Source organism: Variovorax sp. P1_H12_2 (assembly GCF_056405335.1).
The window spans coordinates 1-44,054 of record NZ_JBFUCI010000005.1 but is presented as its reverse complement, the minus strand read 5'-3'; the positions used below and the strand labels follow the sequence as shown (position 1 = coordinate 44,054).

The following is a 44,054-nucleotide window of genomic DNA, read 5'->3' as shown; positions in this document are numbered from 1 at the left end:
TCGCCAAGGAGCGCACGGACGTCGGCAAGGCCACCATCCTCGGCTTCATCGGCGTCACCGGCCTGATGGTGCTGGTGTCGATGCTGCCTTATGCCGTATTGCAGCGCGCCGACATCGCGGGCATGCGCCAGCCGTCGATGGCCAGTGTGCTCGAGGCTGTCGTCGGGCCCTGGGGCGCGATCTTCATCAGCATCGGCCTGATCGTCTCGGTGCTCGGCGCCTACCTGGCCTGGTCGCTGATCTGCGCCGAGGTGCTGTTCACCGCGGCCAAGACCAAGGACATGCCGGCGGTCTTCGCCAAGGAGAACAAGAACAAGGTGCCGGCCAACGCGTTGTGGCTGACCAACATCATCATCCAGCTGTTCGTGATCAGCACCTACTTCTCGACCGACGCCTTCGCGCTGATGCTGAACCTCACCAGCGCGATGTCGTTGATCCCGTACCTGTTCGTGGCGGCCTACGGCTTCATGATCTCCAAGCGCGGCGAGAGCTACCAGCTGCGCCCCGAGGAGCGCAAGCGCGACCTGATCCTGGCCTTGGTCGCGGTGGTCTACACGATCTTCATGATCTACGCCGGCGGCCTCAAGTTCATCCTGCTGTCGGCGGTGCTTTACGCGCCCGGCACGCTGCTGTACATCTGGGCCCGGCGCGAACAGAAGCTGACCGTCTTTTCGGCGGTCGAGTGGGCCATCTTCATCGTCGCGATCATCGGTGCCGTGGTGGGCATCCACGGGCTCGCGACCGGCAGCATCACCATCTAGTCACACCAACTGGATACACCGTTTCAGACATCGAATTTTTGGAGGTCATCATGGCGACTACGGAAGTGAAAGAGACAAAGTTTGGCGTGCACTCGGAAGTCGGGCAGCTGCGCAAGGTGATGGTGTGCGCGCCGGGCCTGGCCCATTCGCGCCTGACGCCGAGCAACTGCGACCAGCTGCTGTTCGACGACGTGCTGTGGGTCGAGAACGCCAAGCGCGATCACTTCGACTTCGTCACCAAGATGCGCGACCGTGGCATCGAGGTGGTCGAGAYGCACAACCTGCTGGCCGAGACGGTGGCGGTGCCCGAGGGCAAGAAGTGGATCCTCGACAACCAGGTCGTGCCCAACCAGGTCGGGCTCGGCTTCATCGACGAACTGCGCAGCTATCTCGAAGGGCTGGACCACCGCACGTTGGCCGAGACGCTGATCGGTGGCTTGTCGACCAACGACTTTCCCGAGTCGGTCGGCGGCAAGGCGCTCGCAGTCGTGCGCGAGGCCGCCGGTGCCACCGAGTATCTGCTGCCGCCGCTGCCCAACACGCTCTACACGCGCGACACCACCTGCTGGATCTACGGCGGCGTGACGCTCAATCCGCTGTACTGGCCGGCGCGCCACGAGGAGACCATCCTCACGACCGCGATCTACAAGTTCCACCCCGACTTCGCCGGCAAGGTCAACGTCTGGTGGGGCGACCCGACCGAGGACCACGGCCTCGCGACGCTCGAGGGCGGCGACGTGATGCCGATCGGCAAGGGCAACGTGCTGATCGGCATGAGCGAGCGCACCTCGCGCCAGGCCATCAGCCAGCTGGCGGCCACGCTGTTCAAGAAGGGCGCGGCCGAACGCGTGATCGTCGCGGCAATGCCGAAGATCCGCGCCGCGATGCACCTGGACACCGTGTTCACCTTCGCCGACCGCGATTGCGTGCTGCTGGCGCCGGACTTCATGAACCAGACCCGCACCTACTCCTATCGCCCGAGCAGCCATCCGAGCGGCGTCGAGCTGCATGCCGAGAACAAGCCCTTCGTGGACGTCGTGGCCCAGGCGCTGGGCTTCAAGAAGCTGCGCGTGGTCGAGGCCGGCGGCAGCGACTACCAGCGCGAGCGCACCCAGTGGGACAGCGGCGCGAACCTGGTCTGCGCCTCGCCGGGCGTGGTTTATGCATACGACCGCAACACCTACACCAACACGCTGCTGCGCAAGCAGGGCATCGAGGTGGTCACGATCGTGGGCGCCGAACTGGGTCGTGGACGCGGAGGCGGCCATTGCATGACCTGCCCGATCATTCGCGATCCGGTCGACTTCTGAGGGAAGGCCGGTCGCGAGGCCGGCGGGAACACACGGGCTGCCGCGAGGCGCCCGGACGATCGATCAACAGAGAGAGGAAGACAGCACGTGTCTGCTGCCCAACGCATTCGTAAATTGCCGAGCACCACGGCGCTGCTCGCGCTCGCGGCCGTGGTGTCGTTGTCGGCCTGCCGGCGTGCCGAAGAGGCCCCGGCCCCCGAGATCCGGCCGGTCCGGGCGATGACGATCGAGCGCCGCACGGTCGGCGACTCGGTGTCCCTGACCGGACGCGTGCAGGCGCAGAGCGAGGTCAACCAGTCCTTCCGGATCGACGGCCGGCTGATCGAGCGCAACGTGGACATCGGCGACCGGGTCAGGCCCGGCCAGCTGCTGGCCCGGCTCGACCAGATGAACGAGGACAGCAGCCTGCAATCCGCACGGGCCCAGCTGGCCGCGGCGCAGGCCCAGGGCGCGGAGGCGCGCAACATGTTCAACCGGATGCGCGACCTGCTGGCCGAGAACGCGGTCTCGCGCGCGTCCTTCGAGCAATCCGAGGCGATGCTCAAGGTCACGCAGTCGCAGATCAATTCGGCGCAGTCGCTGGTCGACATCGCGCAGAACCGCCTGAGCTACACCCGCCTGCTCTCCGACGTGGCCGGCGTCGTGACGGCGCGCGGCGCGGAGCCCGGCGAAGTGGTGGGGGCCGGCCGGATGGTGGTGCAGGTCGCGCGCGAGGGCGCGATCGACGCCGTCTTCGACGTGCCGGCGCAGATCAAGGACATCGCGCCGAGCAATCCCGACATCACGGTCGCGCTCGGCGGCGACCCGAGCGTCACGGCGGTCGGCAAGGTGCGCGAGGTCTCGCCGCGCGCCGACCCGGTCACCGGCACCTTCGCGGTCCGGGTCCGCCTGATCAATCCGCCCGCGGCCATGCGCCTGGGAAGCACCGTCACGGGGCGCATGAAGCTCAACACCGAGGCGGCGCTCGACATCCCGGCCAGTGCGCTCACGCGCAGCGGCGGGCAGACCGCCGTCTGGATCGTCGATACCAAGGCCGGCACGGTGTCGGCGCGCAATGTCGAGGTCCGCGCCTATGACGCGTCCCGCGTCCAGGTCACGAAGGGGCTCGCACCGGGCGACGTGATCGTCACGGCCGGCGCGCAGGCGCTGCGGCCGGGGCAGAAGGTCCGCTGGCTCGAGGCCGCGAAGTGATCGGCCCGAACCTGTCGGAGTGGGCGCTCTCGAAGCGCTCGCTGGTGGTGTTCCTGATGATCATCGCGGTCGTCGCGGGCACCTTTTCGTTCCTGAAGCTGGGTCGCGGCGAAGACCCGACCTTCACCTTCCGCACCATGATCGTGGCCGCGGGCTGGCCCGGCGCCACGGTCGACGAGACCCTGTCGCAGGTCACCGAGCGGCTCGAGCGCACGCTGCAGGAAACCCATCACCTCGACCGCGTGCGCAGCTACACGACGGCCGGCCAGACCACGATCTTCGTCGACCTGAAGCAGTCGACGCCGCCCGGCGAGGTGGCCGACATCTGGTACCAGGTGCGCAAGAACATCGGCGACATGCGCCAGACCCTGCCCTCGGGCGTGGTCGGCCCCTTCTTCAACGACGACTTCGGCAGCACCTTCGGCATCATCTATGCCTTCACGGCCGACGGCTACACCTTCCGCGAGCTGCGCGACCAGGTGGAGTCGGCGCGCTCGCGCCTGCTGCAGGTGCCCGACGTCTCGAAGATCGAGGTGCTCGGCGCCCAGGACGAGCAGATCTTCATCGAGTTCTCGACCGAGCGGCTCGCGGGCCTGCGGCTGGATTACGGCGCGATCGTGGCGGCACTGCAGCAGCAGAACGTGATCCGCCCGGCCGGCACCCTGCACACCGAGCAGGAGCGCATGTTCATGCGCGTCACGGGCGCCTTCGATTCCGAGCGCGACATCGAGGCGGTCAATCTGGTGCTGGGCGGGCGCAACATCCGCCTGGGCGATATCGCGACCGTGCGGCGCGGCTTCACCGATCCGCCGCAGCCGATGTTCCGCGTCAACGGCAAGCCGGCCATCGGCCTCGCGATCGCGATGCGCGACGCCGGCGACATCCTGGCGCTGGGCCGCAACATCAAGGCCGAGATGGCGGACATCACGGCCAACCTGCCGCACGGCATCGAGCCCACGCTGGTGGCCGACCAGGCCGTCACGGTCGACGTCGCGATCAACGACTTCATGGCCTCGCTGTGGCAGGCCATCGCGATCATCCTGGTGTGCAGCTTCGTGAGCTTGGGCATGCGCCCGGGGGCGGTGGTGGCGCTGTCGATCCCGCTGACGCTGGCGATCGTGTTCGCGGTCATGGACCTGGTGCACATCGACCTGCACCGGGTCTCGCTCGGGGCGCTGATCATCGCGCTGACGCTGCTGGTCGACGACGCCATGACTACGGTCGACGCCATGCTGAACCGGCTCGCGGCCGGCGACACCAAGGACCAGGCCGCGACCTTCGCCTACCGAACGCTGGCCGCGCCGATGCTGATCGGCACGCTGGTGTCGATCTCGAGCTTCGTGCCGATCGGCTTCGCGCGCAGCTCGGCGGGCGAGTACACCTTCTCGATCTTCGCCGTGGTGGCGATCGCGCTGATCGTCTCCTGGCTCGGCGCCGTGATCTTCGCGCCGCTGGTCGGCAAGGCGCTGCTCAAGACGCCCAAGGCCGATGCGGTGGTCAAGCCCAGCAAGTTCCTGAATGCCTTCAGCGGCTTCCTGAAGGGCGCGATCCGGGCCAAGTGGCTGACCATCGGGCTCACGCTCGCGGCCTTCGTGGCGTCGATGTTCCTGGTGCGCTTCGTGCCGCAGCAGTTCTTCCCGGCCTCCGACCGGCCCGAGCTCACGGTCGACCTGACCTTGCGCCAGAACGCCTCGATCTATGCGACCGAGGAGCAGGCCAAGCGCTTCGAGGCCCTGCTCAAGGACGACCCGGACGTCGACCACTTCAGCACCTACGTGGGCCGTGGCGCGGTGCGCTTCATCCTCACGCTCAACGCGCAGCTGGCCAACCCCTTCTTCGCCCAGGTGATCGTGGTCGCCAAGGACCTCGAGGCGCGCGACCGGCTGCAGCTCAAGCTCGAGAAGGCGCTGGCCGAGCAGTTCCCGGACCTCGTCGCGCGCATCTCGCCGCTGGAGCTCGGGCCGCCGGTGGGCTGGCCGCTGCAGTACCGCGTGATGGGGCCCGACAAGGACGAGGTCCGCAGGATCTCGCTCGAGCTGGCCGGCCTCCTCGGGTCGCATCCGCAAGCCCGGCATGTCAACTTCGACTGGATGGAGCCCGCGCGGCAGATCCAGATCCGGATCAACCAGGACGAGGCGCGCCAGCTCGGCATCAGCTCCGCCGCGCTGGCCGGCATCATGAACGCCACCGTGACCGGCACCCCGGTCACGCAGGTGCGCGACGACATCTACCTGGTCAACGTGGTGGCCCGGGCCAGCGCCGAGCAGCGCCTGTCGCTGCAGACCCTGAGCACGCTGCAGGTGCCCACCGCCAGCGGCCGGATGGTGCCGCTGAGCCAGTTCGCGACCTTCTCCGAAGAGCAGGAATCGCCGCTGGTCTGGCGCCGCAACCGGGTGCCGACGCTCACGGTGCGCGCCGACGTCATCCACGGCGCGTTGCCCGACACCGTGGTCGAGGCGCTGGCGCCCAAGATCGTCGAACTCAACGCCAAGCTGCCCAAGGGCTACAAGATCGAGACCGGCGGCCTGTCCGAGGAAAGCGCCGAGTCGAGCGCCTCGGTGTTCGCCGTGGTGCCGCTGATGATCGTGCTCATGCTGCTGAGCATGATGGTGCTGCTGGTGAGTTTCCGGCGCCTCGCCATGGTGGTCTGCGTGATGCCGCTGGGCCTGATCGGCGTGGTCATCACGCTGCTGGTCTTCAATCGGCCGCTGGGCTTCGTCGCCATCCTGGGCATCCTGGCGCTGATCGGCATGATCGCCAAGAACGGCGTGATCCTGATCGTCCAGATCGAGACCAACCGCGCGGAGGGGCAGGGCGTGCTCGACGCGGTGGTGTCTGCGGCCACCTCGCGGATGCGGCCCATGATGCTGACCTCGATCTCGACCGTGCTCGGCCTGATCCCGATCGCGCCCACGGTGTTCTGGGGCTCGATGGCCTTCGCGATCATGGGCGGGCTGCTGGTCGCCACCGTGCTGACGCTGGTCTTCCTGCCGACGCTGTACATGCTGGCGTTCGGCAACGAGAAACCCATGCCGCCAGCGGGCGCGGTCGAGCCGGCGTGAGCGGGCGGCTCCGGCTCATCGGTCGATCTCCATGCAGGTAGCCGCAACACCTCCCAAGCCCGTGGTGCTCGACCTGCATGTGGCCGAGCTGAGGCAACTGTTCAACTCGATGGATCCCGCGCCTTTCCGCAAGCGCGACCTCGATCCCAAGGCGCAGGCCTACATCGTCGAGTGGGCGCAGGAGGTCCCGGCCGGCCGGCCGCTGGACTTGGTCGTGCACGTCGATGCCGAGAGCGTCACGCCGGCCGATGCCGCGATGCTGAAGGAGGCCGTCGACGAGTACTTCCGCCAGCGTGCGCTGGCCACGTGGCGCGGCTTGCGCAAGATGTTCCGCACCGGCCGCATCAGCCTCCTGATCGGCGTGCTGTTCGTCGGCACGGCCGCCATCGTCGGCGAGTCGATCGCCAGCTTCGTCAGCAAGGGGCGCTACGCGACGCTGATCCACGACAGCCTGGTGATCGGCGCCTGGGTCGCGCTGTGGCGGCCGATGGAGATCTTCCTCTACGACTGGTGGCCGGTGCGCGCCGAGGCCCGGCTCTACGAGCGCCTGAGCGAACTCGACGTCCGCCTGGTCTGCGCCGGCGGCGGCACGAGGTCGACCGCATGAAGCCCGCTTTCGCAGCGCACGCGCGGCGCACCACGGCGCTGGTTCGCGGCCTGCTGTTTCTCCTGCTCTGGCTGGTGCTGATGCCCAGCGTCAAGCCGGCCGACCTCGGGGTCGGGCTGGTTGCGGTCGTCGCCGGCACCTTCGCCAGCCTGCGGCTGCTGCCGCCCGAGGCGGGCCATGTGCGGCTCGGCGCGCTGCTCGGTTTCGTGCCGCATTTCCTGTGGCAGTCGGTGCTGGCCGGTGTCGACGTCGCCCGCCGGGCGCTCCATCCGCGGATGCCGCTGCGGCCGGGCTTCGTGGTCTGTGCGATCAAGTTTCCGCCGGGCCTGGCGCGCAATGAATTCACGTCGATCACCAGCCTGCTGCCGGGCTCGGTGCCGGCCGGGGACGTCGAGGGCGGCGTTCTCTATCACTGCCTGGACATTGGCGAACCGGTCGCCGAGCAGATGGCCGAGGAAGAAGCGCTGCTCGAGAAGGTGCTGGTCGCGGGGAGGAGCCATGCATAGCTTCCTGCTCGGCGCCACTGCCTTCGTGCTGGCGATGGTCGCGCTCGGCTTGGTTTGCGTGCTGCGCGGGCCGGGCAATGTCGATCGCATGATGGCGGCACAGCTGTTCGGAACCGGCGGCATCGCCGCCTTCCTGCTGCTGGGCGCGGCGACCGCCGACGTCGGCGCGGTCATCGACGTGGCCCTGATCCTGGCGCTGCTGGCGGGCTTCGCCGCCATCGCCTTCGTCAAGGCCGGCTCGGCTGCGGAGCCGACCGACGCCGAGGACCGTCCGTGAACCTGGCCGCCGATATCTTCACCGTCGTGGCCGTGTCCGCCGGCGCCTTCTTCTTTCTGGCCGGCACGGTCGGCCTGCTGCGCTTTCCCGACACCTTCACCCGGCTGCACGCATTGACCAAGGCCGACAACCTCGGGCTGGGCCTGGTGGTGCTGGGCTTGCTGCCGCAGGCCGGCAGCGTGGGCGCGGCGATCAAGCTGATCCTGATCTGGCTGCTGGTGCTGCTGGCTTCGGCGGTGGTCTCGCAGCTCATTGCGCGCGCCGTGCCGCGCGGCGGAGCGAAGCCATGAGCCTTGCTCTCAACATCGCGCTGGCGATCCTGTTCCTGTCGCTCGCGCTCTGGACCATCGTGGCGCGCGACACCTTCGCGGCCGTGGCCGGCTTCATCCCTTATGGCCTGCTGCTCACGCTGGTGTGGCTGCAGCTGTCGGCGATCGACGTCGCGATGACCGAGGCCGCGATCGGTGCCGGCCTCACCGGCGCGCTGCTGATCGGCGCCGCATCGCGGCTGCGCAAGACCGAAGCGGCAGCCCGCGCCGAGCGGCCGGGCCTTCTCACGCGCGTGCTGGCCGCGATCCTGGCCGCGGCCGTCGCCGCGGTGATCGCCGCTTGCGTGCTGTTGCTGCCCGATCCCGGGCCCACGCTGGCGCCCGAGGTGGTGCAGAACATTGCCTCGACGGGTGTCGGCAACCCGATCACCGCGGTGCTGCTGGCCTTCCGCGCCATGGACACGCTGCTCGAGGCCGTGGTGCTGCTGTTCGCCCTGATCGGCATCTGGTCGCTGGCGCCCGACCGCTTCTGGGGCGGACGCCCGGGCCCGGCGCCGGTCGCCGACCCGAACGGCATCCTGGCCTGGCTGGCGCGCGTGCTGCCGCCGATCGGCATCGTGGTCGGGGTCTACATCCTGTGGGTCGGTGCCGATCATCCGGGCGGCAAGTTTCAGGGCGCCACGGTGCTGGCCGCGATGTGGCTGCTCGTCATGATGGCGGGCTTGCGGGACGCGCCCGCGGTCAGCGGGACCTGGCTGCGCGTGGCGCTGGTCGGCGGGCCGGCGGTGTTCATCGCGATCGGCCTGTTGGGCGCGTGGAGCGCCGGCGCCTTCCTGGCCTATCCGGGAGGTCTGGCGAAGCCGCTGATCATCGTGATCGAGGCCGCGCTGATGCCCTCGCTGGCGGTGACGCTGGCCTTGCTGCTGACCGGGGCGCCGCGAAGACCATGAACACGACGACTCTCTTCGGTCTTTGTGCCGCCGTGCTGGTGGGCCTCGGGCTCTATGGCCTGATCGTGAACCCGCAGCCGCTGCGCAAGGTGCTCGCCTTCAACCTGATCGGCAACGGCATCTTCCTGGTCTGCGCGGTCATCGCGCGCCGGGGTGCGGCCGCCGGGATGGGCGGCGACCCGGTGCCGCAGGCGCTGTTGATCACCGCCATCGTGGTGGCTTTCGCAGCTTCGGCACTGGCGGTCGCGCTGCTGCTGCGCCTGTTCGAGGAAACGGGCTCCGGCTCGCTGTCGGCCGAGGGCGGTGCAGCCGCGGCGAAGCCTGTGGACGGAGAGCCCTGAGTGCCGCTTTCGATGCCTGTGGATTTGACGACGACGCCCGGCGGCCTGCTGCTGGTGCTGGCAGTGCTGCTGCCCTTTGCCGGCGTGATGCTCGGGCTGGTGCTCGGCGGCCGCCATGCGCAGCGGGTGGCCTGGGCGACCATCGCCGTCGGGATCGGCGTGGTGGTCCTGATCGCCGATGCGTTGATCAGCTCCGGCGACGCGCTGGTCTACCTGCTCGGCGGCTGGGCGCCGCCCCTTGGCGTGGCGCTGCGCGCGGACGGACTGTCGGTCTGCATGATGGTGGTCGTGGCGCTGGTGATCGCGGCCATCGGCGTCTATGCGGGGGGCGACTTCGCAACGCCGGCCGGCGTGCGCGAGAAGCGCGGCCCGCTGACCTTCTGGCTGCTGCTGCTGGCCGTCTGGGGCGCGCTCAATCTGGTGTTCGTCAGCGGCGATGTGTTCACTCTGTACGTGGCGCTCGAATTGCTCACCTTCGCCGGCGTTCCATTGGTCAGCCTCGACGGCCGCGGCGAGACCTTGCAGGCGGCACTGCGCTACCTTCTGTACGCGCTGCTCGGCTCGATGTTCTATCTGCTCGGCGCCTTCCTGCTCTACGGCGCCTACGGCACGCTCGACATCTCGCTGCTGGCCGCCCGGGTCGGACCCGAACCGGTGGCGTGGGCCGCCGCGGCGCTGATGACCGCCGGGCTGCTGGCCAAGACCGCGCTCTTTCCGCTTCACCTGTGGCTGCCGCCCGCGCATGCAGGCGCTCCCGCGGCGGCCAGCGCGCTGTTGTCCGCGCTGGTGATCAAGGGCGCCTGGTTCCTGGTGGTGCGCCTGTGGGTCGACGTCTTCGCCGGCGTCGTGACGCTGCCCTCGGCGCAGCTGCTCGCGGCGCTGGGCGCCTCGGCGATCCTGGTGGGCAACGTCGTGGCCCTGCGCCAGGCCCGCCTGAAGCTGCTGATCGCCTACTCGACCGTGGCCCAGATCGGCTACCTGTTCCTGATGTTCCCGCTGGTCGCGGGCCTCGACGCCGCGCAGATCGACAGCGCTGTCGCGGTCACCGGTGGCTTGCTGCAGGCGATCTCCCATGCGACCGCCAAGGCCGCGATGTTCATGGCGGCCGGACTCATCTACAGCACGCTCGGCCATGACCGCGTCGCCGACCTGCGCGGCGCCGGGCGGGCCCTGCCGATGACCATGGTGGCCTTCGCGCTGGCGGGCGCCTCGCTGATCGGGCTGCCGCCTTCGGGCGGCTTCCTCGCCAAGTGGCTGCTGCTGTCGGCCGCGATCGCCACGGCCCAGTGGTGGTGGGTCGTCGTGATGCTGGCGGGCGGCCTGCTGACCAGCGCCTACGTGTTCATGGTGGTGGTGCGCGCGATGGCGCCGGCCGCGCTCGGCTGGGTGCCGAAGGCGCGCGTTCCGCGCTACCAGCAGGCGGCGGTGCTGGCGCTCGCGCTGTGCTCGTTCCTGCTCGGCGTGGCGGCGCTGCTGCCGGTCGACGTGGCCCAGATCGGCCGCACCGGCGGGCTGTCGATGGGGGCGCGATGATCGGTTCCGTCACGCTTGCCGCCGTGGTGTTCGAGGTACCGGTGCTGTTGCCGCTGGCGCTCGGCGTGCCGCTGCTGTTGCTGCTCGCATGCGCGTTCCCGCGGCTGCGGCGGCGCCTGCCGGCGCTGTTCGTGCTGGCACCGGTGCCGGCCCTGGCCGCGGCCTTGCTGGCCGGCAGTGAGCCCGAGCTGGTGCTGGGCAATGCCTTCTTCGCATTGACCTTCGCGCTCGATGTGCCGGGCGCGATGCTGCTGGCCGTCGCTTCGCTGCTGTGGATCTTCGCGGGCGCCTATGCCGCGCGCTGGCTGCGCGACCGGCCCGACCGCGATGGCGTCATCGTCTGCTGGCTGATGACCCTGACCGGCTGTGTCGGCGTCTTCCTGGCGGCCGACCTGATCGGCTTCTATTTCCTGCTCGCGGTGCTGAGCGTCGGCGCCAGCGGCCTCGTGCTTCAGGGCGACGGGCCCGATGCCTGGCGCGCCAGCGCTCTCTATCTCGGGCTCGCCCTGCTGGCCGAGGCCTTCCTGCTCGCCGGCTTGCTGCTGCTCGCCCAGGCCACGCCCGACGGCAGCCTGCTGATCCGCGACGCCGCGGCGGCGCTGCCCGGCTCGCCCTGGCGCGATCTCACGCTGCTGCTGCTGATCGTCGGCCTCGGCATGAAGGCCGGCCTGGTGCCGCTGCATTTCTGGATGCCGATCGCCTACGGCGCCGCGCCGATCCCGGCCGCCGCGGTGATGAGTGGCGCGGTGGTCAAGGCCAGCATCATCGCCCTGATCCGCTTCCTGCCGCTGGACGTCGCGCTGCCGGACTTCGGCCTGCCGCTGGCGGCGGTCGGCCTCTTCGGCGCCCTTTACGGCGTCGCGATCGGCCTCACGCAAACCCAGCCCAAGCTGATTCTTGCCTACTCCAGCGTCAGCCAGATGGGCTTCCTGGTGGCGGTGATCGGCATGGGCCTGGCCGCCGGAGACCCGGGCACCGCGCTGGCCGCAGCCTTCTATGCCGCACACCACCTGCTCGTGAAGGGCGCGCTGTTTCTCGCCGTCGGCGTGGTCATGCTGACCGGCCGCCGGCACCTGTGGCCGATGCTGCTGCCGGCCGCGGTGATCGCCCTGGGGCTCGGCGGCCTGCCGCTGACCGGTGGCGCGCTGGCCAAGTACGCGGCCAAGGACCTCATGGGCAGCGGCCTGGCCGCCACCGTGGCGGTCGTGTCGTCGATCGCCACCACGCTGCTGATGGTCCATTTCCTGCGACGGCTGAGTGCGGACACCGCCATCGACCCGGGCGCACGCGCGCCGGCCGTGCTGGTCGGGGCCTGGCTGGCGATGGCGCTGGCCTCGGTGGCGCTGCCGTGGGCGCTGTGCCTGGCACTGCCGCTCGGCGCGCTGCCCCAGGCGCTGGCGCCGTCCGCGTTGTGGGCGGCCCTGTGGCCGGTTCTGATCGGCGGCGCCATCGCGCTCGGCCTGGACAGCCTCGGCCGACACCTGCCGCGCATTCCGGCGGGCGATGTCGGCGTCGCGCTGGGCCGGCTCGGCGGCGGCGTCACGGCGGGAGGCCGTGCATTTGAAATGATCGACACTTTCGCGCGGCGCTGGGCCGTGGCGAGCATCGCATTGCTGGTAGTGTCACTGCTGTTCGGCTACGCGCTGATGGCGCTCGGCTGAAGGAGAACGAGATGAGGAAGTTAACGCTCGCAGCGGTTTGCGCCGCGGTCCTGGTCGGTCTTGCGGGTTGCACCGTCGGGCCGGACTTCGTGCGGCCGTCGGTGCAGTCGCCGACCGCATGGCGGATCGACTACCCGAAGGCGGCCGAGGTCGCCAACACGAAATGGTGGGAGCAGTTCGGCGACCCCGCCCTGAACCAGCTGATCGAGACGGCGCTGCGCGACAACCTGGACGTTCGCGTCGCGGCGGCACGCATCGACCAGTTCCTCGGCGCCCTGACCACCACCGATTCGCAGGCCTATCCGCAGCTCGGCTATGGCGCCGGGGCCGCCCGCACGCGGGCCAGCCGCGAAGGCCAGCCGCCGATCCCGGAGCCCGTCAGCAACTATTTCTCGCTGTATCAGGCGAGCCTGAACGCAACCTRGCAGATCGATCTCTTCGGCCGCGTGCGGCGCATGAGCGAAGCCGCCCAGGCCCAGGTCTATGCCAGCGAGCAGGCCCAGCGCGGCGTCGTGCTCACGCTCGTCACAGGCGTGGCGACCAGCTATATCGCGCTGCGCGCACTCGACCGCCAACTCGAGATCGCGAAGTCCACCGCCGCCAACTTCGGCGAGACCGCGCGCATCTTCGAGCTGCGCTTCAAGTCCGGCCTGGTGTCGCAGACCGAGGTGATGCAGGTGCGCTCCCAGTACCAGCAGGCGCTCACCGCGATCCCCACCTTCGAGCAGCAGATCGCGACGCTGGAGAACCAGATCTCGATCCTGCTGGGCCGTGATCCGGCGTCGATCCCGCGCGGGCGGACCATCGACGAACTGCTTGCGCCGCTGATCCCGGCAGGCCTGCCTTCCGACCTGCTGCAGCGGCGTCCGGACATCCTGGCGGCCGAGCAGAACCTGGTGGCCGCGAACGCCAGCATCGGCGTCGCTCGCTCGCTCTACTATCCGAGCCTCTCGTTGACCGGCGCCCTGGGCTCCACCAGCACCTCCTTCAGCAACTTCCTGACCGGTCCGGCCACCGCGTGGTCGGTGGTCGCGGGCCTGACCGGTCCGATCTTCACCTTCGGCGCCATCGAGGGGCAGGTCCGCTCGGCCGAGGCACAGAAGGCGCAGGCCGAGCTGGTCTACCAGCAGACCGTCCTGGGCGCCTTGCGCGACACCAACAATGCGCTGATCGGCACGCAGAAGAGCATCGAGGGGGTCGAGTTCCAGCGCGGGCGCGTCAAGGCGCTGCGCGAATTCGCGCGGCTGTCCAGGCTCAAGTTCGAGAACGGCCTGGTCGGCTATCTCGAGGTGCTGGTGGCCGACAACGAACTGTTCGCTGCCGAACTCGCCTTCGTGACCTTGCAGGCCAATCGCTATACGCAGGCGATCGGCGTGTACCAGGCGATGGGCGGCGGCTGGGTGGATGTCGCGGATTCGCAGACGCCGCGTCCGGTCGACATGGCGGACAGGCGCACGCGCTGACGGCATCGGCATGAACGAACGATTCCAGACGCTCGTCTACGGCACCGCGATCGCGCTGATGATCGGCTGGGTGTTCTACATCGGGCGCAACGTGTTCGTGCCGATCATGTTCAGCGTCTTCGTGGTCTACGTGATCCTCGGCCTGGCGCGCCTGATCGGCGGGGTGCCGCTGCTGGGGCCGGCCTTGCCGCAGCTGGTGATCTCGATCCTGTCGGTGCTGATCATCGCGCTCGGCCTGGGGCTGGTGGTCTACACCATCCTGGCCAACAAGGACAGCGTGATCGCCATGGCGCCGCGCTACCAGGAATCGCTGCTGGCGGCGGTGCAGCGGGTGGCGGTGCTGATGCGTGTCGAGGCGGAGCCGACATGGACCACGCTCCGGCGCGACCTGCTGGCGCAGGTGAGCCTGCAGCGGGTGGTCGGCTCGGCGCTGTCGTCGCTGTCGTCGCTGTTCGCCACCGTGATCGTGGTCGCGCTGTATGCCTGCTTCCTGCTGGTCGAGCGCGGCCGTCTCGACGTGAAGATCTCGGCCATCGCGCGCAGCCCGCAGCATGCGCAGCGCATCAAGCAGGTCATCGCCGACATCAATTCACGGGTAGGCATGTATCTGGCGCTCAAAACCTTCCTCGGCGTGCTGCTCGGCGCGCTGAGCTACGTGATCATGCGCCTGGCCGGCCTTGAATTCGCCGGCTTCTGGGCGGTGATGATCGCCTTGCTGAACTATGTTCCGTACATCGGCTCGTTCCTGAGCGTGGTGCTGCCGGGGCTGATGGCCGTGGCCCAGTTCGGCGGCGCCGGCGAGGCCATCCAGATCATGATGATGCTGGCCGTGGTCCAGTTCCTGATCGGCAACTTCCTGGACCCCTACATGATGGGGAACTCGCTCAACCTGAGTCCGTTTGCGATCCTCGTGAGCCTCGCCGTCTGGGTCGCCCTGTGGGGCGTGCCCGGCGCCTTCCTCGCGGTGCCGATCACCGCCATGATGACCATCATCTTCTCGGAGTTCCCCGGCACCCGTCCCATCGCCGTCCTGCTATCGCAGAACGGCAGGCCTTAGCTCTCCCCCAGGTTGTCCCGCACTTCGTGTCGGGACGCCCACCCCCTTCCGGGGGCGCAGCCGGCGGCCCGGCGAAGCCGGTTCCGCGGCTGCCCCCGAAGGGGCGCGCTCCGCGCAGCCGAAAAGAAGCACCACGATGGAGTTTGATTGGCCGGCGCAGCCAGGCCCGTTGGTGAAACACCGCGGATCTGGCTTTGCCAGTCCGCTGGTGTTGCCCCCGGTAGGGGGTGGGCGCCCGGACACGAAGTGCCGGGCAACCTGGGGGCGAGCCTATTGCGCCAGCTTTCAGAATATCGTGAACCTGCAGCAGGCGAGCGGATCGGCGCGCTGAAATGGACGCCGGCGTCACGCCCGTGCAACGCCGGCCCTTCAAGTTTTCCGCTGCGCCGCCGATATACGGTCAGCGCATGCCACCCGCCGTGTCGGTCGGGGCGGCAGGTCGCGACGAGGAGCCAGCGTGAATCCCAGGTCGGAGTACGACAGCCGCGGCACGTGCCTGAGGAAGGGGCGGGGATGACCTTGACCGGCTATGGCTACGATGCCTTCAAGGTCCTCGCCGTCGCCGCGCCGGTGGCCGGATTCGCGGCCGTCGCCCACGTGCGCGCGAGACGGCGCCGGCAGCAGGCGCGACGGATCGAAAGCGCGAGCCGCAGTTGCAGGAGCGTCTTCGTCGACGTGCCCGGACTGCCCGGCGCGGCCCCCGATTCGGTCTGCTTCGAACTCACGCCGCAACTGCTGGGCTGGCTGGCCGCCGCCCAGAGCGGATCGCTGAAGGGCATCGACACGCCCGATGCGGTGATGCTGGCCTTCGACGTCGAGGCGTCATGGACGGGTGTCCGGTTTGCCGGCGCCGGCGACGATCCGACCTCCCGCAGCCAACTGGTCGCGACCCGCGAACGCTTCTTCGTGCGCTCGGTCGAGACCGGGCGCAACAGCACGGCGATCTCGCTGCGATCGATGCTCGATGCCCATCGAAACCTCGCCGAGGGCCAGCCGCTCTATTGCTCGGTCGACGGCCTCATCGGCGCAACGCCGGTGCGGCGGCTGCGGATCGAGCCGGCGGCCGTGGCAAAGCAGTTCTATTGGGTGCGCGCGAACAACCCGGCGCTGCAATCGCGGCGACCGCGGAGTTAGGTAGGATCGGCGGCCGCCCCCCTGCTTCCAGGCGGCCTCGCAATTCAAGGACTCCGCATGACCACCCCCAGCTACCCCGACACCCGCCTGCTGATCGATGGCGAATGGTGTGACGCCGCGAGCGGCAAGACCCAGGACGTGATCAACCCGGCCACCGGCAAGCCGATTGGCAAGGTCGCCTTTGCGGCGATCGCCGACCTCGACCGCGCCCTCGACGCCGCCCAGCGGGGCTTCGAGGCCTGGCGCCGGATCCCGGCCAACGAACGCGCGGTCACCATGCGCCGCGCCGCCGCACTGGTGCGCGAGCGCGCACCCGAGATCGCCCGCATCCTCACGCAGGAGCAGGGCAAGCCTTTCGTCGAAGCGCGTGGCGAGGTGCTCGCCGGTGCCGACATCATCGAATGGTTCGCCGACGAAGGCCGCCGCGTCTATGGCCGCATCGTGCCTTCGCGCAACCTGGCGGCGCAACAGCTGGTCATGAAGGAGCCGCTGGGCCCCGTGGCCGCTTTCACGCCCTGGAACTTCCCGATCAACCAGATCGTGCGCAAGCTCGGCGCGGCGCTGGCCAGCGGCTGCTCTTTCCTGGTCAAGGCACCGGAAGAAACGCCGGCCTCGCCGGCCGCGCTGCTGCAGGCCTTCGTCGATGCCGGCGTGCCCAAGGGCGTGGTCGGCCTGGTGTTCGGCGATCCGGCCGAGATCTCGAGCTATTTGATCCCGCATCCGATCATCCGCAAGGTCACCTTCACGGGGTCGACCCCGGTGGGCAAGCAGCTCGCGGCCCTGGCCGGCCTGCACATGAAGCGCGCCACCATGGAGCTCGGCGGCCATGCCCCGGTGATCGTGGCGGCCGACGCCGACGTCGAACTGGCCGTGAAGGCCTCGGGCGGTGCCAAGTTCCGCAATGCCGGGCAGGTCTGCATCTCGCCGACCCGCTTCCTGGTGCACAACAGCATCCGCGACGCCTTCGCCCAGGCGATGGTGAAGCATGCCGAGAGCCTGAAGCTCGGGGACGGCCTGGCCGAAGGCACGACGCTCGGCCCGCTGGCCAATGCGCGCCGCCTGAGTGCCATGGCCAAAGTGCTCGAAGACGCCCGCGCCACCGGCGCCAAGGTCGCCACCGGTGGCGAGCGCGTCGGCAGCAGCGGCAATTTCTTCGCGCCGACCGTGCTGACCGATGTGTCGCTCGAGGCCGACGTCTTCAACAACGAGCCCTTCGGCCCGATCGCGGCCATCCGCGGCTTCGACTCGCTTGACGAGGCGATCACCGAGGCCAACCGCCTGCCTTTCGGCCTGGCCGGCTACGCGTTCACGCAGTCGATCAAGAACGCGCACCTGCTGTCGCAGCGCATGGAAGTGGGCATGCTGTGGATCAATCAGCCGGCCGCGCCTTCGCCCGAAATGCCTTTCGGCGGCATCAAGGATTCCGGCTACGGATCCGAGGGCGGACCGGAGGCGATGGAAAACTACCTGAACACCAAAGCCGTTTCCATCATGGCGGTATAGGGCTCGCCCCCAGGTTGCCCGGCACTTCGTGTCCGGGCGCCTCGAGTCGCTGCCAGAGGCAGCGGCTCTTCGGGCCGTCCAAGCCTGCGCGGGCAGGCTTGGAGCCGCGGCCCTCAGCCCCCGACCAGGGGCAACACCAGCGGCCCGGCGAAGCCGGTTCCGCGGTGTTTCACCGACGGGCCTGGCTGCGCCGGCCACGTTGACGAGCGGCATTTCTTTCCTGGCCGGACGGGGACACAATGGCGGGCATCATGCAAAACGCTTTGCTTCGCCGGGTCGTTCTGTGTCTTTGCCTGCTGCTGCTCCTGCCCGCCGTGGCCTGGTCACAGCAGCTCGGCAGCGCCGCGGCGCTGCAGGCCAAGTTCAGCGCCGTCCAGTCGCAGTTCGACAAGAACGTGTTCGGGCGGCCGCTGGTGCTCGAATCGAGCGAGGCCTCGGGCCAGTTGAGCGGCGACATCTTCGCGCTCGTCGATCATCCCTTCGAGCAGGTCAGCGCCTCGCTCAGCAAGCCGGCGGTGTGGTGCGATGTGCTGATGCTGCATCTGAACACCAAGCATTGCGCCGTGCGCGGCGGTGGGGCGGCGACCACCCTGGCGGTCTCGGTTGGTCGAAAGTTCGACCAGCCGCTGGGGGACGCGCAGCGCATCGACTTCGTCTGGCAACCTGCGACCGTATCCGCGGACTACCTCAGCGTGCGCCTGAGCGCCGACAAGGGGCCGCTGTCGACCCGCGACTACCGCATCGAGTTCGAGGCGACGCCCCTGCCCAACGGCAAGACGTTCATCCACATGGCCTACGCCTATGCCTACGGCACGGCGGCGCGGATCGCGATGCAGGGCTACCTCGCGACGATCGGCAGCGACAAGGTCGGCTTCAGTACGAAGGACAAGGACGGATCGGGTCAGCCGGAACTGGTCGGCGGCGTGCGCGGCGTGGTGGAGCGCAACACCATGCGCTACTACCTCGCGATCGACTCCTACCTCGACGCGCCGGCCGAGGCCCAGTTGCAGACGCGCCTGGCGCAGTGGTTCGACAGCACCGAGCGCTATGCGCGCCAGTTGCACGAGGTGGAGCGCAGCGACTACCTCGACATGAAGCGCAATGAATACAAGCGAATGAAGACCCAGTAGGGGATCATTTTCTTGGTCCGCGCCCGCTCCTGAGCATCTCGCCGCGGCTCTTCTGCAGTTCCGCCAACCGCTTGAGTTCGGCGGCGCAGTCCGCCTGGGTCGCGACCAGCACGACGGGGCTGCGTCGCAGCGCCGTGACGGTCTTCTCGACCTGTACCGGGTCGCGGTGCTTGGTGACCAGCCCTGCTGAGACCGCGGCCCTGGACTGCTTGTAGAAGGCCTTCTCGAAGGCCGGTGAGCCGCAACGCGCGGCGATCACGCGATAGTCCGCCTCCTGCTGCTCGCCGGAGATCGGCACCACGGCGTCCGCGGCCTGCTGGGCGCTTGCCGCCAGGGGCACGGCCATGACGACGGCTGCCAGCATGGCTGCGAGTTCGAGTTGTTGTGTCTTCATAAGTCCCCCTGCTGGCTGGAAATGCATCTGTCTCACGCTTCATGGTACGGCGGCGCCGGCCTGCTGTCTTATCGGCAATAGGTGCCGTTGCGGGAAGTGCTCACAAGAATTGAAACTTCGGCGAAAACCCCGATTGCCCGAAAGGGCAGCAGGCGTTGCCCGTTGGGCCAATTTGCAGCTTTTGCGGACGCACCCAAGATCGGTTCGTCGCCTACAGTGCCATGCCGGCCTTCATGAGGATACCGAAATGTTGATCGCGGAGCGCCCGATCCGGGTTGCCATGGCGGCGGCATCGTTGGCAGCCTGTGGGGCCTGGGCGCAGGACGACTCGAACCTGCAGAAGAAGCTCTCGAACCCGATCGCCGACATCGTCACGCTGCGGGTCCGGCCCGAAGGCTTCGTGCCGATGAACTTCGTTGTCGGCGCCGGCTACAACGTGATTCGGCCTGACAATGCCTCCGACTGGTTCGTCCGGTTCCAGATCAACTTCGTTCTCCCCAAGTAAGGACTTTCGTCATGCGAACGAGCGACACATTGAAAGGGCTGGCGATGGCCGTGGCGGTGGCCGCCGCAGCCTCGGCAGCGGCCACCCCGTTGAGCATCTACAACTCGATGCGCGACACGCCGATCACCAAGTTCGGAAAGGCCGACATGGATCTGATGAAGAAGACCATCTACGGCACGCTGAACACGGGTGCGGACGGCGTCAAGGTCAGCTGGGACAACCCGGCCACCTCCAACAGCGGCAGCATCACGCCGGCCGAGGATCCGAAGGGCCGCGCCGGGTGCCGGCTGGCGCATATCGAGAACCGTCACAAGACGATGCTCGGCGCGGGCGGCTACATCTTCTGCAAGAACACCAAGTCCAAGACGCCGCCGTGGGAACTGGTGGAGCCATGGACGGGCGGCTGATCTGCGGGCGACATCCTGTCGTCGGATATGAATAAGGAGTAGCGTTCATGCCTTTGCTGCGGGTCCTGCTTTTGCTTCGGGGCGCGTTCGGCGCGATGTTCGCGCTGGTCATGCTGTTGGCGCCGGTATCGTCGATGGCGCAGATGCTCGGGCGCAACGGCACCTTCGCTCTGGTCGACGGGCTTCTCGCGCTGGCAGTGGCCTTCGCGCTCTCCAAGGTGCCGCGCTTCAACTGGCTCTTCGTGCTGGTGCTGGTCGATGCGCTGATCCGCCTGGCGATCGGCGCGGTGGCCCTCGCCTATCCGGACATCGAGGGCCGCATCCTGGGCTCGGTCGCCTTCTTCGGCGGCATCATCACTGCCTGCATCGCGCTCGGCGCGGCCGGGCTGGCCTACGCGCTGGCAGGCCGGCGAGTGTCGTTGGCCCCGCGCGGCGGCGGGGTCGTGCCCGTGCTGGTCGTGAGCGCCTGCACGCTGCTGTTGGGCATCGGCCTGCTGTTCGGCTTCGGAACCGCCGACGGGCGCCGCCTGCTGATCGGCGCCTTTGCGCTGGCGGTGGGCCTGTCCTTGCTGGTGACCGGCTTTCGGCTGAAGAATCCCCAGTCCATCACTTGAAGGAGCGAGGTAGATCATGAAGACTTTTCTGTCCCGTATCGCGGCTTTCGTCCTGGTCCTGACGCTGGCGGCCTGCGCCGCGCCCGGCTCGCAGTCCGGATCGATGACGATCCGCCAGGGCGTCATCGAGCAGATCACGCCGACGCAGATCCAGAGTTCGCAACATACCGGCGTGGGCGCGGTCGTCGGCGGCCTCGCGGGCCTGGGCATCGGCAGCCTGATCGGCGGCGGCACCGGACGCGATGTGGCGATGGTTGCAGGCGCCATCGGCGGCACCATCGCCGGCGCGGAGGTCGCGAACCGGTACTCGCAGCCGATCGCCGGCCAGCAGATCGTGGTGCGCACCAACAGCGGCGTGCTGGTCTCGGTGACGCAGCCGACGGGTCCGGTGCTGCGCGTCGGGCAGCGGGTCTACATCGAAGGCAGCGGCGAGGGCGCCCGCGTCCTGCCCCAGTAGCCGCTCAGGGCAAGGGCAGGGTGGGCGGAACGGTCTTCATCAGCTCCGTCCTCTTTCAGGATTGCGCCTGCTCGGCGCGCACGACGCAGCGGAAACCCAGGTGGCAGGTCGAGGTGTCGATCGGCTGTGCCATGCGGGCCGCCGGCCGGTAGCGGTGGCAGTAGTTCGGTGCGCACAGGTGCGACCCGCCCTTCATGACGCGCCGCGGGATGCGCACTCCGGGCGTTCGCGGGTCGTAGCTGCCCTCGACCGGGCCGCCGCGCGGGTTGTCCAGCGTGCAGCAGGCGTGGGTGATGCGGCCGTGTTCCTGGTACCAGTCGGTGGTCCATTCCCAGACGTTGCCCGCCATGTCGTAGAGACCGTAGCCGTTGGGCGCGAAGGCGCCGACCGGCGCGGTCCACTCGTAGCCGTCCTCGAGCAGGTTCTGCCATGGAAACTGGCCTTGCCAGGTGTTGGCCATCGACCGGCCGCGCACCTTGAATTCGTCGCCCCAGCAGTATTCGGCGCCCTCGAGCCCGCCGCGGGCCGCGAACTCCCACTCGGCCTCGGTCGGCAGCGACTTGCCGGCCCAGACCGCGTAGGCCTCGGCGTCCTCGAAGGCGACATGCACCACCGGATGCTTCCACAGGCCCTGCAGCGAACTGCCGGGTCCGCGCGGATGGCGCCAGTTGGCGCCCCGTTGATAAGTCCACCAGTTGTGCGGGTTGCCCATGTCCACCGGTCCCGCGGTCTTCTGGAAGACCACCGAGGAGGGCGCGAGCAGTTCGGGGTCGGCGCCGGGGTAGTCTTCGGCCCGGGCCGGACGCTCGGCCAGCGTGACGTGGCCGGTCGCATCGACGAAGCGCTTGAACTCGGCGTTGGTCATGGTGTGGGTGTCGATCCAGAACCCCTTCACCGCCACCTTGTGCACCGGCGCTTCCTCGGGATAGTGCCGGTCAGATCCCATCAGGAAACTGCCGTCGGGGATCCACGCCATGGCGGGATGCGGGGCGGTCTTGGGGGCGGCGGAGGAATCGGACATGGGCGGCATGGCTGAAGATTAAAGGAGTCGTCTGCCGGCATTGGCCATCGAGCCAAGGAGATGCCCGGGTGCCCTTCGGGGCAAGTGGGTCCAAGTTCCGCGCAGGTGGGTGGCGGGTCTTCGCTTTCAGGCGCCGGCGTGGCTGGCGTCGCCGGGTGACATGCCCAGCTGCCCCACGGCCCGGACGAGGTCGGCCAGCGAACTCACCTCCATCTTTTCCATGACGTGCGCGCGATGGGCCTTGACGGTGCGCTCCGCGGCGCCGAGCTGGGCGCTGATCTGCTTGTTGAGCGAACCGTTGACCACCATTTCCATGACCTGCCGTTCGCGCGGACTGAGCCGGGAGTAGCGGGTCTGCAGCGCGCACAGCCGTCGCCGCGCCTGGCGCCGGGCGGCATCGTCCTGTATGGCCTTGCCGATGACCGACAGCAGGGTCTCGCCGTCCACCGGCTTGAAAAGAAAATCCGCGGCGCCGGCCTTCATCGCGCGCAGCGTTTCATGCACCGTGGCCTCGGCGGTCACGAAGATCACGGGCAGGGGTTCGGGCTGGCTGGCGATCATCTCCTGCAGATCGAGCCCGCTGGGACCGGGCATGTGGATGTCCAGCACCAGGCAGCCGGGTGCGCTGCCGATGCCCTCGAGGAGCATCTCGCCGACCGAGCCGTACTCGGCCACCTGATGGCCAGCCTCGCGCAGGAGCCGCTGCAGCGCGCGCCGAAACGAGACGTCATCGTCGATCAGCCGAATCGTGGGAGTTTCACCGTCAGTATCCGAAACCATCAACTTGCCCATTCCTAAACCTCCAGAGGCCGCTCCACGTTCACCGCGCTCTCGCTCCATCGGCGGGGCCCGATTCGCCGACGGCGAAGGTGCATTGAACACGGAGCCAAGGGGCGTGACAAGCTGCCCTTTGGTGTAAGTGAACCTTCAATGATTATGAATGTAGTTAATTCGCTTTACGAAATTGTGAATTCCGAACCATAAGGCGAAAAAAAGCCGGCCCCGCTTTCGCCGGGCCGGTTGTTTCTGCGAGCCGCGAATTACAGGGCGGCTTGACGCGTCGTGCGGATGCGGGCACCGCCGAATTGCGACGGAATCACGCTGCCGGCGAAGGATTCGCGGCGCACGTTCTGGTTCGGGGCATGGGCGGCGGCAACGGCTTCCTCGCGCACCGACGCGCGGTCGCGGGTGCTGGCGATGGTGGTCACGCCGCTGGAATAGCCTTCGGCGTAGGGATTGGCGTTGCGGGCAGCGACCGCGGCCTGGGCGCTCACTTCGGCGCGGCTGCTGGCAGAGGTCAGGGCGTGCACGCCTTCATAGATTTCGGCATGGGCACCGGCGGCGGCGAGCAGCGAAAGGGCGGCGGCGGCGAGGATCTTCGAGGTCTTCATTGGATTTCTTTCTGGCTTTGGTTGAACGGGCCGGACCGTTCTTGCGATCCGTGCGGGCAAGTCTAGCCTGGCACATAGGTAAAAACCCRCATAAAAAAGAATCGCACTGTTGCCAAAGTCGAAACAATGAGAAGAAATTTCGGCGCGTAGCCGCCGAAAAGCGGGGGCTTTCGCGTACTACCGCCAATCGCGGCCGCTGCGGGTGCTGCGCTGGGGCGCGGAGGTCCCCCCGCTCAGCGCGTCCAGAACGGGCGCAGATCCGCGACCTTGGCGAGCGCCTTGCGGCACTGCGCGGCGCTGGCGGGCTGGTTCGCCGCCAGCCAGCCGACCGCGAACCAGGCTGCGCCGTCGTAGGCGGCGCCGTCGCGGCAGGCGGTCATCGCCATCTGGGCGTCGTTGTGCGCGCCGAGCGCATCCTGCGCCGGTTCCAGTTGTTCCAGAAAGCGCTGCGCGGCGCGCCGTCCGAACAAGGAGGCCGCGAACTCGCCCAGGTAGCGCAGCCGCTTCAGGCGCTTGCGCACGCGGTGCTGCTTGGCCGGCTCGAGGCTGTCGAAGCGCTTGCCGTCTCGCAGCACCTGCCGATGCAGCGTCGAAAGCCGGAGCCGGAGCGCCTTGCGTGCGGGTGTGCCTTTCTTCGCAGGCTCGCCCTCGGCGCCGCTCGGAAGGKCGGCGGCGATCAGGTCCATCAGGACCGCCTGGAAGCTCGGCGCCCGGACCACGGTCTTCGATTCTGGGATCTCGCCGGACGCCTCCTCGAACTCGAAGGGCGGTGCCCCGTGCGCCAGCATCTGCGGCTGCACCACCCGCAGCAGGTGGTCGCGATCGCGCTGGCGGCCGAGCGCGCGGAAGGTATCGGCCAGCACGGGCTCCCATGCCGGGTCGATGGCCGGCGCGAAGTCGGCCATCTCTCGCAGCGCGGTGCGCAGCCGCCGGATGCCGACCCGCAATTGATGCACGTGCTCGGGATCGGGACTGCCGGCCGCGACCTCGCTGGCGTTCGGAAGCATCTGCGCCAGGCAGCTGTCGAGCACGGCGCGAAACACCTGCGGCCCATCGGCATCGGCGTCCAGCTGGGGCGCCCGGGCCTTGGTCGGCGGGCCGTAGGCCTGGCCTCGCGCCAGCCGCTCGCCATGCTCGGACTTGGACACGGTGTCGAGCCAGAGTCCGTAGCGGCCGCGCCAGCGGCGGGCCAGCTCGAGCATCGACGAAGCGCTGCCGAGCTTGAGCTCGATCTCGAGTTCGCACAGGGGCCGCGAGCGGTCGCCGCTGCGCACTTCACCGACATCGAAGGCCAGTTCGACCAGCGCGTCGCCGCTGCGCATTTCGCGCGTGGTGCGCCAGACGTCGGTGCCGTACAGCGGCATCAGCTCGGCCTCGGCCGGGTCGTGCCCGGCCTGTCGCAGGGCCTGGGCGATCCGCTCGCCGACCGGCGTCCCGTCGTGCCGACCGATCAGCGGCAGCGGCACCTCGCTGGCCCGCACGGGCGGCAGCTCGACGTTGTGCTCCAGACGCTCGACCGGGCTCGCACCCGGAGCCTTGGCGGTCTGCATCCAGGCGCCGTCTTCCTTGCGCACGCGCAGCACGATGTGCCGGGCGGCCAGTGCGCCGTCCGCCGTGTCGTAGTAGCGGGCACGCAGCCGCGCGCGGTGGGAACGTCCCCGCGCGACAGCCGCTTCCACCGCGGCCCGGTTGGGCGCGTCGACCTGGAATTTGAGCTCGAACTCTGTCACTGGGCCACTCGGTGACCTCAACGCGGATGGCGCCGGTTTCACTCCTTCAGTTCGCTGACCTGCAGCGACAGATCGTACAGCTTGGACTTGCTGGCGTAGTAGCGGTCGAGGCGCCATTCCCTGAGGATGTCCATCGCCAGCTGGAAGCTCTTGTAGTCGAGTTCATAGAGCGYGACCAGCTCGAAGCTGGCCTCGGATTCGAGTGCCAGCACCAATCGGGCGAGGATCTTTGCAGACGCGTTGGCCGGGTCCGTTTCGATGAATCGGCGGGCGACCTTGATGGCGTTCATAGGGAAACCTTCCTCCTTTAGTACATTCCCCTGACTATAGCCAGCGTCTGCAGGTGCTTTGTGACAGTCTCATGGCAGGCATGGGGCGGCCTGCCCTGCCATTGTGCCCTCAGCGAACCGGCGTTTCGGCCTGGCGAATCACGCCGCCGCCCAGCACGCTGCCGGTCAGGGTGGTCGAAGCGCCTCCCATGACCCGGGCCTCGCAGGCCTCGTGGTCGCTCTCCGGCTGCCGGGCGCAGCGCGCGAGCGCGTTCTGCTGCAGAGTGGCCGCATCGGGCGCGGGGAAGCCRCCTCGGCGGGCCGTCTCGGCTGCTGCGCCTCGTTCACGCAGGCACGCGGCCTTGTCCTGCAGCATGCCGTCGCAGGGCAGCGAGCCGGGAGGCGATCCGGCGGCGAAGGCGGCCGATGCGCCGGCGAGGCTGCCGGCGGCCAGCAGGGCGGCGACACAGGAATGCAGTGCGGTGTTCATGGTGACTCCTTGTCCATGGTGGCGCGGACTCGCGCCACTCCAGGCCCTCAGTCTGTGGCCCGATGGAGAAGGAAGCGTGTGGGACGGAAGGGCCGGGCGCGAGCGCACGAAGGCGCACCTTGCTGTCGGACAGAGCCGACCGCTGCCGGACCAGGGGCTCAGGCCGGCGCCGGGCCGCCCCAAGGCGGCCTGCGGCCCCCTCGGGGGGGGCAGCGACCCACACGAAGTGGGGGAGCGTGGGGGCCATCCAGGCCGGCGCCGGGCCGCCCCRAGGCGGCCTGCGGCCCCCTCGGGGGGCAGCGACCCACACGCAGTGGGGGAGCGTGGGGGCCAATTACCCTGCAGCGATCCGTTTCGACAGGTGCGCCAGCGCTTCCTCGACCTGGTCGACCAGGATCAGCGACAGGTCGCCGGGCTGCAGCCGGGCCAGGGCCGCGTCGATGGCGATGAATTCGCCGCGAATCTCGTCGATGAAGCGGGTGCGCTCCGCGCCCTCCAGCCCCTGCCGCAGCAGCGCCATGACCTCGCCGTCGGCGCGGCCGCGTTGCGCCGCATCCTGGTAGAGGATCACGTCGTCGAAGGCCTGGCCGAGGATCGCGGTCTGGTCGCGGATGTCGCAGTCGCGCCGGTCGCCGGCGCCGCTGATCACGACCGAGCGCTTCTTCGCCGGCATGGTGTCGACCGCGGCGACCAGCGCACGCATGGCGTCGGTGTTGTGGCCGTAGTCGGCGATCACGGTGGCGCCGCGGTAGTCCATCACGTTGAAGCGGCCGGGCACGCCGGCGGCGTCGTTCTTGAAGCTCGCGAGGCCGCTGCGGATCGTGTCCCAGTCCAGGCCTACGGCCCAGGCCGCGGCCACCGAGGCCATCACGTTGTCGACCTGGAAGCCGATGGTGCCGTTGCGCGTGATCTGCACGTCGCGCAGCGGAATGCGTTCGCGCCAGGAGCCTTCGGCGGCCACCACCGCGTCCTGGTCGACGTAGACGGTGCGCTTGCCCTGGGCGCGGTGCGTGGCCATCACCGGATGCGTGCGGTCGGCAGCGAAGAAGATCACGCTGCCGGGACAGGTGGTCGCCATCGCGGCCACGTTGGGGTCGGTGGCGTTGAGCACCGCGTAGCCGCCAGGCGCCACGTTGCGCACGATCACGCGCTTGAGCACGGCCAGGTCTTCGACGGTCGTGATGTAGTTCAGGCCGAGGTGGTCGCCGCTGCCGATATTGGTCACCACCGCCACCTGGCAGCGGTCGAAGCCCAGGCCTTCGCGCAGCACGCCGCCGCGCGCGACTTCGAACACCGCGGCATCGACGTCCGGATGCAGCAGCACGTTGCGCGCGCTCTTCGGGCCGCTGCAGTCGCCGCTGTCGGTCTGCCGGCCGTCGACGTAGACGCCATCGGTGTTGGTCATGCCRGTGCGCAATCCGCTGCCGGCGAGCAAATGGTTGATGAGGCGCGCGGTGGTGGTCTTGCCGTTKGTGCCGGTCACGGCGACCACCGGGATGCGGCCGTCGTCGCCGTGCGCGAACAGCGTGTCCATCACCGCCTCGCCGACCGCGCGCCCGCGGCCGAAAGAAGGCGAGATGTGCATCCGCAGGCCGGGCGCGGCATTGACCTCGACCACGCCGCCGTGCTGTTCCTCGAGCGGACGCAGCACGTTCTCGCAGACCATGTCGACGCCGCAGATGTGCAGGCCGACCATCTGGGCCGCATCGATCGCGCGTGCCGCCACTTCCGGGTGCACGGTGTCGGTCACGTCGGTGGCGGTGCCGCCGGTGGAGAGATTCGCGTTGTTGCGCAGCACCACGCGCTGGCCGAGCGTCGGCACGCTGTCGGGCTTCAGGCCCTGCGACTCGAGGCGGCCGATGGCGATGTCGTCGAGCCGGATCTTGGTCAGCGAGGTCGCGTGACCTTCGCCGCGGCGCGGGTCCTGGTTGACCCCTTCGACCAGTTCGCGGACCGACTTCACGCCATCGCCGATCACCTGCGGCGGATCGCGGCGGGCCGCGGCCACCAGCCGGTCGCCCACCACCAGCAGGCGGAAGTCGAAGCCGGGCAGGAACTTCTCGACCATGACCTCGCCGTAGACCGCGGCCGAGTCGTAGGCGGCGAGCAGTTGCTCCTGGGTCGTGATGTTGACCGTGACGCCCTTGCCCTGGTTGCCGTCCTGCGGCTTGACCACCACAGGCAGGCCGATTTCGAGCGCCGCGGCCCAGCCGTCGGCGGCGTCCGCCACCGGCCGGCCCAGCGGCACCGGCACGCCGGCCGCATTGAGGAGCTGCTTGGTGAGTTCCTTGTCCTGGGCGATTGCCTCGGCCACGCCGCTGGTGCTGTCGACCTCGGCGGCCTGGATGCGGCGCTGCTTCGAGCCCCAGCCGAACTGGACCAGGCTGCCGCGCGTGAGGCGGCGGTACGGAATGCCGCGTGCCACCGCCGCATCCACGATGGAGCCGGTGCTCGGCCCGAGGCGCTCGGATTCGTCGAGGTCGCGAAGCTCGGTGATGGCGGCGTTGGCGTCGAATTCGGTGCCGGCGTGGGCGGCGTCGATCAGGGCCCTGGCCAGCTCGAGCGCGCGCCGTCCGACGGCCTCCTCGCTGTACTGGAAGGCGACCTGGAAGACGCCGTCCTCGAGGGTGCGCGAGGTGTGGCCGAAATTCACCGGGCAGCCGGCCTGCGCCTGCAGGGCGATGGCGGCGTTCTCGAGCACGTGGGCCAGCGCCAGCGGCTGGCCCAGCACGATCGGGTGCAACTCGCCGATGGTCGGGAACAGCGCGCGCAGGCGGTCCTCGAAGCCCGGCAGGCGTTCGATCGCGGTGTCATCGCCCGTGCAGCGGACGATCGCCTCGATGCAGGTGTGGCGGCTCCAGAGATTGGGCCCGCGCAAGGCGCGGATGCGGGTGACTTCCATGGCGTGGGGTGCCGGCGGACCAGGGGTCCGGCCGGTCAGGCAAATTGTTGTTCGGGCGAGACAAGGGTCTGGGACAGCTGCAGCGACGCGAGCGCCGCCTGCAGGTCGGCTTCGAAGGCTTCGACGCCGGCACCGATCAGGTTCAGCGGGATGCCCAGCGCCCAGGCCGCGGCGACCGCGGCGAGCAGGCTGTCGAGGCTGACGCCGGCATGCGTGGCACGCCAGATGGTCAGCCGGCCGAGGCCGGGCAGGAAGGATTCGCTGCTGCCGTTGGCCAGCACCACGCGGTCCTGGCGCACGAGCACCGCCTTGCCGCCTTCGGCCTGGTGCTTGACCAGCGCCGCGGCCTGCGGGTCGGCGCAGTAGAGGATCACGTCGCCATCGCACAGCGGCGCCAGGCCGGCCACCCGCGGATCGGCGGCGTTGRGCACCGCGGTGCCTTCGGGCAGCACCACGTCGACCTGGGTGCGCAGCACCCTGACCATCTGGTCGCTGGCCGTGATGTCGAATTCGCCCAGCGCTTCGGCGCCTTCGAGGTCGGTCACGATGCCGACTTCGCAGCGGTCGTAGGCCAGGCCGTCGCGCAGGATGGTTTCGGCGCCGTTCTCGATCACCACCGCCTGCACGGCACGGTTCACGAGCAGCCGGTGGCCGGCTTCCCAGTGGGCGCTGTCGCGGGCATCGACCCGGCGCCGCTCGAGGAACAGGCCGTCCCGGCAGGCCAGGCCGGTGTGGCGGCCGCCGAGGCCGATCAGCCAGGCCACCAGGCGCGAGAGCACGGCGGTGTCCTGCGAGCCGGCGACGCCGACCACGGGGATGCGGCCGGGCGCGTCGTCCGGGAACAGGTGGTCGCAGATCGCGCGGCCCACGGGCCGCGGCGAGCCGACGGCCGGCTTCAGGTGCATCAGCAGGCCGGGGCCGGCGTTGACCTCGACGATCGCGCCGCCCTGCGGTCCGAGGGGTCGGGAGATGTCCTCCGCCACCAGGTCGACGCCGGCGATGTCCAGGCCGACCACGCGGGCGGCCAGCACGGCCGCATGGGCGACGTCGGAATGCACCTGGTCGGTGCAGTCGATCGCCATGTTGCCGTTGCGCTGGATCGTGACCACCCGGCCCGCGGCGGGCACGGCCGCGGCGTCCAGGTCCTGGCGCTTGAGCTCGAGCTGCAGCTTGGCGTCGGTGTCGACCACGATCACATCGAGCGGGAATTCCTCCTCGGCACCACGCCGCGGGTCGCTGTTGAGCTGGCTGTCGATCAGCTGGGCCACGGTCGAACTGCCGTCGCCGGTGACGGTGATGACCTCGCCGCGCGCGGCCGCGACCACCTGGCCGCCGACCACCAGCAGGCGGTGCTCGTAGCCGCGGATGAAGCGCTCGACCATCACGTCGCTGCCTTCGGGCTCGGCGATCGCGAAGGCGGCGATGACTTCCTCGCGCGTGTGGAGTTCGAGCGAAACGCCGCGGCCATGGTTGGCGTCCGAGGGCTTGACCGCCACCGGCAGCCCGATGTCCTCGGCGGCTTCCCAGGCTTCCTCGGCATTGGCCACCACCTGGCCTTCGGGCACCGGCACGCCGCAACTCGCGAGCAGCGACTTGGTGAGCTCCTTGTCGCTGGCGATCGATTCGCCGATGGCGCTGGTGTAGTCGGTCTCGGCGGTCCAGATGCGTTGCTGGTTGGCGCCGTAGCCGAGCTGGACCAGGTTGCCGCTGTTGAGCCTGAGATGCGGGATGCCGCGGTCGGTGGCGGCGCCCACGATGCAGGCAGTGCTCGGGCCGAGGTAGCAGTCCTCGACCTTGGCCTTGACCGCATCGACCGCGCGCTGCACGTCGGCGCTGCCGAACGGGTCGCCGTTGATCGCCGCCATGAGGAGGCGGTGGCCCTCGGCCAGCGCCACCCGGGCGACCTGCTCGTCGCGGGCCCTGAACACCATGCGGTAGACGCCGTGCTGCGAGGTGCTGCGGGTCTGACCGAAGCCGGTCGGCATGCCGGCCAGGTTCAGCAGCTCGATCACGACGTGCTCCAGCACGTGGCCGGCCCAAGTGCCTTCGGTCAGGCGCTGGATGAAGCCGCCGCGCTCGCCGACGCCGCAATGGTGCTCGATCAGGGCCGGAAGCAGCGTGGTCAGGCGCTCGGTGAAGCCGGGAATCGTGTTGGAAGGATGGTCCTCGAGCGCGCCGAGGTCGAGCCAGACTTCGAGCACGGGGCGGTAGGTCCAGAGGTTCGGGCCGCGCAAATAGTTGATGCGCAGCAGACGGATGTCGTCGAAACGGGTCATGAAAACGTTCGATGTGCTTTGGCCGAGCACCACGGCGCTTTCAAGCGCGCCCATGGCGATCAGTCAGAATCGGCGCCCGACGTGCGCCAGAAAGGGTCCGTCGGAGGGCCGGAAGTACAGAAACACAATGCAACATCAAGATCCATTCGGAGCCCCGGGGGGCGAAGCAGGGGAGGCCTCAGACGCTCTGAAAAGTCGGCTCTCAGTCGCGGAAAACGTTCTGGCGACCCTCCCGGTTGACCTCGATGAGGAACTTCGGTTTAAGTCCGGCCTGCTGGCGCTGACCGATCGCCGCCTGTTGGCCTGCAGCGCCGGGGGAATCTGGACCGAATGGCCGATTCCCTCGCCGGGGGGCCTGGAGCTCCAGTTTGGCGACCATGCCGGCGTCGGGACGCTCGATCTGCTGGACGACCGGGGCCGGCTGGCGCGCTGGCGCTACACCCTGGCCCAGCAGCCGGCAGCGCTGCGGCTGCAGAAACTGTTCGAGGCGAGGATTGAAGATGTCGCGCAGGCGACACCTTCGGGTGCCGACGCGGACGATGCGGCGCTCGGCGAACCGGAGCTCCAGGCCCCGCCCTCGACCTGGGTGCTGTTGCGCCTGGGCCGCTTCGCCAAGCCCTACCGCAAGCAGCTGATCACCGGGTTTCTACTGACCCTGGCATCGACCGCCGCGACCCTGGTGCCGCCCTACCTGACCATCCCGCTGATGGACGACATCCTGATCCCGTTCCAGAACGGGCAGCAGATCGYGGTCGCCAAGGTCGTGATGTTCCTCAGCGCGCTGCTGGCCGCGGCACTGGTCGGCTGGGCGCTGGGCTGGGCCCGCACCTACCTGCTGGCGCTGGTGTCGGAACGCATCGGCGCCGACCTGCGGACCACCACCTACGAACACTTGCTGACCTTGCCGCTCGATTACTTCGGCGGCAAGCGCACCGGCGACCTGATGGCGCGCATCGGCTCCGAGACCGACCGCATCAACGTCTTCCTGTCGCTGCACGCGCTCGACTTCCTGACCGACGTGCTGATGATCACGATGACCGCCGTGATCCTGTTCTCGATCAATCCGCTGCTGGCGGTGGTCACGCTGGTGCCGCTGCCGTTCATCGCCTGGATGATCCACGTGGTGCGCGACCGGCTGCGCACCGGCTTCGAGAAGATCGACCGGGTCTGGAGCGAGGTCACCAACGTGCTGGCGGACACCATTCCGGGCATCCGCGTGGTCAAGGCCTTCGCGCAGGAGCGGCGCGAGGCGAAGCGCTTCCACGCCGCCAACGTCTACAACCTGCAGGTCAACGACAAGCTCAACAAGACCTGGTCGCTGTTCACGCCCAGCGTCTCGCTGCTGACCGAGATCGGCCTGCTGGTGGTCTGGGGCTTCGGCATCTGGCAGGTGGCGCGCGGGCGCATCACGGTCGGCGTGCTGACCGCCTTCATCGCCTACATCGGGCGCTTCTACACCCGGCTCGATTCGATGAGCCGGATCGTCTCGGTGACGCAGAAGGCGGCCGCCGGCGCCAAGCGCATCTTCGACATCCTGGACCATGTGAGCAACGTGCCGGAGCCCGCGAACCCGGTGAAGGTGGAGCGCGTGCAGGGGCGCATCGAGATGGCCGACGTGGGCTTCCGCTACGGCAGCCGGGCGGTGATCCGCGACCTGGACCTGGTGATCGAGCCCGGCGAGATGATCGGCCTGGTGGGCCACAGCGGCTCGGGCAAGAGCACGCTGGTGAACCTGATCTGCCGCTTCTACGACGTCACCGACGGCGCCATCAAGGTCGACGGCACCGACATCCGCCGCTTCGCGGTGGCCGATTACCGGCGCCACGTCGGGCTGGTGCTGCAGGAGCCGTTCCTGTTCTTCGGCACCATCGCGCAGAACATCGCCTACGGCAAGCCCGACGCGACGCGCGAGGAGATCGTGGCCGCGGCCCGCGCAGCCCATGCGCACGACTTCATCCTGCGGCTCGCGCACGGCTACGACTCGCTGGTCGGCGAGCGCGGCCAGGGGCTCTCGGGCGGCGAGCGGCAGCGCATCAGCATCGCGCGTGCCTTGCTGATCGACCCGCGCATCCTGATCCTCGACGAGGCCACCTCCGCGGTCGACACCGAGACCGAGAAGGAGATCCAGAAGGCGCTCGACAACCTGGTGCAGGGACGCACCACGATCGCGATCGCGCACCGGCTCTCGACACTGCGCAAGGCCGATCGGCTGGTCGTGATGGACCGCGGCGAGATCGTCGAGGTCGGGCCGCACGACGCGCTGATGGAGAAGCAGGGCGCCTACTGGCGGCTCTACCAGGCCCAGCTTCGGCACGCCGACGACGAGAGCGCGGGGGCGGCGGCCGAGCGCGCCTCGGTGGCAATGGCGCTGGGCGGGCACGCGGCACATCCGGCGGGGGACGCATGAGCAACTTTCAACTCGAACGCGACGCCTTCGGCCGGCTGGTGCTGACGGACGACAGCGGCATGCGCCATGACGGCGTGCTGCCGGTGCGGGCCTTCCCGCTGACCGCGCCCGACGACGGCATCTCGCTGGTCGGTCTCGACGGCCGCGAGCTGGTCTGGATCGATCGCCTCGACCGGCTGCCCGAAGCCACGCGCGAGCTGCTCGGCCACGAGCTCGCGGCCCGGGACTTCGCGCCCACGCTGCTGAAGCTGCACAAGGTGTCGAGCTTCGGCGTGCCCAGCACCTGGACCGTCGACACCGACCGCGGCGAGACCCGCTTCGTGCTGAAGGCCGAGGAGGACATCCGCCGGCTCGAAGACGGTGCGCTGCTGATCGCCAGCGCGCACGGGGTGCAGTTCCGCATTCCCGACGTGAAGACGCTGGACCGCGGATCGCGCAAGTTGCTGGAGCGGTTCCTGTAGGGGCATCGACGCGTGGCTTTGGGGTGCATCAAATAGAATGAAGTGCATCAAATCCCTGAAAGTGCATCAGCCATGCGCACCACAGTCACGCTGGAAGACGACGCCTTCGAAATGGCCCAGGCCTATGCGCAGGCACGTGCCCTGAAGCTCGGACAAGCCATCTCCGAGCTGATCCGGCGCGGCGGCGGCGAACGCCTGCCGGTGCGCAAGAAGGCGGGCGTCTGGGTGTTCGACCTGTCGCCGGATGCCCCCCGTGTCACGAGCCGACAGGTCAAGGACCTGCTGGAAGACGCACCTTGAGCTGGCYGCTGGACGCCAATGCATTGATCGCATTGGGTTGGCCGGCGCACGAGCACCACGAGCGCATGATTCGCTGGTTCCAGCGCCATGCGCGCGACGGCTGGGCCACCACCGCGCTGACGCAGGCCGCTTTCGTGCGCGTGATCTCGCAGCCGGCGTTCTCGGGGCAGGCCATTTCAATCAGCGAGATCGCCGAAGTCATGCTGCGCAACACCGCGCATCCGAAGCATCGCTTCCTCGCGCTGGATTTCGGCATCGAGCAGGTGCTGGGCAGTTGCACCGGCGGCCTGCGCGGGCATCGGCAGATCACCGATGCCTGGCTCCTCACGCTGGCCATGCGCCATGGCGTGAGGCTGATCACCTTCGACGGCGGCATCTCGCAGCTGCTCGCCACCGCCGCCGAGCGGCAACGCCACATCAGGATTCCGGACTGACCCCATGCACACCACCGCCCTCGTCCTCTTCTCCGGTGGCCAGGACTCCACCACCTGCCTGGCCGATGCGCTTGCCAAGTACGAACGCGTGGAGACCATCGGCTTCGACTACGGCCAGCGCCATCGCGTCGAACTCGATGCGCGCCTCACGGTCCTGGCGCGCCTGCGCGAGCGCTTCCCCCAGTGGGCGCCGCGGCTCGGCGACGACCACATGCTCACGGTCGACGTGCTGGGCCAGGTCAGCGCCTCCTCGCTGACGCAGGACATCGCCTTCGAGATGCAGGCCAATGGCCTGCCCAATACCTTCGTGCCGGGGCGCAACCTGCTGTTCGTCACGCTGGCCGGCGCGCTCGCCTACCGGCGCGGCCTCGAGGTGATCGTCACCGGCGTCTGCGAGACGGATTTTTCGGGCTACCCCGATTGCCGCGACGACACCATGAAGGCGATGCAGATCGCGCTCTCGCTCGGCATGGACCGGCGTTTCGTGATCGAGACGCCGCTGATGTGGATCGACAAGGCGGCGACTTGGGGCCTGGCGCATCGGCTGGGCGGCAATGCCCTCGTCGAGCTGATCGTCGAAGACACCCACACCTGCTACCTCGGCGACCGCACGCAACGCCACGACTGGGGCTACGGCTGCGGCGCCTGCCCGGCCTGCGAGCTGCGCGCGCGGGGCTGGGAGCGCTACGTGGCTTCGACCTTGTAGCGCACGCCGCTGCCCTCGGGCTGCGGCACCAGCGTCCAGCGGCGCTGGTGGTGGTCGCCGACCGAGGCCCGGTGCGCGATCGACACCATCGCGCCGCCGGCGGCCTGCACCATGGCCGCCAATCGCTTGTAGAGCGTGGCCTCGCTGTCGGCGTCGAGCGCGCTGGTGGCCTCGTCCGCGAACAGCCAGGCGGGCTTGCGCAGCAGCACGCGCGCGATCGCCAGGCGTTGCTGCTCGCCGCCCGAGAGCTTCTGGCTCCAGGCATCGCGGTCGTCCAGCCGGCCCGCGAGATCGGGCAGCAGCGCATCGTTGAGCGCTTGCACCAGCTGCGCATCGCTGAACTCGCTCGCCGGCTGCGGATAGGCCAGCGCGTCGCGCAGCCGGCCGTCCGGCACGTAGGGCCGCTGCGGAATGAACATGGTGTTGTCGGGCATCGAGACCCGGCCCTTGGCGAAGGGCCAGATGCCGGCGAAGGCCCGGAACAGCGTCGACTTGCCGCTGCCCGAGGGGCCCTGCAGCATCACGGTGTCGCCCGGACGAACCGCCAGCGCGGCGCCGTCGATCAGGCGCGCGCCGTCGGGCAGCGTGACGCCGAAGCCATCTGCACGCAGGCCCTCGGCGTTGTCCGCGGGCGCGCGCTCGAGCGCGCTGGTCGCGCCCGCATTGGCCCGCATCGCGGCCTCGAATGAGCTCAGCCGGTCGGCCGTGGCGCGCCAGACGGCCACCCGGTCGTAGTTGTCGACGAACCAGCTCAGCGAGTCCTGCACCCGGCCGAAGGCCGAGTTGACCTGCATCAGCTGGCCGAGCTGGATCGCGCCGCTGAAGAAGCGCGGCGCCTGCACGATGAAGGCGAAGATCACCGAGGCCTGGCCGAACGACGCGGTGAAGGCGACCAGGTTCTTCTGCTTCCTGATCAGCTGCAGGTAGTTCTTCAGCACCGCGCCGAAGCGCAGCTGGAGCTGGACGTGCTCCACCTTCTCGCCGCGGTCCAGCGCGATCGCCTCGCTGTATTCGCGCACGCGCACCAGGTGATGCCGGAAGTCGGCCTCGTAGCGCTGCTGCTGGAAGTTCAGCCCGATCAGCGGCCGGCCTATGTAGTGCGTGATGACGGTGCCGGCCGCGCAGTAGGCCAGCGCGATCCAGACCATCGATCCGGGCACCGAGAAGGCGTGGCCGAACAGCGTGAAGTCCGCCACGCCGCTCAGGCCCCAGAGGATGCCGATGAAGCTCACCAGCGTGACCACTGCATTGAGCAGGCCCATCGACAGGGTCATCGTGTAGTCGGTGAAGATCTGCATGTCTTCCTGGATGCGCTGGTCGGGGTTGTCCGGCGTCTGGCCGTCCTGCTGGCCGTAGCGCGCCAGTTCGAGGCGGTAGAAGGTGCGGTCGGCCATCCAGCGTTGCAGGTAGCTGCGGGTCATCCAGGCGCGCCAGCGCAATTGCAGCAGCTGGGTCAGGTAGAACCTCAGGATCGCGATCGCGATGAAGCCGGCCGCGATCCAGCAGAAGAAGACGATCTCCTTCCAGAAGATCGCCTGGTCCTTGTTCTGCAGCGCGTCGTAGAAGCGCGCATACCACTGGTTGTTGAGCACCAGCATGTAGACCGCGCCGAGGTTGAGCGCCACGATGGCGGCCAGCAGCCCGCGCGCCATCCATTTCTCCTCGGACCTGAAGTAGGGCGAGGCCAGCGCGCCGATACGGCGCAGGGTGGAGAGCATGTGGGGCGAGCCGGTGGAAGTGGTCATGGCGTGGGAGTAGGTTCGCGCCTGGGTGCGGCGCGTTGCGTTCATCGTATCTCCGGCAGGCGCCGGATTCTTAAGCGGCGCTGAACGGCGTCATTTGCATGACAACGCACCAATTTGTCATCGACGCGCCACCGCGTTGACAAATGCCTGTCATATCCGCTGCCGATGATCCAGGGCTGCCGCGCACCGGCGCGCGCCTTTCTCTTTTTGCGTCTTTCCGTATCCCCCTGAGGAATCCATCCATGTTGCGTCGCACCTTCCAGAGCCTCCTGCCCGCCGTCCTGCTGACCCTCGGCGTCGGCGCCGCCGCGCAGGGCCGCACCGAGCTGCTGGTCTACACCGCGCTCGAGGCCGACCAGGTCCAGGCCTACAAGGCGGCCTTCGAGAAGGACAACCCTTCGATCGAGTTGAAGTTCGTGCGCGATTCGACCGGCATCGTCACCGCCAAGCTGCTGGCCGAGAAGGCCAATCCGCAGGCCGACGTGGTCTGGGGCCTGGCCGCCACCTCGCTGATGCTGCTCGACAAGGAGGGCATGCTGCAGCCCTACGCGCCCAAGGGCCTGGAAGCCATCAAGCCGACCATGCGCGACAGCGCCAATCCGCCCAAGTGGGTCGGCATGGATGTCTGGTCGTCGGCGATCTGCTTCAACACCGCCGAGGCGCAGAAGAAGAACCTGCCCAAGCCGACGAGCTGGGCCGACCTGACGAACCCGGTCTACAAGGGCCAGATCACGATGCCGAACCCGGCCGCCTCGGGCACCGGCTACCTCATGGTGTCGGGCTGGATCCAGATGATGGGCGAGCCCAAGGCGTGGCAGTTCATGGACGCGCTGCACCAGAACATCGGCATCTACAGCCAGTCCGGCAGCAAGCCCTGCCGCCAGGCCGGCGCCGGCGAGTTCGCGCTCGGCATGTCCTTCGAATACCGCGCCAACAAGACCAAGCGCGACGGCGCGCCGATCGACATCGTGCTGCCCAAGGAAGGCCTGGGCTGGGACATGGAGGCCACCGGCGTTATGAAGACGACCAAGAAGCCGGAGGCCGCCAAGGCCCTGGCCGACTGGGCCGTGACCAGGCAGGCCAACGAGCTCTATGCCAAGAACTTCGCGGTGCTGGCGCTGCCGGGCATCCAGGAGAAGCTGGAATTCGTGCCGGGCGACGTCGAGAAGCTGCTGGCCAAGAACGACTTCGACTGGGCCGCCGCCAACCGCGACCGCATCCTGACCGAATGGTCGAAGCGCTACGAATCGAAGTCGGAAAAGAAGGCACCGCCGCAGTAAGCCCTCCCGCATGACGTCTTATCTTTCCCTGCGCGGCATCGGCAAGTCCTTCGGCGCCAGCCGCGTGCTCGACGGCATCGACCTGGACGTCGAGCCCGGCGAATTCGTCTGCCTGCTCGGGCCCTCGGGCTGCGGCAAGACCACGCTGCTGCGCATCGTCTGCGGCATCGAGCGCGCCGACCGCGGCCAATTGTTGCTCAATGGCCAGGACATCGCCGGCCTGCCGCCGGCGGCGCGCGGCTTCGGCGTGGTGTTCCAGTCCTATGCGCTGTTTCCCAACCTCACGGCGGCGCAGAACATCGCCTACGGCCTGCATCCGACCGGCGCCCTGGCGCGCGAGATGGCCAGGCGCTCGCGCGAAATGCTCGATCTCGTCGGCCTGGCGGCCCATGCCGACAAGTACCCGGTGCAGCTGTCGGGCGGCCAGCAGCAGCGCGTGGCGCTGGCCCGCGCGCTGGCGCCCAATCCGCGGCTGCTGCTGCTCGACGAGCCCCTGTCCGCGCTCGATGCGCAGGTGCGCGCCAGCCTGCGCGGCGAGATCCGCGCGCTGCAGAAGCGCCTCGGCATCGTCACCATCATGGTCACGCACGACCAGGAGGAAGCGTTGTCGATGGCCGATCGCGTGGTGCTGATGCACGACGGCCGCATCGAGCAGGCCGGGTCGCCCGGCGAGCTCTACCACCGGCCGCGCACCCGCTTCGTCGCCAGCTTCGTCGGCCGCATGAACATGCTGCCCGCCACCGTGCTGGCGGGCGACCGCGTGCGGGTGCGCGACAGCGAGCTGCACTGCGCGCCCGGCGCACTGCAGGTGGGTGCGCAGGCCACCGTCGGCATTCGGCCCGAGCACGTGGTGGTCCGGCGCTTCGGCGACGGCCTGGGCGCCAACAGCTTCGCCGCCCGCCTGCTCGATACCGAGTTCCTCGGCAACCGCACTGCGGTGCGGCTGGCCTGCGAACCGCTCGGCATCGAGATCGAGGCCGAGCTGCCACCCGATCACCGGACGGGCGAGCCCCTGGTGCCCAGCAGCATGGTGCACATCGAGCTGCCGCAGCACGCGCTGTCGGTGCTGGCGCATTGAGCGCCGCTTTCGACCGCGAGCGCTGGCTGACCGGCGCCGGGCTGCTGCTCGCGCTCACGATCCTGGTCGTGATCGTCGCGCTGCCGGTGGCCGCACTGGTGGGGCAGAGCTTCTTCGACCGCGCCGGCGCCTTCGTCGGCCTGGCGAACTTCGCCCGTTACCTCGACAACCCCGCGCTGGTCCAGTCGGCCTTCAACAGCGTCTGGCTGGCGGCGCTCAGCGCCGTGCTGTGCACCGCCATCGCCTATGTCTACGCCTACGGGCTCACGCTCGCGTGCATGCGCGGCAAGGGCCTGCTGCGCGCGATCGCGCTGCTGCCGCTCTTGGCGCCTTCGCTGCTGCCGGCGATCAGCCTGATCTACCTGTTCGGCAACCAGGGCGTGTTCAAGGACTGGCTCGGCGGGGTCTCGATCTACGGCCCGCTGGGCATCGTGCTGGGTTCGGTCTTCTGGACCCTGCCGCATGCGCTGCTGATCCTCACCACCGCGATGGCGACCTCCGACGGCCGGCTCTACGAGGCCGCGCAGACGCTGGGCGCCTCGCGCTGGCGCATCTTCCGCACGGTGACGCTGCCGGCCTCGCGCTACGGGCTGATCGTGGCCGGCATGGTGGTCTTCGTGCTGGTCATCACCGACTTCGGCGTGCCCAAGGTGGTGGGCGGCCAGACCGGCGTGCTGGCCACCGACATCTACAAGCAGGTGGTCGGCCAGCAGAACTTCCAGATGGGCGCGGTGGTGGGCTTCGTGCTGCTGATCCCGGCGCTGCTGTCCTTCCTGGTGGAGCGGCGCGTGCGCCGGCGGCAGGCGGCGGTGCTGTCGGCGCGCGCCACGCCGCACCGCCCCGAGCCGGTGCCGGTGCGCGACCGCGCGCTGTTCGCCGCCTGCCTGCTGATTGCCGCGGCCATCCTCGGGATGATCGGCATGGCGGTGTTCGCCTCGCTCGCCACCTACTGGCCCTACCAGCTCGCGCCGTCTTTCAGGAACTACGACTTCGGCAACATGGACGGCGGCGGCTGGGCCAGCTACTTCAACTCGCTGCAGCTCGGGCTGGGCGCCGCGGCGGCCGGCGCCGTCGCGACCTTCCTCTCGGCCTACCTGGTCGAGAAGCCGCGCCGCTTCGGCCTGCTGCGCGAGGCGCTGAACCTGTTGGCGAACCTGCCGCTCGCGGTGCCGGGCCTGGTGCTGGGCGTGGGCTACATCTTCTTCTTCAATTCGCCTTCGAATCCGCTGCGCGGGCTCTATGGCGGCATGGCGATCCTGATCGTCTGCACGGTCGCGCATTTCTTCTCGGTCGCCCACCTGACGTCGCTCACCGCGCTGCGCCAGCTCGATCGCGAATACGAACTGGTGGCCGAATCGATGGGAGTGCCTTTCTGGCGCACGCTGTGGCGGGTGCACCTGCCGGTGGCGCTGCCCACGGTGCTGCAGGTCGGCGGCTACTTCTTCGTCAACGCGTTGACGACCGTCTCGGCGGTGGTGTTCCTGTACTCGCCGCAGACCACGCTGGCTGCGGTCGCGGTGCTCAACATGGACGATGCCGGCGACGTCGCGCCGGCAGCGGCGATGGCTTCCCTGATCATGCTCACGGCCGCGCTCGGCCGCGGCCTGTTCGCGCTGGCCGGGCGGGCCGCCTTGGCGCGGACCCAGGGCTGGCGCAGCCGCTAGGGCCTCGGCCGCGCCCCGCGCCCCGTGGACCGTTGCAGGTCCACGGGGCGTTTTTCATGGGATCACACGTCGCTGAGCCCCATCGCCGGGTCGCTCACGCCGTGCTTGCCGGTCTCTACCCGACCGGCGAAGCGGCGGTAGTAGCTGGCATCGGCGTCCCAGGTCACGGCGAAGTCGTACCACTGGCCGCTGGCCGCCAGGTCCCAGTGCTGCTCGACCGTGGCGCCGCCGGCGACGGCCGCATTCCACGGACCGTCGTCGCGGTAGGCCTTGGCGCGGATCGTGAACTTCGCGCTGCGCTTGCCGCTGTTCGCCATGCTCAGGTAGACATTGCCGTTGGCGATGTCGTAGCACACGCGCACCTCGGGGATGGCCGCGTCGCCGGCGCGCAGCCGGTTCAGGTCACCCTTGAACTCGCGGTGGAAGCCATTGGGGCCGAGCACCCACAGGTCATAGAGGCCGGCGTTGTCGGTGGTCGCGTTCCAGCTGTCGTCGAGCGTCTTGCCGGCCTCCACCATGTAGCGGCGCGGCAGGCGGTCGAGGTTGAGCTTGTCGTAGACATGGAACACGGCGGCGGCCTTGCCGGTGTTGGAGAACAGCAGTTGCACCGTGCCGTTGACCGCGTCGCTGCGCGCGCTCGTGTGCAACTCGTAGGGCAGGGCGCGCGAGGGTCGGGTACCGCTGGCCTGGCGCGGCAGCTGCGCATTGACCGGCGGCACGATCTGGGCCAGTGCCTGTTGCTGGGCCCGCAGCGCATCCGCATCGGTCTTGCTCTTGCGGCCCGCGAGCACCGGCAAGGCCTCGTTGTTGGGGTTGGCGAAATTGAAGGCGCTCGTCAGGTCGCCGCAGACCGCGCGCCGGAAGGCGCCGATGTTGGGCTCCTTCACGCCGAAGCGCTGCTCCAGGAAGCGCAGCACCGAGGTGTGGTCGAAGACCTGCGAGTTGACCCAGCCGCCGCGGCTCCAGGGCGACACCACGTACATCGGCACGCGCACGCCCGGACCGTAGACGCGGCCGTCCGGAGCCGGCTGCGAGGTGGTGCCGGGCGGGCTCGGGTGCGTGAAGCGTTCGATGGCGATGTCCGCGTCGGGCAGCGTGGTCTTGCCGGCCGCGCTGCCATCGGGGTTGAGCGAGGGCGCCGACGGCGAGGGCACGTGGTCGAAGTAGCCGTCGTTCTCGTCGAAGTTGATCAGCAGCACGGTCTTGCTCCAGACGTCGGGCACCGCGGTCAGCGCGTCGAGCGTCTGCTGGATGTACCAGGCTCCCTGCACCGGGCTCGAGGGTCCGGGGTGCTCGGAGTAGGTGGCCGGCGCGATGATCCACGAGACCTGCGGCAGCTTGCCGTTCACCACATCGAGGCGGAACTGCTCGAGGAAGCCACCGTCCGGCATCGTGTTGGCAATGCCCTTGTAGAGCGGATTGCCGGTGTCGTCGCTGGCCGGATCGTAGGCCGGCGAGGCGGCGGAGTTGCTGACCGGCTTGCCCGAATCCTCGTTCGCCTTGCGGTACTGCTTGAAGCCGGCGAGCGGGTTGTCGGTGTAGTTGTCCGGCATGAACTGGTAGACCATCCAGCTCACCTTGGCCTCCTGCAGGCGCTCGGGATAGGTCTTCCACTCGAAGCCCGTGGTCGACGGACCGATGTCGTCCAACTCGTTCACCACCGAGGCCACGTTGGCGCCGGTCGGTCCGTTGGTGCCGGTCCAGTGGAACAGTCGGTTGGAATTGGTGCCGGTGTGCATCGCGCAGTGGTAGGCGTCGCACAGCGTGAAGGCATTGGCCAGCGCGAACTGGAAGGGCAGCTCGGCCTCCTTGAAGTAGCCCATCGACGCGGTGTTCTTGTAGCGCGGCCACTGGTCCATGCGGCCGCCGTCCCAGGCATTCTGGCCGTCGTTCCAGGAGTGCGGCGTGCCGCTCACGCGCTGCGCGTTGCCCTTGCTGCCGTCGAGGTGGTAGGGAAGGATCGGCTTGCCGTTGGCGTCGCTCTGCTGCCAGACGTTCAGCCCCTTCGGCAGCGGGATCGGGAAGCGGTCGCCGAAGCCGCGGATGCCGGCGAGCGTGCCGAAGTAGTGGTCGAAGGAGCGGTTCTCCTGCATCAGGATCACCACGTGCTCGACGTCCTTCAGGGTGCCGGTCTTGTTGTTGGCGGGGATCGCCAGCGCGCGCCGGATGCTGGGCGGAAAGGCCGAGAGCGCGGCGGCGGCGGCGCCGGTGGTGGCGGTGTGGGTGAGGAACTTGCGGCGTGAGGTCATGGTTGATGTCGTGCTGGGAGAGTTCAGGGCGCGCAGCGCAGCTCGGGCTTGGTTGCGGTGTCGGGCGTGGTGGCGACGGGCGTCTCGCCGCTGCCCGTGGCGGGCGTAGTGCCGCCGCTCGGGAGGCCGGTGGAGATTCCGCCGCCGCTGCTGCCGCCGCCGCAGGCGGCGAGGCTGCAGGCGACGATCAAGGCGGCCGCGAGGGCCATGCGCGGGCGGCGCGCACGCTGTCGCGGAAGGGGAAAAGAGGGCATGAAAAGTCCTTGTGGCTCGGGTTGCGAAAAGCTCGGGGTCGAGCGGAATGGCGCCGGGTCGGACGAACGCGCAGGACGGCGTGGCCGACCCAAGGCGCGCCGTGAAGACAGGGCGCGCGTCGGCCGGGCAACTTTAGGAAGAGGGCGTTACACCCGAGTGAACCGGCGATGACGCCGGCATGGCGAAAGCGTGACGCGCGCTCGGCGCGCGCGGCTCAGGCCGAGGGGCGCTCAGCGCGGATTGCTGATGCCGCTGGCGACGTGC

The 44,054-nt window shown here is 68.9% G+C and carries 41 protein-coding genes; 29 read left to right on the top strand and 12 right to left on the bottom strand.

Going from position 1 to position 44,054, the window contains the following annotated elements:
• From AC1D2K_RS01520 to AC1D2K_RS01440, 17 genes are all read left to right on the top strand, one after another.
• A partial coding sequence (locus AC1D2K_RS01520; protein WP_478085749.1) for an amino acid permease occupies window positions 1–761 on the top strand: 761 nt, incomplete at its 5' end.
• A gap of 50 nt (window positions 762–811) precedes the next feature.
• A complete protein-coding gene (locus tag AC1D2K_RS01515; protein WP_478085748.1) occupies window positions 812–2,071 on the top strand; it encodes an arginine deiminase in 1,260 nt (419 codons plus the stop codon).
• 87 nt (window positions 2,072–2,158) lie between these two features.
• Window positions 2,159–3,262: an efflux RND transporter periplasmic adaptor subunit gene (locus tag AC1D2K_RS01510; RefSeq protein WP_478085747.1), complete on the top strand. Its 1,104-nt coding sequence runs from the start codon at window positions 2,159–2,161 to the stop codon at window positions 3,260–3,262.
• Window positions 3,259–6,324: an efflux RND transporter permease subunit gene (locus tag AC1D2K_RS01505; RefSeq protein WP_478085745.1), complete on the top strand. Its 3,066-nt coding sequence runs from the start codon at window positions 3,259–3,261 to the stop codon at window positions 6,322–6,324. Before AC1D2K_RS01510 ends, AC1D2K_RS01505 begins: the two co-directional genes overlap by 4 nt.
• 31 nt (window positions 6,325–6,355) lie before the next feature.
• The gene (locus AC1D2K_RS01500) at window positions 6,356–6,931 is read left to right on the top strand and encodes a hypothetical protein (protein ID WP_478085743.1); all 576 of its coding nucleotides are present in this window, start codon (window positions 6,356–6,358) and stop codon (window positions 6,929–6,931) included.
• Window positions 6,928–7,437, top strand: coding sequence for a Na+/H+ antiporter subunit E (locus AC1D2K_RS01495; RefSeq protein ID WP_478085742.1), 510 nt, complete (start codon window positions 6,928–6,930; stop codon window positions 7,435–7,437). Before AC1D2K_RS01500 ends, AC1D2K_RS01495 begins: the two co-directional genes overlap by 4 nt.
• Window positions 7,430–7,714, top strand: coding sequence for an MrpF/PhaF family protein (locus tag AC1D2K_RS01490; protein WP_478085740.1), 285 nt, complete (start codon window positions 7,430–7,432; stop codon window positions 7,712–7,714). The genes AC1D2K_RS01495 and AC1D2K_RS01490 overlap by 8 nt, the downstream gene beginning before the upstream one ends.
• Complete coding sequence (locus AC1D2K_RS01485) at window positions 7,711–8,004, top strand: cation:proton antiporter (RefSeq protein ID WP_478085739.1); 294 nt, start codon at window positions 7,711–7,713, stop codon at window positions 8,002–8,004. The genes AC1D2K_RS01490 and AC1D2K_RS01485 overlap by 4 nt, the downstream gene beginning before the upstream one ends.
• Entirely contained in the window at window positions 8,001–8,933 is a 933-nt protein-coding gene (locus tag AC1D2K_RS01480; RefSeq protein ID WP_478085737.1) for a hydrogenase subunit MbhD domain-containing protein, read from the top strand. Before AC1D2K_RS01485 ends, AC1D2K_RS01480 begins: the two co-directional genes overlap by 4 nt.
• Window positions 8,930–9,274 (top strand): NADH-quinone oxidoreductase subunit K, encoded by a 345-nt coding sequence (locus AC1D2K_RS01475; protein ID WP_478085735.1) that lies wholly within the window; start codon window positions 8,930–8,932, stop codon window positions 9,272–9,274. Before AC1D2K_RS01480 ends, AC1D2K_RS01475 begins: the two co-directional genes overlap by 4 nt.
• A 12-nt stretch (window positions 9,275–9,286) precedes the next feature.
• Window positions 9,287–10,807: a complex I subunit 5 family protein gene (locus AC1D2K_RS01470; RefSeq protein WP_478085734.1), complete on the top strand. Its 1,521-nt coding sequence runs from the start codon at window positions 9,287–9,289 to the stop codon at window positions 10,805–10,807.
• Window positions 10,804–12,468 carry a proton-conducting transporter transmembrane domain-containing protein gene (locus tag AC1D2K_RS01465; RefSeq protein ID WP_478085732.1) on the top strand — a complete coding sequence of 555 codons (1,665 nt, stop codon included), beginning with the start codon at window positions 10,804–10,806 and terminating at the stop codon, window positions 12,466–12,468. Before AC1D2K_RS01470 ends, AC1D2K_RS01465 begins: the two co-directional genes overlap by 4 nt.
• Window positions 12,469–12,479: 11 nt before the next feature.
• Window positions 12,480–13,931 (top strand): efflux transporter outer membrane subunit, encoded by a 1,452-nt coding sequence (locus AC1D2K_RS01460; RefSeq protein ID WP_478085731.1) that lies wholly within the window; start codon window positions 12,480–12,482, stop codon window positions 13,929–13,931.
• Between the two features lie 10 nt (window positions 13,932–13,941).
• A complete protein-coding gene (locus AC1D2K_RS01455; protein ID WP_478085730.1) occupies window positions 13,942–14,988 on the top strand; it encodes an AI-2E family transporter in 1,047 nt (348 codons plus the stop codon).
• 513 nt (window positions 14,989–15,501) lie between these two features.
• Window positions 15,502–16,122, top strand: a complete 621-nt coding sequence (locus tag AC1D2K_RS01450; RefSeq protein ID WP_478085728.1) for a hypothetical protein — start codon at window positions 15,502–15,504, stop codon at window positions 16,120–16,122.
• A 57-nt stretch (window positions 16,123–16,179) separates the two neighbouring features.
• Window positions 16,180–17,625: an NAD-dependent succinate-semialdehyde dehydrogenase gene (locus tag AC1D2K_RS01445; protein ID WP_478085727.1), complete on the top strand. Its 1,446-nt coding sequence runs from the start codon at window positions 16,180–16,182 to the stop codon at window positions 17,623–17,625.
• Between the two features lie 251 nt (window positions 17,626–17,876).
• Window positions 17,877–18,755, top strand: a complete 879-nt coding sequence (locus AC1D2K_RS01440; protein ID WP_478085726.1) for a hypothetical protein — start codon at window positions 17,877–17,879, stop codon at window positions 18,753–18,755.
• Window positions 18,756–18,759: 4 nt separating this feature from the next.
• Here the strand turns inward: AC1D2K_RS01440 and AC1D2K_RS01435 are convergent, their stop codons facing one another.
• Window positions 18,760–19,149, bottom strand: a complete 390-nt coding sequence (locus AC1D2K_RS01435) for a hypothetical protein (protein ID WP_478085725.1) — start codon at window positions 19,147–19,149, stop codon at window positions 18,760–18,762.
• A 247-nt stretch (window positions 19,150–19,396) separates the two neighbouring features.
• Here AC1D2K_RS01435 and AC1D2K_RS01430 point away from each other — a divergent pair, with 247 nt between their 5' ends.
• From AC1D2K_RS01430 to AC1D2K_RS01415, 4 genes are read left to right on the top strand one after another with little or no spacing between them, the layout of a single operon-like run.
• Window positions 19,397–19,654, top strand: a complete 258-nt coding sequence (locus tag AC1D2K_RS01430) for a hypothetical protein (protein WP_478085723.1) — start codon at window positions 19,397–19,399, stop codon at window positions 19,652–19,654.
• An 11-nt stretch (window positions 19,655–19,665) separates the two neighbouring features.
• A complete protein-coding gene (locus tag AC1D2K_RS01425; protein ID WP_478085722.1) occupies window positions 19,666–20,061 on the top strand; it encodes a hypothetical protein in 396 nt (131 codons plus the stop codon).
• Window positions 20,062–20,108: 47 nt separating this feature from the next.
• Window positions 20,109–20,675, top strand: a complete 567-nt coding sequence (locus AC1D2K_RS01420) for a hypothetical protein (RefSeq protein ID WP_478085721.1) — start codon at window positions 20,109–20,111, stop codon at window positions 20,673–20,675.
• A 16-nt stretch (window positions 20,676–20,691) separates the two neighbouring features.
• Window positions 20,692–21,132, top strand: coding sequence for an outer membrane lipoprotein (locus tag AC1D2K_RS01415; protein ID WP_478085720.1), 441 nt, complete (start codon window positions 20,692–20,694; stop codon window positions 21,130–21,132).
• A 55-nt stretch (window positions 21,133–21,187) separates the two neighbouring features.
• Here AC1D2K_RS01415 and AC1D2K_RS01410 read toward each other — a convergent pair whose 3' ends face one another.
• From AC1D2K_RS01410 to AC1D2K_RS01375, 8 genes are all read right to left on the bottom strand, one after another.
• Complete coding sequence (locus tag AC1D2K_RS01410; RefSeq protein ID WP_478085718.1) at window positions 21,188–22,153, bottom strand: formylglycine-generating enzyme family protein; 966 nt, start codon at window positions 22,151–22,153, stop codon at window positions 21,188–21,190.
• 126 nt (window positions 22,154–22,279) lie between these two features.
• A complete protein-coding gene (locus tag AC1D2K_RS01405; RefSeq protein WP_478085716.1) occupies window positions 22,280–22,933 on the bottom strand; it encodes a response regulator transcription factor in 654 nt (217 codons plus the stop codon).
• A 260-nt stretch (window positions 22,934–23,193) separates the two neighbouring features.
• The gene (locus tag AC1D2K_RS01400) at window positions 23,194–23,544 is read right to left on the bottom strand and encodes an alpha/beta hydrolase (RefSeq protein ID WP_478085714.1); all 351 of its coding nucleotides are present in this window, start codon (window positions 23,542–23,544) and stop codon (window positions 23,194–23,196) included.
• Between the two features lie 233 nt (window positions 23,545–23,777).
• Window positions 23,778–25,274: a CYTH and CHAD domain-containing protein gene (locus AC1D2K_RS01395; RefSeq protein ID WP_478085712.1), complete on the bottom strand. Its 1,497-nt coding sequence runs from the start codon at window positions 25,272–25,274 to the stop codon at window positions 23,778–23,780.
• A 38-nt stretch (window positions 25,275–25,312) separates the two neighbouring features.
• Window positions 25,313–25,564 carry a hypothetical protein gene (locus AC1D2K_RS01390; RefSeq protein WP_478085710.1) on the bottom strand — a complete coding sequence of 84 codons (252 nt, stop codon included), beginning with the start codon at window positions 25,562–25,564 and terminating at the stop codon, window positions 25,313–25,315.
• A gap of 109 nt (window positions 25,565–25,673) precedes the next feature.
• Window positions 25,674–26,033, bottom strand: coding sequence for a hypothetical protein (locus AC1D2K_RS01385; protein ID WP_478085709.1), 360 nt, complete (start codon window positions 26,031–26,033; stop codon window positions 25,674–25,676).
• A 334-nt stretch (window positions 26,034–26,367) separates the two neighbouring features.
• Window positions 26,368–28,935 carry a cyanophycin synthetase gene (cphA, locus tag AC1D2K_RS01380; protein WP_478085707.1) on the bottom strand — a complete coding sequence of 856 codons (2,568 nt, stop codon included), beginning with the start codon at window positions 28,933–28,935 and terminating at the stop codon, window positions 26,368–26,370.
• 35 nt (window positions 28,936–28,970) lie between these two features.
• Complete coding sequence (locus AC1D2K_RS01375; protein WP_478085706.1) at window positions 28,971–31,211, bottom strand: cyanophycin synthetase; 2,241 nt, start codon at window positions 31,209–31,211, stop codon at window positions 28,971–28,973.
• A gap of 127 nt (window positions 31,212–31,338) precedes the next feature.
• Here AC1D2K_RS01375 and AC1D2K_RS01370 point away from each other — a divergent pair, with 127 nt between their 5' ends.
• The 5 genes from AC1D2K_RS01370 to queC all read left to right on the top strand — a co-directional run bounded on the left by AC1D2K_RS01370 (window position 31,339) and on the right by queC (window position 35,519).
• Window positions 31,339–33,618 carry a cyanophycin metabolism-associated ABC transporter gene (locus AC1D2K_RS01370; protein WP_478085704.1) on the top strand — a complete coding sequence of 760 codons (2,280 nt, stop codon included), beginning with the start codon at window positions 31,339–31,341 and terminating at the stop codon, window positions 33,616–33,618.
• Window positions 33,615–34,079, top strand: a complete 465-nt coding sequence (locus tag AC1D2K_RS01365) for a cyanophycin metabolism-associated DUF1854 family protein (protein WP_478085703.1) — start codon at window positions 33,615–33,617, stop codon at window positions 34,077–34,079. The genes AC1D2K_RS01370 and AC1D2K_RS01365 overlap by 4 nt, the downstream gene beginning before the upstream one ends.
• A 72-nt stretch (window positions 34,080–34,151) precedes the next feature.
• The gene (locus tag AC1D2K_RS01360) at window positions 34,152–34,379 is read left to right on the top strand and encodes a hypothetical protein (protein ID WP_478085702.1); all 228 of its coding nucleotides are present in this window, start codon (window positions 34,152–34,154) and stop codon (window positions 34,377–34,379) included.
• Entirely contained in the window at window positions 34,376–34,813 is a 438-nt protein-coding gene (locus tag AC1D2K_RS01355) for a TA system VapC family ribonuclease toxin (protein ID WP_478085701.1), read from the top strand. Before AC1D2K_RS01360 ends, AC1D2K_RS01355 begins: the two co-directional genes overlap by 4 nt.
• 4 nt (window positions 34,814–34,817) lie before the next feature.
• Window positions 34,818–35,519 (top strand): 7-cyano-7-deazaguanine synthase QueC, encoded by a 702-nt coding sequence (gene queC / locus AC1D2K_RS01350; RefSeq protein ID WP_478085699.1) that lies wholly within the window; start codon window positions 34,818–34,820, stop codon window positions 35,517–35,519.
• Here the strand turns inward: queC and AC1D2K_RS01345 are convergent.
• A complete protein-coding gene (locus AC1D2K_RS01345; RefSeq protein WP_478085698.1) occupies window positions 35,498–37,264 on the bottom strand; it encodes an ABC transporter ATP-binding protein/permease in 1,767 nt (588 codons plus the stop codon). The two genes, queC and AC1D2K_RS01345, sit on opposite strands and share 22 nt — an antisense overlap.
• Window positions 37,265–37,506: 242 nt before the next feature.
• On the opposite strand from AC1D2K_RS01345, the gene AC1D2K_RS01340 reads away from it, so the two are divergent.
• Genes AC1D2K_RS01340 through AC1D2K_RS01330 form a run of 3 tightly spaced genes read left to right on the top strand, consistent with a single transcriptional unit; the run spans window position 37,507 to window position 41,286 of the window.
• Complete coding sequence (locus AC1D2K_RS01340; RefSeq protein WP_478085697.1) at window positions 37,507–38,544, top strand: putative 2-aminoethylphosphonate ABC transporter substrate-binding protein; 1,038 nt, start codon at window positions 37,507–37,509, stop codon at window positions 38,542–38,544.
• A 10-nt stretch (window positions 38,545–38,554) separates the two neighbouring features.
• Window positions 38,555–39,622, top strand: coding sequence for an ABC transporter ATP-binding protein (locus AC1D2K_RS01335; protein WP_478085695.1), 1,068 nt, complete (start codon window positions 38,555–38,557; stop codon window positions 39,620–39,622).
• Window positions 39,619–41,286: a putative 2-aminoethylphosphonate ABC transporter permease subunit gene (locus AC1D2K_RS01330; RefSeq protein ID WP_478085694.1), complete on the top strand. Its 1,668-nt coding sequence runs from the start codon at window positions 39,619–39,621 to the stop codon at window positions 41,284–41,286. The genes AC1D2K_RS01335 and AC1D2K_RS01330 overlap by 4 nt, the downstream gene beginning before the upstream one ends.
• Before the next feature lie 62 nt (window positions 41,287–41,348).
• Here the strand turns inward: AC1D2K_RS01330 and AC1D2K_RS01325 are convergent, their stop codons facing one another.
• Window positions 41,349–43,535: a phosphocholine-specific phospholipase C gene (locus AC1D2K_RS01325; protein ID WP_478085692.1), complete on the bottom strand. Its 2,187-nt coding sequence runs from the start codon at window positions 43,533–43,535 to the stop codon at window positions 41,349–41,351.
• A gap of 23 nt (window positions 43,536–43,558) precedes the next feature.
• Window positions 43,559–43,789 carry a hypothetical protein gene (locus tag AC1D2K_RS01320; RefSeq protein ID WP_478085691.1) on the bottom strand — a complete coding sequence of 77 codons (231 nt, stop codon included), beginning with the start codon at window positions 43,787–43,789 and terminating at the stop codon, window positions 43,559–43,561.
• Window positions 43,790–44,054: the final 265 nt, after the last annotated feature.

Coding starts and splice junctions, on each gene's coding strand:
- AC1D2K_RS01335 (WP_478085695.1), top strand. CDS start 38,555: ATGACGTCTTATCTTTCCCTGCGCGGCATCGGCAAGTCCTTCGGCGCC.
- AC1D2K_RS01345 (WP_478085698.1), bottom strand. CDS start 37,264: ATGACCACTTCCACCGGCTCGCCCCACATGCTCTCCACCCTGCGCCGT.
- AC1D2K_RS01435 (WP_478085725.1), bottom strand. CDS start 19,149: ATGAAGACACAACAACTCGAACTCGCAGCCATGCTGGCAGCCGTCGTC.
- AC1D2K_RS01470 (WP_478085734.1), top strand. CDS start 9,287: ATGCCTGTGGATTTGACGACGACGCCCGGCGGCCTGCTGCTGGTGCTG.
- AC1D2K_RS01490 (WP_478085740.1), top strand. CDS start 7,430: ATGCATAGCTTCCTGCTCGGCGCCACTGCCTTCGTGCTGGCGATGGTC.
- AC1D2K_RS01440 (WP_478085726.1), top strand. CDS start 17,877: ATGCAAAACGCTTTGCTTCGCCGGGTCGTTCTGTGTCTTTGCCTGCTG.
- queC (WP_478085699.1), top strand. CDS start 34,818: ATGCACACCACCGCCCTCGTCCTCTTCTCCGGTGGCCAGGACTCCACC.
- AC1D2K_RS01450 (WP_478085728.1), top strand. CDS start 15,502: ATGACCTTGACCGGCTATGGCTACGATGCCTTCAAGGTCCTCGCCGTC.
- AC1D2K_RS01445 (WP_478085727.1), top strand. CDS start 16,180: ATGACCACCCCCAGCTACCCCGACACCCGCCTGCTGATCGATGGCGAA.
- AC1D2K_RS01430 (WP_478085723.1), top strand. CDS start 19,397: ATGTTGATCGCGGAGCGCCCGATCCGGGTTGCCATGGCGGCGGCATCG.
- AC1D2K_RS01325 (WP_478085692.1), bottom strand. CDS start 43,535: ATGACCTCACGCCGCAAGTTCCTCACCCACACCGCCACCACCGGCGCC.
- AC1D2K_RS01415 (WP_478085720.1), top strand. CDS start 20,692: ATGAAGACTTTTCTGTCCCGTATCGCGGCTTTCGTCCTGGTCCTGACG.
- AC1D2K_RS01455 (WP_478085730.1), top strand. CDS start 13,942: ATGAACGAACGATTCCAGACGCTCGTCTACGGCACCGCGATCGCGCTG.
- AC1D2K_RS01475 (WP_478085735.1), top strand. CDS start 8,930: ATGAACACGACGACTCTCTTCGGTCTTTGTGCCGCCGTGCTGGTGGGC.
- AC1D2K_RS01340 (WP_478085697.1), top strand. CDS start 37,507: ATGTTGCGTCGCACCTTCCAGAGCCTCCTGCCCGCCGTCCTGCTGACC.
- AC1D2K_RS01420 (WP_478085721.1), top strand. CDS start 20,109: ATGCCTTTGCTGCGGGTCCTGCTTTTGCTTCGGGGCGCGTTCGGCGCG.
- AC1D2K_RS01400 (WP_478085714.1), bottom strand. CDS start 23,544: ATGAAGACCTCGAAGATCCTCGCCGCCGCCGCCCTTTCGCTGCTCGCC.
- AC1D2K_RS01425 (WP_478085722.1), top strand. CDS start 19,666: ATGCGAACGAGCGACACATTGAAAGGGCTGGCGATGGCCGTGGCGGTG.
- AC1D2K_RS01500 (WP_478085743.1), top strand. CDS start 6,356: ATGCAGGTAGCCGCAACACCTCCCAAGCCCGTGGTGCTCGACCTGCAT.
- AC1D2K_RS01360 (WP_478085702.1), top strand. CDS start 34,152: ATGCGCACCACAGTCACGCTGGAAGACGACGCCTTCGAAATGGCCCAG.
- AC1D2K_RS01320 (WP_478085691.1), bottom strand. CDS start 43,789: ATGCCCTCTTTTCCCCTTCCGCGACAGCGTGCGCGCCGCCCGCGCATG.
- AC1D2K_RS01405 (WP_478085716.1), bottom strand. CDS start 22,933: ATGGTTTCGGATACTGACGGTGAAACTCCCACGATTCGGCTGATCGAC.
- AC1D2K_RS01480 (WP_478085737.1), top strand. CDS start 8,001: ATGAGCCTTGCTCTCAACATCGCGCTGGCGATCCTGTTCCTGTCGCTC.
- AC1D2K_RS01465 (WP_478085732.1), top strand. CDS start 10,804: ATGATCGGTTCCGTCACGCTTGCCGCCGTGGTGTTCGAGGTACCGGTG.
- AC1D2K_RS01365 (WP_478085703.1), top strand. CDS start 33,615: ATGAGCAACTTTCAACTCGAACGCGACGCCTTCGGCCGGCTGGTGCTG.
- AC1D2K_RS01495 (WP_478085742.1), top strand. CDS start 6,928: ATGAAGCCCGCTTTCGCAGCGCACGCGCGGCGCACCACGGCGCTGGTT.
- AC1D2K_RS01410 (WP_478085718.1), bottom strand. CDS start 22,153: ATGTCCGATTCCTCCGCCGCCCCCAAGACCGCCCCGCATCCCGCCATG.